This is a genomic window from Kibdelosporangium persicum, assembly GCF_013280595.1.
In the GTDB taxonomy this organism is placed as follows: Bacteria; Actinomycetota; Actinomycetes; order Mycobacteriales; family Pseudonocardiaceae; genus Kibdelosporangium; species Kibdelosporangium persicum.
In genome coordinates, this window is sequence record NZ_JAAATY010000002.1 from 226,557 (window position 1) to 283,249 (window position 56,693).

Genomic DNA, 56,693 nt, shown 5'->3' on the forward strand with positions numbered 1-56,693 from the left:
GACGAGCTGGAGGCGTGGAAGCTCAAGGACCCGATCGAGCGGGTCCGGGTGCACCTGGTCCGCAGCGGCATGGCCGAGCAGGAGTTCTTCGACGAGGTCCAGCTCGAGGCCGACCAGCTGGCGTCCGAGCTGCGCGCGTACTGCTTCAACATGCCCGATCCGCCCGCCGAGCGGATCTTCTCGCAGGTCTACGCCGGGGGAAATCCGTTGCTGGAACGGCAGCGGGACGAATACGTGCAGTACCTGGCCGGTTTCGAGGGGGGTGCGCACTGATATGGCGGCACCAGTGATGGACCAGAGGACGGCCGTGACGGCGGCATCCACCAAGCTGACCATGGGCAAGGCGATCAACAGCGGGCTGCGCGCGGCGATGGAGCGCGACCCGAAGGTGATCGTGATGGGCGAGGACGTCGGCAAGATGGGCGGCGTCTACCGGATCACCGACGGCCTGCAGAAGGACTTCGGCGAGCACCGCGTGCTGGACACCCCGCTGGCCGAGTCCGGCATCGTCGGCACCGCGGTCGGCCTGGCCGTGCGCGGTTTCCGGCCGGTGTGCGAGATCCAGTTCGAGGGCTTCATCTTCCCGGCGTTCGACCAGATCAACAGCCAGGTCGCCAAGCTGCACTACCGCACGCAGGGCATGCTCAAGGTGCCGCTGGTGATCCGGGTGCCGTTCGGCGGCGGGGTCGGTGCGGTCGAGCACCACTCCGAATCGCCCGAGTCGCTGTTCGCGCACCTGCCGGGGATCAAGGTCGTCTCGTGCTCGAACCCGGTGGACGCGTACTGGATGATCCAGCAGGCGATCGAGTGTGACGACCCGGTGCTGTTCTTCGAGCCGAAGCGGCGCTACCACGAGAAGGCCGAGGTCGACACCGAGGCGACGCCGTACCCGCTGTTCCGCTCCCGCGTGGTGCGTGAGGGGTCGACGGCGACGCTCGCGGCGTACGGCCCGATGGTCAAGACGTGCCTGGACGCGGCGAACGCGGCCACGGAGGACGGGCACGAGCTCGAAGTGATCGACCTGCGCACGTTGTCCCCGCTCGACCTGGACCCGGTGTTCGAGTCGGTGCGCCGCACCGGGCACCTGGTCGTGGTGAGCGAGGCGCCGGGCGAGGTGTCGATCGCGTCCGAGATCGCCGACCGGGTGCAGCGGGAGTGCTTCTACTCGCTGGAAGCCCCGGTGCTGAAGGTGACCGGCTTCGACACGCCGTACCCGCCGTCGAAGGTCGAGGAGGAGTACCTGCCCGACCTCGACCGCGTGCTGGACGCCGTCGACCGATCGCTGGCGTGGTGAGCCGTGCCGAACTACAAGCACTTCCCCCTTCCTGACGTCGGTGAGGGCCTGGTCGAGGCGGAGATCCTGACCTGGCACGTGCAGCCGGGCTCGAAGGTCAAGGTCAACGACATCTTCGTGGAGATCGAGACCTCGAAGGCCGCGGTCGAACTGCCCGCGCCGTACGAGGGGGTGGTCACCGAACTGCTGGCCAAGCCGGGCGAGACGGTCGAGGTCGGCACGCCGATCATCGTCTTCGACATCGACCCGGACGGCCCGCAACAGTCCTCTTCGGACAACGGTGACGGCGGCGGGACCAAAATCGGCGAGGAGAGCGCGGACGGCCGGATCCAGAGCCTGGTCGGCTACGGCCCGAAGACCGGTGCCGCGAAACGCCGGGCCCGCAAGGGTTCCACGCCCGCTCCGGCTCCTGTCGCGGTCCAGCCCGAGCCTGTCGCGGTCCAGCCCGAGCCCGAACCTGTCGCGGTGGCCGCGCCGACCGGTGGCTACGTCCCGTTGGCCAAGCCGCCGGTGCGCAAGCTGGCCAAGGACCTCGGCGTGGACCTGCGGTCCCTGGCCGTCGAAGGCCAGGTCATCACACGCGACGACGTCGAACGAGCGGCCGCACCCGCTGAGGCGGCACCGGTCGCGGTGTCGTCGGGTGAGCGGGAACGGCGTGTGCCGGTTCGCGGTGTCCGCAAGGCGACCGCGAAGGCCATGGTGGACAGTGCCTTCACCGCACCGCACGTCACCGAGTTCATGACCGTCGACGTCACGCCGATGATGGAGCTGCGGGCGAAGCTGAAGAACCACCCGCGGTTCCGGGACGTGAAGCTGACGCCGTTGACGTTCGCGGCGAAGGCGGTGCTGCTGGCGATGAAGCGCACGCCGGACATCAACGCGGTGTGGGCGGGCGACGAGATCGTCTACAAGTCCTACGTGAACCTGGGGATCGCCGCGGCCACCCCGCGTGGCCTGGTCGTTCCCAAGATCCACGACGCGGACCAGCTCACCCTGCGTGAGCTCGCGCAGGCCCTGGAGGCGTTGACCACCAAGGCCAGGGACGGCAAGACCACCCCGGCGGAGATGGCGAACGGCACGTTCACCATCACCAACATCGGCGTGTTCGGAGTGGACACCGGGACGCCGATCATCAACCCCGGCGAGTCGGCGATCCTCGCGCTCGGCACGATCCGGGACATGCCGTGGGTGGTCGACGGCCAGATCGTGCCGCGCAAGATCTGCCAGCTGTCGCTGAGCTTCGACCACCGCGTGATCGACGGTCAGCAGGGCTCGGAGTTCCTCGCGGACGTGGGCACCCTGCTCGCCGACCCCAGCATCGCGATCACGTACTGACGTCGGAAGGCTCATCAACCCTCGTGAGTGTTTATCAGTGTTCTAACCCTGATAAACACTCACGAGGGGTTTCGGCCGGTGAGGCCGAGGATTCGGTCCAGCAGCGGGGCGTCTGCGGGTACGGGCACTTCCGGCCCGTAGACGCCCATGTCCCGGCCCCACTCGACGCCGGCCTCGACCTCCTTGTGCACGAAGGCGAGCAGGTCCTCGTCGAACTCGATCGGCTGGCCGGTGGCACGGGCCAGGTCCGTGCCGTGGATGACGATCTCGCCGACGACCATGCCGCCGACCATCGCCGCGGGCAGCTCGGTCGGGCCGCCCATGTGCGTGGTGCCTTCCCATGCGGCCTGCTCACTCCACGACTCGGTGAGCTTCGCCAACTGGGCCACCAGCTTCGGCCGCCAGTCGTCCGGGATGTCCACCTCGGACTCCGGGGTCACCGGCGGCGGCACGGTCTGCTTGTGGGCGGCGCCTTCCAGCGAAGGACCCCAGTACAGCAGGTGGTTGAGCAGCTTGCGGACGTCGAACTCGCTGCACGGCGTCGGCGCGCCGAGCTGGTCCGGCCTGATGCCGTCGACGACGTCGATCACAGGCGCGGTGGCGTACTTGAACAGCTGGTTCCCTGACATGCGCACCACCGTAAGGTGGGCTTGAGACCGTGTATTGAACAAAGGCGACGGATGCGGCGGGACCCACGGGAGCTGGCCTGGCGGAAGTTCCAGAGCCACGAGTTCGCCGCGCCCGCACCGGATCTGGCGCCGTTCGTGGCCCGGTACTGGATGGTCGAGTGGGACTACGAGGAGCCCTACCGGCAGCTGATCGTGCCGTATCCCAACGTGCACCTGACCTTCCACGAGGATTCGGCCACCCTGAACGGCGTCTCCAGCGGTCACGTGTTCCAGGTCCTCGACGGACGCCGGAGCGTGTTCGGGGTCGCTTTCCGGCCGGGCATGTTCCGGCCGTTCCTGGGCCGGTCGGTCTCGACGATCACCGACCGGGTCATCCCCGCGAGCGAGGTCTTCCACGGCCTGCCTGCGAAGTACGCGGTGCCGGAGGTCGAGGACTTCCTGCGGGCCAACCTGCCTGAGCCGGACCCCAGGGCGGAGCTAACCGCGCAGGTGGTCGACCGGATTTCCGCGGGCCCGGACGTCATGCGGGTCGACGCCCTGGCCAAGGAGTTCGCCGTGACCGTCCGGCAGTTGCAACGGCTCTTCGCCGAGCACGTCGGCGTCGGGCCGAAGTGGGTGATCCGGCGCTACCGGCTGCACGAGGTGACCCAGCGGATGGCGGGCGGGGACCGGATCGACTGGGCGGGCCTGGCCGCCGATCTCGGCTACGCCGACCAGGCCCACTTCACCAGGGACTTCACCAGGATGTTCGGCGAGACCCCGACGCACTACGCGCAGCGTTACTGATCCAGTACGGCCAGGTGTTCCGGCGCGAGCTCCAGATCGAACGCGGGCACGTAGGCCTGGTAGTGGTCCCAGGTACGCGGGCCGACAATGGGCACGACCTGCGAGGACTGCTGGAGCCACGCCAGCACGACCTGGCTGCCCGTCACGCCCAGCTCCTGCGCCACCTTCGCGACGGCCGCAAGCCGCCTGTCCGTGTCCGGACCCACGTACTGCTCGTACATCGGGATATCCGTACGGCCTTCGTAGACACCACGCAGGATCGGCGAATACGCGGCCAACGTGACATCCGGGTTGCGGCGCAACCATTCGATCATGTCCGGACCCGCGACGTTGCGCCCGCCTGTTCGTGGTGGCAGATACGAATACTGTTGCTGCACAACGACAGGGACAGTCCAGCCGTTCTCCCGGCACAAGGTCCGCATCTGCTCGAGGCGCCAGGTCCAGACGTTGCTCCAGCCGATGTACCGGACCTTGCCCGCCCGCACGATCTCGTCGAGCGCCTGCAGCGTCTCCTCCAACGGAGTCGCCATGTCGTCCACGTGGATGTAGTACAGGTCAACGTAATCCGTACGCAGGCGACGCAGGCTCGCGTCGATACCGCGCCGGATCACCTCCGCGCTCGCACCTTCGTAGTATGGCTCCGCACTGGGTTCCGTGCGTCCGGCCGTGTAGTCCGTGAGCTGAGCGGACACCTTGGTCGCCAGGAAGACCTTGTCCCGCCTGCCTGTCAGCAGCTCGCCGAGCAGTTCCTCGCTGTCGCCGCCCTCGCCTTCCTGCTTGGTCCACCACGCGTAGCAGTCCGCGGTGTCCAGGAAGTCCCCGCCCGCGTCCAGGTAGGCGTCGAGGATGCGGGCCGAGGTCTGCTTGTCGGTGAGGGTGCCCATCACCATGCATCCCAGCGAAATCTGGCTGACGGTCTGATCGCCGAGTCGGACTCTCTTCATGCCTCCGACCCTAGAAGCGATCGGTCTGCCATTACAGTCCACTTGCGTGACCGGATCACAGACCAATCTGAGCTGGGACGTACTGCTGGACATGTCCGGCCCCGGCGCACAGCACGAGCAACTCGCGCGTGCGCTGCGCAACGCGATCCGGGACGGCGTGCTGCGCAAGGGCGCGACACTGCCGCCGAGCCGCAAGCTGGCCGGGGATCTGCAGTGCTCGCGATGGGTGGTCACGCAAGCGTATGCACAGCTGGTCGCGGAGGGATATCTCGAGGCCAGGGCCGGTTCTGCCACCCGCGTGCACTGCTGGGCGGACGAGGTCTGGAAGCCCGTGGCGCCGAGGGCGACCCCACCACCACCGCGGTACGACCTCGCCCCGGGACTGCCCGACCTACGCGCGTTCCCGCGAAGGCGTTGGGCCGACGCGGTTCGTGACGCGTTGGTGACGGCACCGCACACCGACTTGGGCGTACCGGTCGCGGGCGGTCATCCCCGGTTACGCACGGTCCTGGCCGAGTACCTACGCCGAACCCGAGGCGCGGTCACCAGTGACGTGTTGATCTGCTCCGGCGTCTGCCAGGGCGTCACGTTGGTCGGCCGGGCGCTGCACGCGGCGGGCATCACGCGGATCGCGGTGGAGGAGCCCGGCTGGACTCGCGTGTGGCGTGCCGCGGAGGATGCCGGTCTTGAGGTCGTCCCGGTGCGGGTCGACAGCTCCGGTCTTTGTGTCGACCGGATTCCCGCCGGTGTTCGCGCGGTGATCGTGACGCCCGCGCACCAATTCCCTTCCGGTGTCGTCCTCACGCCGGAACGGCGGGCCGCGTTGCTGACGTGGGCGCGTGACGTCGACGGGGTGATCCTGGAAGACGACTACGACGCCGAGTTCCGTTACGACCGTAAGCCCGTCGGAACCGTGCAAGGCATGGATCCGCGGCGAGTCGTGCTGCTCGGGTCGGTCAGCAAGACCTTGAGCCCGGCGCTGGGCATCGGCTGGTGCGTCGTTCCTCCACAGTGGACCGTCCCGACGGCGGCGCCGTCGGTCGTCGACCAGTTGGCGCTGGCCACTTTTGTCGAGAAGGGCTGGTACCACCGGTACCTCCGGGCGGCACGGCTGCGGTATCGCGCCCGCCGGGACGCGTTGCTGGACGCCCTTGGCCCGCTTGACGTCTCTGGCGCCGCGGCGGGACTGCACCTGTTGCTGCACCTGGACCGTCCGGCCGACGAGGTCGTACGCCGGGCGGCGTCCCAAGGGCTGAAGCTGGTCAGCCTGGATGCGTATCGCCGCACGCCAGGCGATCCCGCGCTGGTCCTCGGTTACGGCAACCTGGCGGACAGTTCGGTGGCCGACGCGGTGGCCGTGCTCAAGGACTCGATAGGTCGAAGTGGTTCGGGACGTTCGCGATGAACGGGCTGCCGCCGTCGGCCCGGCCGGTGCCTCACGGCTTCGGCAGGTCGAACATGTGCAGCATGCCCGCCGCGAACGGCAGGTCGCCGCGCACCTTCAGCTTGCCGGTCATGAACAGCACCGGCGCCGAGGCGTTCGACGTGATCAGCCGCAGGAAGTCCTGCGGCGGCATGGTGATGGTGACGCGACTGTCCCTGGTCATCTCCTGGTTGATCGCGCAGGTCCGGTTCTCGATGACGGTCTCGTAGCGGTCGTAACCGTCTTCGTCGGTGCCGCCGGTGAACCGCCAGTGGATCACGCCGTCCACCGCCTTCTCCGGGCGAAGGTGCGTCCGCATCCGCCGGAAGATCTCGCCGAGGATGAGCTTGCGCAGTTCGGGACGGCCGAGCACCTCTTCGAGCTGGTCCTTGGACGCACCGGCGATCAGCCTCGCGAACGTCCGTGGCCCGATCCTGGCGAGGTCGACGCTGACGCCGGAAAGCCGCTGCAGGCCACTGATCAGGCGGACGAACTCGTCCCCGGGCAGCTTGGCCGGGTCGATACGCTGGGCGATCGCGTCGATGTCGATGTCGGCGAGCCCTTCGGTCCCGGGATCAAGCTGGTCGATGAGCGTGACCAGCTCGCTCGGACTGAGCCGGCTGACGGCTTCGACACTGAGGTCGGGCATGAGCGCCTCCTCTTACCTACTCGTGAGTAAGAATACGGTCGGGTAGATACGATGGCAATCTCAATGACGTCGAGGGGTGGATACCGTGAGCGTGGAGGACAAGCGAGTCAAGCGACTGCCACGGGAAGTCCGGGAGAAGCAGATCCTGGACGCCGCGGTCCGCGTGTTCTCCGAGCACGGCTACCACGAGGCCTCGATGGACGAAGTGTCCGAGGTCGCGGGCGTGTCCAAGCCGATGATCTACGCGTACCTCGGGTCGAAGGAGGACCTGTTCGCGGCCTGTATCCGTCGTGAGGCAGGCCTGTTGATGGAGGCGATCGCCGGCGGCGTCGACCCCGACCTGGCACCGGACATGCAACTGTGGATGGGCCTGCGGTCGTTCTTCGAGTTCGTGGCTTCGAACAAGCAGAGTTGGCGCGTGCTGCACCGGCAGGTCATCTCGCAAGGCGGCCCGTTCAGCGAGGAAGTCCTCGCGATGCGTACCCGCGCCATCAACCTGGTGGACGCTCTGCTGTCGCGTGTGGCCACCAAGAAGGGCATGGACGACCACGCCCAGAAGAGCACCGAGGCGATGTCCGCGGCTCTGGTCGGCGCCGGGGAGTCGTTGGCGGACTGGTGGCTCGACCACCCCGCGGTGCCGACGCGGACCGTCGCCTCCTGGCTGATGAACCTGGCCTGGATGGGCTTCGGTGACATGGTCGAGGGCAACGTCTGGACGCCTTCCGCGCATTAGGCCTGGTCGCGGGACGACGCTCGGTAGCTGGCGGCGATCGCGGCGGCACGGTCGCGCAGCGAGGTACGCAACCACTGCGGGGCCAAGGCTTCCGCGTTCGTGGCGAGCTGCCACAACGCCCATTCGGCGTGTCTTGAATCCTGAAAGGTGGCCTCAAGCCGCAGCCAGCCGTCCGAGTCGGTTTCCTCAGCGCGAACGGCCAACGCTGTGCCCACCAGTTCTTCGCGTCGCGCCGGGTTTACCCGTAGCAGCACCGTGACCTGGTCACCGCCGGTCCGGAACCGCGTGCCACGTTCCCGCCATGCCCGGTCGAGATCGACCCGGTCCGGTCGCTGTGCGGGTTCGGCGAGTTCCTCCGCGGCCAGGACCCGGGACAGCCGGTAGGTGCGGTCCGCGCCAGACCTTGTGGCCAGCAGGTACCCGTGGCCGCGCACGGTGACCAGGCCGATCGGGTCCACCGTGCGCCACTTCGGGGCCTGGCCCGCGGCCGCGTAGTGGATTCGCAGCTTGTGGCCGGCGAACACCGCGCGCCGGATCTCGCCGGCCACGGTGTCGGGAACCTCCTCGGCGACCAGCCGGCGTGACAGCAGATCGGTCTCCGGGTCGATGAGTAATCGTTGCGCCGCACCGGCCGCGGTCGCCCGATAGCTTTCGGGGAGCGCGTCGACCACCTTGCGCATGGCCGAGGCGAGCGCTGAGCCGAGGCCGAACGCATGCGCACCGCGCCGCGATCCGGCGACCAGCAAGGCAAGCGCCTCGTCGTGGTTCAGTCCGGTGAGCTCGGTCTGGAAACCGGGCAGCAACGCGAACCCGCCGTGCCTGCCGCGTTCGGCGTACACCGGGACACCGGCCGCGGACAGCGCCTCGATGTCGCGCAGCACGGTCCGGGTCGACACCTCCAGCTCACGGGCCAGCGTGGCCGCGGACAGCCGACCGTGCTGACGGAGCAACAGCACCAGCGAGACCAACCGGTCGGCGCGCATGCGAAAACTCTAGAGGAATACACGACACAGGATGTCGTGATTCGTTGGCAGGCTGACCGGCATGACAAGCAAGACCGTGGCCACTGAGCCGAACGACCTGGGCAAGTACTTCATCGAGCGCGGTAACGCGGGCGATGTCGACGGGCTGGTGGCGTTGTACGAGCCGGACGCCGTGCTGGCGTTCCCGCCCGGCAACATCGCGACCGGACATGCGGAGATCCGCAAGGTGTACGAGGAGTTCGTCGCGGCCGCCCCGGTGCTCACGCCGGGAAGGCAACACCCAGCGCTGGTGAGCGGCGACCTGGCGCTCACGGCGTCCACACTGACCACCGGTGAGATAACCGTCGAGATCGCCCGACGCCAGCCCGACGGGTCGTGGCTGTGGGTCGTGGACCAGCCGGTACTCGTGCCGTAGCGCGGTCGCGGACCTCCGCCTCAAGCCGAAGTGATCTCGCCGGTGAGGTGCGGCTTTCCGTTGCGGGCGTTGAAAAGCTCAAAACTCCAGCCGTCGTCCGCGCGGTCGGTGGTGAAGCCGGCCTTGGCGGGCAGCAGCACGGGGAGCTTGAACTTCACGTCGACCGTGTACGCCTCGGGAAGCCTGCCCTCGAAGGCCGCCAGGCACCGGGCCTTCGTCCACATGCCGTGGGCGATCGCCCGGGGGAAGCCGAAAAGCTTGGCGGCCAACGGGTGCAGGTGGATCGGGTTGCGGTCGCCCGCGACCTCGGCATAGCGGCGGCCGATGTCGTCGGGCACGGACCAGACGGCTCCTGGCTGCCGGACGACCACGTCCTTGTCCGCGGACGAACCGCCGGAACCGGTGCGGCGCAGGTACGTGCTGGTGCTGTGCCAGGTCACCGAATCACCGGCGAAGACCGTGGTGACCATGTCGAACTGCCTGCCTTTGGCATGGTCACGCAGGTTCTCCACGTGGACCTGCACCCGGAGGACGTCCGTGGTGTGCAGCGGCCGCAGCTGGGTGATGCGGTTGGCGATGTGCACCGAGCCGACCAGGGGGAAGGGGAAGTCGTTGTCGGTCATCAGCTTGACCTGCAACGGGAAGCCCAGGACGTGTGGGTACGTGATCGGCAGCTGGTCGGTCAGCCGGAAGCCGCACACCTTGTTGTACGCGGACAGGTGCCCGGGATCGACGGCAAGCGGGGATCGGCTGTACACAGTGGACGGTAAGGCTGAGCCGTGCCGGGTGAAGCCGGTCAGGACTGCTTTGCCGAACAGCACGGTGAGGTTCGGGGTCGAGTCGAGTTCCCGGGTGGGTGTGGCCGTCATGTCAGGCTCCCAGCAGGCTCTGGCCGCAGACCCGCACGACGTTGCCGTTCACGCCGCCGGACGCCGGGCTGGCGAACCACGCGATCGTTTCCGCGACGTCGACCGGCAGGCCGCCCTGGGACATGCTGTTCATCCGCCGGCCGGCCTCGCGGATGAACAGGGGCATCGCGGCGGTCATCCTGGTCTCGATGAAACCCGGTGCGACCGCGTTGATCGTGCCGCCCCGCTCGGCGAGCAGGTCCGCGTAGGCGTTCACCATGCCGATCACGCCCGCTTTGCTCGTGCCGTAGTTGGTCTGGCCGACGTTGCCGGCGATTCCGCCGATGGACGAGACGCCGACGATCCGCCCTCCGGTGCGGAGTGTGCCGTCCAGCAGGGCGTCGTTGATGCGCAGCTGCGAAGCCAGGTTCACCGACAGCACCGCGTCCCATTGGGCTTCGGTCATCTTGGCCAGGGTCTTGTCGCGGGTGATCCCGGCGTTGTGCACGACGATGTCGACGCCGCCGTGCCGTGCCGTGAAGTAGTCGACGAGTTGCGCGGGCGCCTCGGGTGACGTGATGTCGAGCTGGAGAGCCGAACCACCGACCCGGTTCGCCACGGCCGACAACTCTTCGCCCTGCGCGGGGATGTCCAGCGCGACGACGTGCGCGCCATCGCGGGCCAGCACGTCGGCGATCGACGCGCCGATGCCGCGCGAAGCTCCCGTGACCAGGGCGACCTTGCCCGTCAACGGCGTCAGCCAGTCCTCCGGGCGCGCGACGAGGCCGTCTCCGACGCGGATGACCTGGGCGTCGACGTAGGCGGACTTCGCCGACAGCAGGAAACGCAGCGTCGACTCGATGTCCGCGTCACCGGACACGTAGACCAGCTGCGCGGTGGCGCCGCGCTTGAGCTCCTTGCCGACGGACCGCGTGAAGCCTTCCAAGGCCCGCTGGGGGATCGACTCGCGGGAACCGTCCGGCGTGGCGCCGAGAACGACCACCCGGCCGCACGCCGCGATGCCACGGATTCGTGGGTGGAAGAAGTCGTACAGCTCGCGGAGGCGTTCGGCGTGGTCGATGCCGGTCGCGTCGAAGACCAGCGCACCCGGCCGTTCCGCGGTGTCGACGACGTCGATCCCGGACTGGCCGAGGACCTTGCGGACCTGGTCCTCCAGACGACCACCTTTGGCCGACCCGACAACCGCGGGACCGGGCAGTGGCGGCTGGCCTGGACGGTACCGCCGCAACGGCACCGGGTTGGGCAGCCCGAGCCTGCCGACCAGGAACTTTCCCGGGCCGGAACGAGCGAATCGCTGGTAGCCATCGGTCATCGGCACGCCTCCCTACTCGCGGTAATACTACTTGCGAGTAGGTTAGGATGGCCAGTACCACCGAACCGGGAGGGCCAGATGGCGCCAACAGGCTTCAGGCGGGTCGCGATCATCGGCGGGAACCGGATCCCGTTCGCCCGGTCGAACGGCCCCTACGCCACCGCTTCGAACCAGGACATGTTCACCGCGACACTGGACGGACTGGTCAGCCGGTTCGCACTGCAGGACGAACGGCTCGGCGAGGTCGCCGCGGGCGCGGTGCTCAAGCACAGCCGTGACTTCAACCTGGCGCGCGAGTCGGTGCTGGGCAGCAGGCTGTCCCCGGAGACCCCGGCGTACGACGTCCAGCAGGCGTGCGGCACCGGACTCCAGGCGATCATCCAGGTCGCGAACAAGATCGCCCTCGGCCAGATCGACGCCGGGATCGCCGGCGGCGTGGACACCACCAGCGACGCGCCGATCGGCGTGCACGAGGACCTGCGCGCGATCCTGTTGCGGCTCAACCGGACCAAGAGCGTCGGCGGGCGGCTGCGACTGCTGGCCAAGCTGCGGCCGGGCCACATCGTCCCGGACATCCCGCGCAACGCCGAGCCGCGCACGGGCCTGTCGATGGGCGAGCACGCCGCGATCACGGCCAAAGAGTGGCACATCGAACGCGCCGAGCAGGACGAACTGGCCGCGGCGAGCCACCGGAACCTGGCCGCTGCCTACGAACGCGGCTTCTTCGACGATCTCGTGACGCCTTATCTGGGCCTGCAGCGCGACCAGAACCTGCGGCCGGACTCGTCGGTGGAGAAGCTGGCGACGCTGAAGCCGACGTTCGGCGGTCCCGACGGCACGATGACCGCGGGCAACTCGACTCCGCTCACCGACGGCGCCTCCGCTGTCCTGCTTGCCAACGAACAGTGGGCGAAGGCGCGGCGGCTGCCCGTGTTGGCGTACCTGACGTTCTCCGAGACCGCGGCCGTCGACTACGTGCACGGCGGCGAAGGGCTGCTGATGGCTCCGGCGTACGCAGTGCCGCGGATGCTCGCCAAGGCCGGAATCTCGTTGCAGGACTTCGACTTCTACGAAATCCACGAGGCCTTCGCCTCGCAGGTCCTTGCGACGCTCAAGGCCTGGGAGGACCCGGCGTTCGCCAAGGAGCGGCTCGGCCTGGACGAACCGCCGGGAGCGATCGACCGGAGCAAGCTCAACGTCAACGGCTCGTCGTTGGCGGCCGGGCACCCGTTCGCGGCGACCGGCGGCCGGATCGTGGCGACGCTGGCCAAGCTGCTGAACGAGCGCGGCTCCGGCCGTGGGCTCATCTCGATCTGCGCGGCCGGCGGGCAGGGCGTGACCGCGATCCTGGAGAAGTAGCGTTGTCTACGGCTCTCTAGTTTTGAAGCTAGATTGCCGTAGATGCCTTGATGGACGACACGCCGTACGGATGTATCCGGGAATATCGGATCGACGCTAGACAGGCCGATACCTTCCGATGATGGACCCGGTACGCAACCCGTTCGCCCCGGGCGCGGGCCAGCGCCCTCCCGAGCTCGCCGGCCGGGACAAGGAACTCGCCGCCTTCGAGGTCGTGCTGGAACGGGTCGCCCGCGGGCGACCGGAACGCAGCCTGGTGCTGACCGGGCTGCGCGGCGTCGGCAAGACGGTGCTGCTCGGTGAGCTGCGGTCGATGGCGCTGAAACGCGGGTGGGGCGCGGGCAAGGTCGAGGCACGGCCGGACGCGGATCTGCGACGGCCGCTGTCCGCCGCCTTGCACCGCGCGGTCCGGGATCTCGCCGTGCGGCACCGTGCTCCGGAACGGGTCGAGTACGTGCTCGGCGTGCTGAAAGCGTTTGCGCTCCGGGCGGCGCCCGAGGGCGCGAAGCTCCGTGAGCGCTGGCAGCCCGGCATCGACGTGCCCGCGGCGAACGGGCGCGCGGACTCCGGGGACATCGAGATCGACCTGGTCGAACTGTTCACCGACGTCGCCGAGCTCGCCCAGGACGTCGGCACCGGGGTCGCGCTGTTGATCGACGAGATGCAGGACCTGTTGCCGGACGACGTGTCGGCGTTGTGCGCGGCCTGCCATGAGCTGTCCCAGAACCAGGCGCCTCTGGTGGTCGTCGGCGCCGGGCTGCCGCATCTGCCCGCGGTGTTGTCGGCGAGCAAGTCGTACTCGGAGAGACTGTTCCGGTACGTCCGGATCGACCGGCTGTCCAAGGAGGACGCGCACCAGGCGATTCTCGCGCCCGTCACCCGTGAGGACGCCGACATCACCTCCGATGCCCTGTCGGCGTTGTTCGAGGCCTCCGGCGGTTATCCGTACTTCATCCAGGCGTACGGCAAGGCCGCGTGGGACGCCGCGCCGAGCGATCCGATCACGGCCGAGGACGTCAGCGTGGCCGCCCCGGAAGCCGAGGCCGAGCTGGCCGTCGGCTTCTTCGGCTCACGCTACGAGCGCGCCACGCCCGCCGAGCGGGAGTACCTGCGGGCGATGGCCGAGCTCACCGAAGGCCGCGACGAGGGCACGAGCACCGCGGACATCGCCGTTTTCCTGGGCCGCAAGCCGTCGTCGCTGTCGCCCGCCCGGGACAGCTTGATCAAGAAGGGCCTGGTGTACTCCGCCGAACGCGGTCGGATCGCGTTCACCGTGCCGCACTTCGGCCGGTTCCTGCTGGGCCGTGACGAGTGATCTCTAACGGAATCTAGAACTTCAGGTAGACAACCAGATAGGAGGACATGTCCGGCGCGGTACCCAGTTGACCGACGAATCATCGGCGTGTGCCTGACATCACCGGATAATCGGGTGCATCAGCGCGAGCGGGCGCGCATAATAGGTACTGAGCAACCGAGACACAACCCGAGGGGTGCAAGTACCTGTGAACATCACCGCCAAGATTCGTGCCCGCCGCGCCGAGGCTCGTACCCGGCGGGCAGTCAACCGTGCGATCGACAACGCCGCCACGCCGGCGATGCGCCACGAGTTGATCATCATCGCGCAGCAGCAGGGCAACCTCCGCTGACTTCGCGGGTCGGCACCCTCAGCGGCCGGCCATCCACCTACAGCTGAAAAGTTCACTCGAAAGAGTGACACGGAACACACCGTGGACCCCAGTAACACCTTGGTCCAGACCGGCGATGTTCCCCATGACCCCGAGATGCTGGCGGACCCCCGACCTGGCAGCATCCCGGGGTCTTCCATACCCGGGCAACAACGAGAAGCAGGCGAGCGAAGCGAGCCGTGCGACTCGGTGACGGGTATCCGCGCGTGTCTGCCGTACCGGCATGGCGAGTTGAACGCGCGAGCGGCGAACAGCGAGAACCAACCCGGCTGGAAGCGAGTCGAGCAGTTTGACTCGCCGTGCCGGTGGGGCGGACACGCGGAAAACCGATTCGACCAGCCCAGCTGGGCCAGAAGCGAACCCGAACCGCAACAGCGGGCACGGGGTGCCGCAACGGCGGACACAGGGTGCCGCAGTGGTGGACACAGGGTGCCGCAGTGGTGGACACAGGGTGCCGCAGTGGTGGACACGAGGTGCTGGAACGTGACACACGGGGTGCCGGAAAGTGCAACTCGGGGTGTCGGAGTGGTGGGCACGGTGAGCGACCGGTGGAGGTCCAACGTCCCTCGTTAGGGTGTCCTTCGTGGGTATGACCGTTCTGGCGCTGGACATCGGCGGGACCAAGATCGCCGCGGGCGTCATCGACGAGCACGGTGAAGTGCTCGGCCACACCACCCGCCCGACCCCGTTGCACGATCTCGCCGACACCTGGCAGGCCGTACTCGATGCCGCGGCGGAAGTTCTCGGCGACCGGGCGATCAACGGCATCGGCGTCGCGTGCGCGGGTCCCGTCGACGTCACAGCGGGCACGGTCAGCCCGATCAACGTGCCCTGCTGGCAGAACTTCCCGCTGGCCGCGCGGCTGCACCAGACGTTCGGCGTCCCGGTCCGGCTCGCCGGTGACGGGGTCTGCATGGCGCTCGGCGAGCACTGGACAGGTGCGGGCAGAGGCGCCGACTTCCTGATCGGCCTCGTCGTGTCGACCGGTGTCGGCGGCGGTCTCGTGTTGCACGGCAAGCCGTACGGCGGACGCACCGGAAACGCCGGGCACATCGGTCACATCGTCGTCGAACCCGAAGGCGTGCCATGCACCTGCGGCGGTCGTGGTTGCGTGGAAACGGTCGCGGGCGGGCCGCATCTCGTGCGCTGGGCACGGCAAAAGGGATGGCGCGCACCCGACAACGCTGACGCGGCCCACCTCGCCGCCTCCGCGCTGGCTGGGGACGAGGTCGCGTTGGCCGCGTTCGACCGTGCCGGGCGTGCGGTCGGGATGGCGATCGCCGCGACGGCCGCCCTGTGCGATCTGGACCTCGCGGTGGTCGGCGGCGGCATCGCGCAGGCCGGCGAACTGCTCCTGAATCCCGTTCGTGAGGCGCTGACCGACTACGCGAGGTTGTCCTACGTCGACACCTTGCGGGTGGTGCCCGCCGAGCTGGGCGGTCAGGCCGGGCTGGTGGGTGCCGCGGCGCTGATCATCGGCGGTTGACGGACCGGATATATTTGACCGCGTCAAAGGATTGTTTGAGGTGGTCAAATGGTTTCCGATGCCCGGGTCCAGGCAGTCCGGCGGTTCAACCGGTTCTACACGCGGATCCTCGGCGTGCTCGCTGAAGGCATGAACAACACGCCCTACTCCCTGACCGAGGCGCGAGTGCTGTTCGAACTGAGCCAGCGCGAGCACACCGAGGTCACCGCACTGCGCCGGGATCTGGGTCTCGACGCCGGGTACCTCTCCCGGCTGCTTGCCAGGTTCGAAAGCGACGGCCTGGTCAGCCGGGACAAGTCGGCGACCGATGGCAGGCGCCAGGTGGCCGGGCTGACCGAAGCCGGTCACACGACCATGAAGATGCTCAACGAGCGGTCCGAGGCGCAAGTGCGGGCACTGCTCGATCCGCTCGGCGAAGAGGACCAACGCAAACTCGTCGCCGCGATGGAGACGATCCGCGAACGCCTTGACCGGACACGCAAGCACGGCAACACAGTCGTCCTGCGCCCGCCCGGGCCCGGTGACCTGGGCTGGGTGGTCGAGCGCAACGGCGCGCTGTACGCACAGGAGTACCAATGGGGCCCGGGGTACGAAGCGCTCGTCGCGCGGATCGTCGCCGACTACGCCGAGAACCATGATCCCGCGCAAGAAGCGGGTTGGATTGCGGAAATCAACGGTGAACGGGTCGGAAGCATCTTCTGTACACGTAAGGACAACACAACGGCAAGGCTCCGGTTACTACTGGTTGAACCGAGTGCACGAGGTATGGGTGTCGGCGGGCGATTGGTGGACGAGTGCCTGCGGTTCGCGACTTCGATCGGCTACCGAACAATTGAACTGTGGACCATCAGCGTGCTGACCGCGGCCCGCCGGATATACCAACAGCGTGGTTTCAGCCTGGTGTCAACCGAGCCACACGACGCCTTCGCCCCAGGTCAGACGGCTGAAACCTGGCGCAAGGAACTTATCGACCGGTAGTCGAAATCGCGCGCGACGCAATTACGGCAACCAGTTGAACAAATCACACTCGAACGCAGCATCGACTAACCGCGCGAACAGTGGTTTGGTGGTCACCTGGGAGATTTCCGCTTCGCTAGGAGGCAGGCGTGCCTGTTCGCGCCCTCACCGGTGTCAGTTCGGCGATGCTCGCCACGGCGATGGTCGCCGCCTGCGGTGCGGTCAACGAGCAGTGGGACCTGCCCATGTCGCCATTGCAACGCCCGTCCGACATCCCTTTACAGAACCGGGATGTCTGCGCGGCGCTGCGGGCCGACCGGCTGAGCGCCGGGTGCCACCTGATGGCCGAGAACGGCTCGGCGGAGATCCTGATCTTCCCCCGGCTGGACGGCGGTTTACAGCGCTACTCCGACGCCGTGGACGGCGACACCGTGCGGTGGCTGGGAATCGACCGGTTTCCCGCGATCCAGCTGACCGGCTCCGGCAGTGACGGCGTCGCCTCCTGCCGGATCGCCCTCGACGTGGCGCCCGGCCAGGTGCTGCTGATCGTCTACCGCCAGCGGGCCGCCGATCCGAAGCTGGCGCCGTGCAAACCCGCAAGGGACTTCGCCTCGACGTCGCTGTCCGCCTTACGCAACCGCTCCGCATGACAAAACCGGCCGATCCGTCCGAAGTGGACAGACCGGCCGGTTCGCCGTCATCGGGTCGCTAGTGGACCGCGACCTCCTTGAGCCTGGGATCTCCTTCGTCGGCGTGGTAGTCGGCGTCCTGCGTCTGGTCGATGCCGTTGTCCACGTTGCGGGCCCGCAGGATCCAGGTCACCAGCACCGCCACCACCAGGTTGACCAGCAACGCCACGAAACCGACGTAGATCTGCGTGCTCACCCCGCTGAACGGGTGCCAGCCGAAGATGCTCAGCTGGCCGAGCGACAGTGCCGAGCCACCGAAGTGCGCCTTGCCCGCGGCCGGGTTCGGGATCTCGTAGAGCATCGCGAAACCGGCCACCATGCCGACCACCCAGCCCGCGACCAGCGCCCACCGGTGGAACCACCGGGTGTAGAGCGAGATCGCCACCGCGGGCAGCGTCTGCAGGATGATCACGCCGCCGATCAGCTGCAGGTCGATGGAGAACTGCGGGTCGACGAACAGGATGAACAGCACCGCGCCGAACTTCACGATCAGCGACGCGAGCTTGGCCTGCTTGGCTTCCTGCTTCGGGTCGGCGTCCTTCTTGATGTACTCCTTGTAGATGTTGCGCGTCCACAGGTTGGCCGCGGCGATCGACATGATCGCGGCGGGCACCAGCGCGCCGATGCCGATCGCGGCGAACGCGATACCGGTGAACCACGCCGGGAACTGCTGGTCGAACAGCACCGGGACGATCGTGTTGGTGTCCGGCCGTCCGGTCGCCTGGTTCACGATCGGCTTCGACGCCGCCTGGATGGCCACGAAGCCCAGCAACGCCAGCAGACCGAGCAGCAACGAGTACGCGGGCAGCGCCACCATGTTGCGCTTGATCACGTTGCGGCCGCGCGACGCGAGGGCGCCGGTGAGCGAGTGCGGGTAGAGGAACAGGGCGAGGGCCGAACCCAGCGCCAGCGTCGCGTACTGCAACTGGTTGGTGGGGCTCAGCAGCACACCGTCGCTGGCCGCGGGCGTCGCGGCGAACTTGGCCTCGGCCGAGTTGAAGATCGTCTCCCAGCCACCGAGCTTGGACGGCAGGTAGAACACCGCGACCAGGATGACGATGTAGATCAGGATGTCCTTGACGAACGCGATCAGCGCGGGCGCCCGCAGGCCGGACTGGTAGGTGTAGACCGCCAGCACGACGAACGCGATCAGCAGCGGCAGGTGCCCGAGGAAACCGGCACCGTTGAAGCCCATCGTGCGCAGCACGGCCTCCAGGCCGACCAGTTGCAGCGCGATGTACGGCATGGTGGCGACGATCCCGGTGATCGCGACCAGCAGCGCCAGCAGGCTGGAGCCGTAGCGGCCACGCACGTAGTCAGCCGGGGTGACGTAACCGTGCACACGCGACACCGACCACATCCGCAGCAGCGGAAGGAAGACGATCGGGTACAGGATCACCGTGTACGGCAGGGCGAAGAAGCCCATCGCGCCGGCGCCGAACACCAGCGCGGGCACCGCGACGAAGGTGTACGCGGTGTAGAGGTCACCGCCGACGAGGAACCACGTGATCCACGAGCCGAACTTGCGGCCGCCGAGGCCCCATTCGTCCAGGTGGTCGAGGGTGCTGCCGGCCTGCCAGCGGGCCGCGACGAACCCGAGGACGGTGACGACGAGGAAGAGGATCGCGAAGACGACGATCTCTGTCCATTGCAGGTTGGTCACTTGGCGTCCCCTTCGTCCAGGTCGTCCACGCTCAGCCGGTCCGGCTTGTGGCTGACCGGTTCGTCCTTCGTCTTGACGTAGACGATCCATACGCACAGCACACCGACGATCACGAAGGCGAACTGCGACCAGTAGAAGAACGGCATGCCGAACAGGTGCGGGCCATCGAAGTTGATCAACGGTGTGATCAGCATGACCAGCGGAACCAGCAGCAGCAGGTTCCAGTTGTTCCACCGCAGGCCGTACCCGGGCTTCCCAGGTGACTCAGACATCGACGTCCTCACTCGCGTCAGGCCAGTACGTTCGCCGGATCGTAGACATGACAAGGCATCGGATGCATCACAATCCGGGCCCTACGTCACGTCCGGCCGCAGTCAACCGGCGGGAGTATCCGAATCGTGACTTCACGCCGTCACAGAACGCATCGCGGCCGGTACCGTCGCGGCATGCGGATCGCTTGGCGGCTGGCCGTGGGCACGGCCCTGCTCGGCATCGCCGCGTGTGAACCGGCCGCCACCCCGCAGCCGCCGCCGGCGGCGACCAGTGGTCGGATCACTGTGCCGGGGAACATGTACGGCGCGAATCCGCCGAAGCCGGGTCAGTGCCTCGACACCCGGAACGCGAGCGTTGTGGACTGTGCCGGACCGCACGACGCCGAAGTGATCAACACCGGCAAGCTGACCGCGACGACGATGCCGGACGAGGCGACCGCGGCGACCCTGACGATCCCGCCGTGCCGGGAGAAGATGGCCGAGTACCTCGGCAGCCCGGACATGGACGCGACCAACCTGGTCGCCATGCCGCTGTGGCCCAACGACCAGCAGTGGGCCAGGGGCGAGCGGTGGTTGCTGTGCACCGTCGCGGAGGTCGGCGCGGACGAGAAGCCCTTGCACCGCACGGGTTCGCTCGAAGGCGCGTTGCAGGGCAACGAGTTCTTCCGGTTCCAGACGTGTTCGGTGTCCTCGCCGTCCCGCGAAGCCAGGGTCCGGCGCGGGCCGTGTGACGGGCCGCATCTCGGCGAGGCCCTGCCCGGGGTGATCAGCCTCGGCAGGCCCGGGTCGCCGATGCCCGGGACGGACGCGATGAACAAGATCGCCGGGGAGAAGTGTCCCGGTCTGGTGGCGAGGTATCTCGGCGGGAACAGCGGAGAGGTCTCGACGGCCTGGCGGCTGCCCAACGGCGAATCGTGGAACCGCGGGTACACGAACCTGGTCTGTTACGCCGAGGCGTCGCGCCCGGTCCGGGTCCGGCTGCGCAACCTAGGCCAGGGCCCGCTGCCGGGCTGAAGGGCGGAGCCCGTCACGCACAGGCGCGACGGGCTCGGCGTTGTTCGCGGGCTCCTGGTCGGTGTCTGTTGACGTCAAAACGACCATCAACAAGGCGGCCAGTGCCAGCACCATCATGGCCAGTCCGGCGACGATCACTTCTGACACCACCTCTCCTGTGTTCCTTGTCTCTCTATGACGCGAAGGACAGGGTCCTCGTTGCGGGTGGCTGTGGACAACTGAGTTTCGGGACGGTCTCGATGTGGTCTCGTCCCCAGGCTGTGCACAGACTTGTCCACAAGCTGTGGACAAGTTCGGGGACACCCAGCTCAGCTCGGTGCACCAATCGTCACAACGGTCACAGGGACCCCACCGCCTGTGGACAACTCCAGGTCTCGGCCCGACGGGAACCGGCGGGGCCTATCGTGAGTCCAACTCCGCGAAACGAGACCTACTTCACCCGAGGGGGAGCGGTGTACGACGACGCCGACCAGGACAACACCACCAGCGCCGGTCATGGCGACGAGATGACCGTGACCGTCGACGGTGAGCAGTACGAGCTCGAGACCGAATTCGACCTCAACAAGGACGGCGACAACGACACCGCGATCGTCACCGCGGACGACGGCAGCCAGGTCGCCTTCACCGACTCCGACAACGACGGCGACGCCGACGTGGCGGTGGAGCTGGACGACAAGGGCAACGTCGTCGGCGCCGCCCGTTACGACAGCGCCAGCGGCGAATGGGTGCCGATCGACCCGAAGACCGGTGAGGCCACCACCGGCTCCGGCGGCGCGGGCCACGAGTCCGGCGCGGGCTCCGGCGGCCCGGCGTCGGCCGCGGGCGAGGACATCACTGTGGACGTTCCGGACGAGGCCGAGGACATGAGCGCCGGAGCGGCCACAGTGGACATGAACAAGGACGGCAAGAACGACACAGCGGTCGTGCAGTCCGAGGACGGCGACCTCTACGCGTTCACCGACGCCGACGGGGACGGCGAAGCCGACCAGATGACCGTGATCGAGTCCGATGGCAGCGTGACGATCTCGCAGCACACCGGCGAGGACGAGTGGGCCGAGGTGGAGAAGGGGCACCTGGACTCCCAGGGCAACTACGTCCCGGACACCCAGCGCGGCTGACCTGACCCCGACGGCCCGTTCGTGCGAGTCACGAACGGGCCGTTCGTGACTCCGGGTCCGATTCGACGCAATAGCCTTGCAGCACAAGGGAACTTGACGAAGTGGCGGCGGCCACAATGCTTTCGCCGGACTCCGGCAAAAGCATGATGAAACTCCGCGAATCAACTGAACCGATTTCCTGAACCGATCCGGAATGCACGGCCGACCGGAAGATTTCCCGGACAACCCGGGTCATGTGGGAAAGCACACGTACGCATTCGAGTGCTGAATCGATCCCCTTATCGGTCCGGTGAGGCAACCCACACGCCAGCTGTCGTTTAAGTGGCCGTCACCTGGTTAACCTCGCTTCATCCCTTTTCACGGCACGCCCATCTCCTCCTCCAGGTGGGTGGGCGAAGCCATTGGTGAGGACGTCGAAGTCCCCGCGCTAGCAAGACAACGGCGTCTGTCGCGGGCTTTGAACTCCCAGGTTCAGGAGACGAGGCGAGATGACCGCATTGGCCATTCCAGGTCTGGATACCGCACCGACGACGCACCAAAGGCTTCTCGAGTGGGTGCACGAGGTCGCCGAGCTGACCACACCGGACCGAGTGGTGTGGGCGGACGGTTCGGACGAGGAGTGGGACCGGCTCACCGCGAAACTTGTCGAAGCCGGAACGTTCACACCGCTCAAGCAGAAACCCAACTCGTTCTGGGCCGCTTCGGATCCCGGCGACGTCGCCAGGGTCGAGGAGCGGACGTTCATCTGTTCGGTCGACCCGCAGGACGCGGGCCCGACCAACAACTGGATGGACCCGGCCGAGATGAAGGCCACCATGACCGAGCTCTACCGGGGCTGCATGCGTGGCCGCACCATGTACGTGATCCCGTTCTGCATGGGCCCGCTCGAGGCGGAGAAACCCATGCTGGGTGTGGAGATCACCGACTCGGAGTACGTCGTCGTGTCCATGCGAGTGATGACCCGTATGGGTTCGAAGGCGTTGGCCAAGTTCGGTGAGGACGCGGACTTCGTGCCGTGCCTGCACTCCGTCGGCGCGCCGCTCGAAGACGGCAGGCAGGACGTCGCGTGGCCGGCGAACGAGACCAAGTACATCAGCCACTTCCCGGAGACCCGCGAGATCTGGAGCTACGGCTCCGGCTACGGCGGAAACGCGTTGCTGGGCAAGAAGTGCTACTCGCTGCGGATCGCCTCGGTGATCGGCCGCGACGAGGGCTGGCTGGCCGAGCACATGCTGATCCTCAAGCTGATCTCGCCGGAGAACAAGGTCTACTACATCGCCGCGGCCTTCCCCAGCGCCTGCGGCAAGACGAACCTGGCCATGCTCGAGCCGACCATCCCCGGCTGGCGGGTCGAGACGCTCGGCGACGACATCGCGTGGATGCGGTTCGGTGAGGACGGCCGGCTGTACGCGGTCAACCCGGAAGCCGGCTTCTTCGGCGTGGCACCGGGCACGGACTGGCACACCAACCCGAACGCGATGCGCACCATCGAGCGTGGCAACACGGTCTTCACCAACGTCGCGCTGACCGACGACGGCGACATCTGGTGGGAAGGCATGGGTGAGCCGCCCGCCCACCTGACGAGCTGGAAGAAGCAGGACTGGACGCCCGACTCGGACGAGCCGTCCAGCCACCCGAACTCGCGGTACTGCACGCCGATGGCACAGTGCCCGATCCTGGCACCGGAGTGGGACGACCCGAAGGGCGTGCCGATCTCGGCGATCTTCTTCGGTGGCCGCCGTAAGGACACCATCCCGCTGGTGACCGAGTCCCGCGACTGGAACCACGGCACCTTCATGGGCGCGACGCTGTCGAGCGAGACGACAGCGGCCGCCAAGGGCAAGGTCGGTGTGGTCCGGCGCGACCCGATGGCGATGCTGCCGTTCATCGGCTACAACGCCGCCGACTACTTCGCGCACTGGATCGCCACCGGCAAGCGCGCCGACGCGGCCAAGCTGCCGAAAATCTTCTACGTCAACTGGTTCCGCCGCGGCGAGGACAAGAGCTTCCTGTGGCCGGGCTTCGGTGAGAACTCGCGCGTGCTGAAGTGGGCGATCGAGCGCATCGAAGGCAAGGCCGCCGCGCGGGAGACCCCGATCGGGTACGTGCCCACTGTGGACGACCTGGACACCGAGGGCCTGGACGCGCCGCGGGCGGACCTCGAGGCCGCCCTCAAGGTGGACGTCGAGGAGTGGCGTGCGGAGATCCCGATGATCGAGGAGTGGTTCGACAAGATGGGCGACAAGCTGCCGACGTCGCTGCGCGACGAGCTGGAAGCCCTCAAGCAGCGCCTGTCAGCGTAGCCAGGCGCACAAGGCCCCGGGGACGGCTCACCCCGGGGCCTTTCCCTGCCGTCGGCGCGGGCGCTCAGCCTGGCTGGGCGGCGGGTTTGACCTTGGCTGTGCGGATGCGGGCCAGCAGGGCCTTGGCGGTCTCGCTGCCCGACTCGACCTGGGCGAGGTGCTTGTTGACCGCCTGCAGGCGCTTGGAGCGTTCGGTGGCGTCCAGCCGCATGGCCTTGTCGACCTCGCGGAGTTCTTCCTCGATGGCCGCGATCCGGCGGCCGAGCGCGTCGTCGAGGGCCAGCGACAGTTCCTGCTCGGCCTGGATCAGCTGGTCGGCGACCATCTGGTCCAGGGTGGACCGGGCGTCGGCGATCGCGTCGGTGAGCCAGGTCTTCATGTGCTGCTTGTCCTGGGAGTGCCGCCGCGTTCGGGAGATCCACCAGCCCGCGCCGAGTCCGAGCACGATCGTGACCGGGGCGACGATCACGCCGAGCGTGCCCGCGGCCGCCGCGCCGAAGAGTCCCAACGGCAGCGTGGCGAGTTTGCCGAGGCCGACGCCGCCGGAGATGCCCATCATCACCATGAGCTTGTCCTCGGACGTGCCGGGGCGTTTCTCCGGCGAGCGCAGCACGACCGGGGGTTGCCCGGCGCGCGCGTACTGGGCCTGGAGCATCACCAGTTCGTCCGGGGAGAACAGGCCGACCAGCACGGTTTCGCCGATCTTGTTCAGCCGGGCGCCGACGGATGTGCTGATCCGGCGCGAGACCAGCTGCAGTGCGGCGTCGACCTGACCGGGCAGCGCGGCCAGTGTCTCCCGGTCGGCCACGTCGATGGCCTGACGGAACCAGGTCTGCATGTCCCGCATCTCGCGGCTGACTTCGTGCGTGTTCTCCACGCGGGTGCGCTGGATCTCGCCGCGTAGCTTCACCTGCCAGCCGCGTGCGGCCGATTTGCGTTGTGCGGTCAGCTCTTCCTTACGCGCCCGGAGCGCCTTCGCCTCGTCGGCGCCCGTGGTCAGCGCACGGGATTCGGCCGTGAGCTGCACTTTGACCTCGTCGAGTGACGTGGTCAGCGCACGCATGGTGTTGGCCTCGGCCAGCATCGCGGCCTTGCCGATCACCAGCTCCTGCAAGGCATCCGCGAGGGCGGCCAGGCCGGAGCGTTCCTTGAGCATGTCGGCGGCCTGCTGGTTCGGTGCTTTCCCCGCCATCTCGTACATCCGCGCCGAGACGGGGTGGAACTCCGAGTCGGCGAACCGGGGCGCGTGGTCGCGCAGCAGGCTCTGGTTGGCTTCCAGCACCTGCCGCCAGCCGCGATACTGGTCCACTTTGGACAAGGCGAACAGCACGGTCTCCACCCGGTCGCCGACGTTGCGCAGGAAGTTCAGCTCACCGACGGTGAACGGGGCCGAGGCGTCGACGACGAACAGCAGCGCCGTGGCGCTCGCCGCGGCCTCCAGCGCCAGTTCGCCGTGCACCGAGTCGAGACCACCGACGCCCGGGGTGTCCACAATGGAAATCTTGCTGAGCAGTTCGACCGGCCCGTCGACTTCGACGTACCGCGGCGGCAGATGCCCTTCCGGCAGGTCGTGCCCGGCCGACACCCAGTTCACCAGCTGGCCGAGATCGACCTGGATCGGCGCGAGGTGGCCCGGGTAGCACGCCCGCGCCTCCCATTCCTCGGCGTGACCGAAGATCAGGTACGTCGCCGTGGCCACGTCGGCGTCCACCGGGGACAGGCCTGGCCGGTCGAGCAGGGCGTTGACCAGCGAGCTCTTGCCGCGGTTGGTCTCACCGAGGGTCACCACGGTCGGCTGGCGCCTGCGCCGGGCCCGCAGCTCCTCGACCCACGTCGCGGACTCCGGCGAGATCTCCCGCAGCAGCTTCAACATCTGCTCACGGTGCTGGGCGACCTGCTTGGGCAGGCTGGGAGCGGGCATCGTCACGGTTGCCTGGCCTTGTACACGGTCACGATCGGCGCGCGCAGCAAGCGCCCGCGATCAGCGAAACCCACCACTTCCGTCTCCGCGACCACGCCGTCCATCGTCACGTCCTGCGTCGGCACCGTACCGCCCGCCTCATGCCGCGCCGGGTCGAACAGATCACCGTCCGGCCGGATCGCGGACACGCCGATACCGGCCAGCCCTTCCTCGATCCGCTCCACCACACCGGCGCTGCGGGCGCGGTCGAGCGCGTACAGGCAGAGCTGGACGAGCGAGTCCCGCTCGGCCAACGCCTGCTTGAGCGGGTCGGCCTGCTCGGGCTCGGCCTTGTCGATGCCCGCGATCACCTCGGCACTGACCTCGATCGTCGGGTCGGCCTCGTCGTCCGCCTTGGCACGCCGGAAGAGAGAAGCCAACGAGATCACCCTGTCTGCGAAATGAGGACGGCTGTCGCGCCGAAATTACCCTTGGTTGCCACGAAGTTGTTGCCAGATGAGGAAATAGGCGCGGTGTACCACGTGCGCCACCCGGCTCTGCGCCGGTGTCGCGCCGAACGAGGCGAACGAACGCCACCAGCCCGCCCGCTCCAGCGCGTACGCGACCAGCTCGTGCTGCGGGCGCCCCTGCATGCCGAGCTGCTCGCCGACGTCCGCGCTGCCGCCGACCCGCAGCACCTCTTCGGCCAGGTCCTCGGGCATCGCCACGGCACCGGACGTGACCAGCGTGAGCGCTTCGAGCAGCCGCAGCGCGTGCGCTTCCGGCTTGGCCAGCAGGACCTCGATCGCGTCGTGCACGCGCTGGCGTTCACCCAGGTCACCGGATGCCTGGGCGAGCGCGGTGACGGACGCCAACCCGGCCGCGGCCTTGATGCCGTCCGCGCGGGCCCGGAACACCGCGTCGAGCCGGGCACGAACGGTCGCCAGGCCGGACGCGTCCAGCAGCTTGCGCCGCAGGGCGCCCGCGGTCAGGTCCGGGTCCTGGCGCAGCGCCTCGACGGCCTGGCCGATGCCGTAGAGATCCAGCTTCTCCAGCAGCCGCAGACGCGTGCCGCTGGGCACATCGCACTCCCACGTCGTGAAGATGTCCGCGGAGACCAGCATCATCTCCCACGTCACGTCGTCGAGCTGGGCGAGCTGCTTCAACGCGTCCGCGTCGGCGGAGGTGAAACCGCCGGACTCGGCCGTCTCGGCGAGCAGCCCGATCACCGGCAGCACGTCGGCGACCCGGGGCTTGAGCGAGACGGCCTGCTTCTCGGCCAGCAGCGACGCGGCCTTCCAGACGTCACCGTCCGAGCCGGCGACCGACTCCGGGGCGATCGTGTCCGCCTTGTTCAGCACCGCGATCGCGTTGACCGGCCCGGCTTCGCGGCTCGCGGTCGCCGCGGTGAACGCCGCAAGCGCTTGCTGGTCGTCCGCCCGTACGCCCTGCGTCACGACATAGAGCACCGCCTCGGCGCCCGCGACCGCGTTGCGCGAGGTGTCGTCCAGGTCGTTGGACTCCTCTTCGTCCTCGTCCGGCTTGGCCGCGCCGAGCAGCTGCTCCGTGCGGGCCACCGACGCGGCGTCCAGCGAACCGAGGCCGGGCGTGTCGATCACCGTGAGGTCCCGCAGCACCGCGTTGGTCAGGTACGCCTCGATGTGCGAGACCTGCTCGAAGTCCAGGCCGAGGGTGGCCGGGATCATCCCGGTCGCGTCGAAGGGCAGCACCTGTTTGCGGCCGTCCTTGAAGATCACCTCGACCCGGTCGACCGTGCCGTACTGGAACCTGGTCACCAGCCGGGTGCACTCACCGACGTCGGTCGGCGCCACCCGGCGCCCGATCAGGGCGTTGACCAGTGTCGACTTGCCGGACTTGATCCGCCCGGCCACGGCGACCTGCAGCGGCGCGGACAACCGGCGCAGTACCTCACGGAACCCGGCCGCGGTCCGGGCCGAGACCTGCGACTGCAACCGGACGCACAGCTGGGCGACCGCGGCCGACAACGGGCCAGCAAGGTGCTGCTGCTGGTCGGTTGCCGTCGTCACCCGTGGAATCGTGCCATGTCTTCACGACGCACGGTTGTGAACCCGGCATGGTCGCGCCGGTCATTTACGCCACGCAACGCGCCCGGCATCGCCCCAGCCCAGGTCGCGGCCACGCACCAGGCGATGCCGGCTGCGCGGGGCGGGGTGGAAATGGCCGGCTTCGGCGACCATGCCCGCCCGAGCGAAGCGAGGGCAATACAACACAGCATGGTCGCGCCGGTCATTTACGCCACGCAACGCGCCCGGCATCGCCTCGACCCGCGTGCGTGGTGCGACAGCCGGACGAAGCAGGGGCAATAGAACGGCCCGTTCCGGGGTAACCACGGGTCATGGACACGAACAGCTACATCGCCTTTCTCGTGGTCGGTGTCATCCTCGTGGCCATCGACGGGCAGATCATCTATCGGAGCGGGCGGCGGTATCTCGAGCGTTCTCATGGCGATTCCGGTGCGGGCGCGTCTATGGCGCGCCTCGTCACGGTGCTGTTCCACCTCGTGGTGCTCGGTCTGCTGATGCTGATCTCGACCGTCGATGTCGGGGAGACCCAGACCGAGGGTGTCGTACTTCGGCTCGGGATCGTTCTGCTGGTGCTCGCCGCGGCGCACGGCGTCACCATGGCGATTCTCGCGCGGATCAAGGATTCGCAGGTCCAGGAGCAGTTGGCCGAGGAACTGGCGAACCCGAACCCCGCCGTCCGGCACGAGCAGCCGCCGGAACCGAGCGTCGACAAGACGCCCACCACCACGACCAACCCACCACCGCCGTACCTCGCACCCTGATCAGCCTCAAGGGCTAACCAGACTCAGCCTCCGGCTCGACGCGCCGGAGGCTGACGCACGCTTAGGCTGCTAGGTGTGCGACGGCTGAGCTTGTGGATGCGTGCGCATCCGACGTTCGGCGACTCCTTGCTGGCACTGCTGCTGGTCGTGTTCGAGTTGCCGCAGTTCACGACCGCGTATGAACCGGACCCGTGGTGGGTCTACGCGCTGGTGAGCGCGGCGCTGATCGGACCGGTGGTGCTGCGCAGGCGCCGGCCGGTGCTGGCGGGTTACATCATCCTCGTCGCCGGGTTCACCCAACTGGTCATCGACGCGGTGTCGGCCAGGCCCGACCTGCTCAGGCCCGCGGACATGGCGATCGGTATCGCGCTGTACACGATGGTGGTCTACGTCGGCCGTCGCCAGGCGTTGATCTACGCCGCCTGGGTCACGATCGGCACGTTGCTCTGGTCGGTCTGGCTGATCAAGCCCCGTGGCGAGGAGGCTTGGTGGATCGCGGGCATCGCGGTGTTCGTGCTTTTCGCGTTCAGCTGGACGCTCGGCGAGTTCGTGGGCGCCCGCCGCGCGTACCAGGCCGAGGTGGAACAGCGACTGCAACTGCTGGAGACCGAACGCGACCAGCAAGCCAAGATCGCCGTGGCCGAGGAACGAGCCCGCATCGCGCGCGAGTTGCACGACGTCGTGGCGCACGCGGTGAGCGTGATGGTCGTCCAGGCCGACGGCGCTCAGTACGCCGTGCACACCAACCCTGAACTGGCCGAACGTGCGATCAAGACGATCTCGTCCACCGGACGGGAGGCACTGACCGAACTCCGTCGGCTGCTCGGCGTGCTGCGCGCCGAGGACAGCGTGGACGAACGGACCCCGCAGCCCGGCACGAACTCGCTGAACGACCTGGCCGAACGCGTCCGCCTGGTCGGGCTGCCCGTCCGGCTGAAGCTGAAGGGCGAGCTGGACAGCCTGCCCGCGGGCATCGGGCTGGGGATCTACCGGATCGTGCAGGAAGCCCTCACCAACACGCTGAAGCACGCGGGCGCGGGGGCGTCCGCGGTGGTCCGCGTCGCGCGGATCGGCGACAACGTCGAACTGGACGTCACCGACGACGGCTTCGGCACCCCGCACGAACTGGTGTCGATCTCCGGCGGCAACGGCCTGATCGGGATGCGGGAACGAGCGAACGTCTTCGGCGGCACACTGCAGGCGGGCCCCCGGCCGGGTGGCGGGTGGCACGTGCACGCGGTCCTACCGATACAAGGAAACATAGGCACATGATCAGAGTGGTGCTGGTCGACGACCAGGAGCTGATGCGCGTCGGCTTCCGGATGGTCCTCGGGGCCCAGCCGGACATGGAGATCGTCGGTGAGGCGGGAGACGGGGACGCGGCCGTCAAACTGGCCGCGGAACTGCGGCCGGACGTGGTGCTGATGGACGTGCGGATGCCCGTGCTGGACGGCGTCGAGGCGACCAAACTGATCACCGAGGCCGGCACGGCCAAGGTGCTCGTGATGACGACCTTCGACCTGGACGAGTACGCGCTCACTGCCCTGCGCAACGGGGCAAGCGGCTTCATGCTGAAGGACACGCCACCGGATCACCTGGTCGCCGCCCTGCGGTCGGTGGCCAGCGGCGACGCCGTGGTCTCGCCGAGCGTCACCCGACGGTTACTGGACCGGTTCCTCGGAGCGGCCGGCGGACAGTTGCGGGACGCGTCGGTGCTCGACGCGTTGACCGATCGCGAACGGGAAGTCCTCGTGCTGATGGCGCAGGGGCTGTCGAACACGGAGATCGCCAGGAAGCTGTTCCTGTCGGAGGCGACCGTGAAGACCCACGTGGGCCGGGTGCTGGCGAAGCTGGAGTTGCGCGACCGCGTGCAGGCAGTGGTGCTCGCCTACGAGACCGGCCTCGTCCGCCCGGGCGAGGCTTAGGCCGTGTTTCAAATGCCCGATCGCGATAGCCGGGCCGGATGCGGCCCCTGACGCCACACCGAGCCGATTCCGGCCTCCGGCCGGGGCAGACTCTCATCGACCGGGACATTCGAAACACGACCTTGCGTCCCGTCGGGCGGACGTTTCAGCGGTAGTCGTCCGGGTTCAGCGTGTGCGGGTCGAGGCCCTTGCCGAAGACGTCCTCGTACCAGCGGCCCCAGTCCGGTTGGGTGCCGTCGACGTCCTTGAAGTCGTACTCCCGCATCAGCCTCCAGGATGACAAGGACTGACCTGACCAGCGGCCGACGTCCGGGTCCTGGGCCAGTGCGGCCACCGCACGGCCGACGTAGTGCGGGGATTCGGCCATCGCGAAGTGGATGTCCTGGGCGATCGCGTCCCGCCAGTTCTCCTCGGTGACGTTCATGCCTTCGAGCATCGCCTCGGAGCGGATGAAGCCGGGCGTCAGGGCCAGCGCGGTGATCCCGTGCGCACTCAGCTGCCGGCCCATTGCCTGTGCGGTCCGGCGGATTCCGGATTTGACGAGGTAGTAGGGCAAAGCGACGCCGTGGTAGGTCTCGTCGTCGCCGTCGGTGACTTCGACGACCAGGCCTGAGCCCTGGTCGACCATCATCGGCAACAGCGTGTGCAGTGCGATCAGGTGGGTTTCGATCCCGTTGCGGTGCACGGCTATCGCTTTGTCCACATCGGATTCCCAGAACGGTGTGCCGTGGTCCACGAACGGGTCGCCGCCCCAGACGTCGTTCACCAGGACGTCCAGCCGGTCCAGCCGGGCGCGCAGGGCCTCGACGTCCGCCCGGACCGAGAAGTCGCAGCGGACCGCGATGCCCCGGCCGCCCGCCTTCGTCACCAGATCCGCTGTGTCCTCAATGGTTTCCGGTCGGTTCATCGGGCTCGCCGAGGTTCGGGTCGTTCGGCCCGCCACGTACACCGTCGCACCGAGGGCGCCGAGTTCCACCGCGATTCCCCGGCCGCATCCCCTGGTCGCGCCCGCGACCACAGCCACAAGGTCAGCCATTGTCCTGCCATCCTTCCAGTACCGCGGTGACGTCTTCGGTGATGCGGTCGACCAGGCTCCCGGCCGGCCGTACCGACCAGGCGATCGCCGTGCCGTTGGCCAACGAGACGAGGATTCGCGCGGCCTGCGGGGGCGCGCCGGCGACAGTCCGGGTGTGCACGGCCAGCTCCGCTTCGAAGGCCGCGAAGAACTCGCCGAGCAGCTCCCGCAGCTCGGGGTCGGCGAGGTCGATCGCCAGTTGACCGAGGTTGTTCGCCGCGGTTGACGGGTCGTCCAGCCCCCGGTAGACCGCGAGGATCGCGCCGAGCACGTCCGGTGCGTCCCGCACCTGGGCGCGGACCTGCCCCACGGCCGCCTGGCTCAGTGCTTTCAGCAGGCCGTGTTTCGAGCCGAACCGTTGCGACACCGTGCCGACCGAGACGCCTGCTTCGGCTGCCACGTCGGCGACTGTGAAGCCGGGGCCGTGCGTGCTGATGACCGCGCCGAGCGCGCTGAGCAGCCGCTCGTCGGTGATCGTCCGAGGCCTCGCCACGGCAATTAGTGAAGCACAGTTCATTAATTCTGTCGACCCTGAGCCCGGCAACTCAGGGACAGCTCGGGGTTCTCACCGATCACAAGCCGGTGGATCGTCCGCCACGCTACGACTGCGAGTTGACCCCGAGTTGGCACCACGGGACGACGCGATCGGACAGCCGTCCCGGCCACGATGGACACATCGAGGCGGGAATCCACTCTCAAGGAGCGACCATGATCGAGGCACGGGGCCTCACCAAGCGATATGGGAAGACCCTCGCGGTCAATGATCTGTCGTTCACCGTTCAACCGGGCCGGGTCACCGGCTTCCTCGGCCCGAACGGTGCGGGCAAGTCCACCACCATGCGGATGATGCTGGGGCTGGACAACCCGACCTCCGGTGAGGCGCTGATCGACGGCAAGCACTACCGGGAACTACGCCATCCGCTGCGCAAGATCGGCGCGCTGCTGGACGCGAAGTGGGTGCACCCCAACCGTTCGGCCTACGCACACCTGCGCTGGATGGCCGTTTCCAACAAGATCCCGGTCAGCCGGGTGGACGAGGTGCTCGACCTGGTCGGCCTGACCGCGGTGGCCAAGAAGCGCGCGGGCGGCTTCTCGCTCGGTATGTCACAGCGGCTGGGCATCGCGGGCGCACTGCTCGGCGACCCCGAGGTGCTGCTGTTCGACGAGCCGGTGAACGGCCTGGACCCGGAGGGCATCCTGTGGATCCGCAAGTTCATGCACCGGCTGGCCGACGAGGGCCGCACCGTGCTGGTCTCCAGCCACCTGCTGTCGGAGATGTCCCTCACCGCGCAGGAACTCGTGGTGATCGGCCGCGGCAGGCTGATCGCGCAACGCTCCACTGAGGACTTCATCCACGCCGCCACGGAGAACACCGTCAAGGTGCGCAGCCCGCAGGCGAGCAAGCTGCGGGACCTGCTCGCCGGCACCGACGCCGCCCTGCGCGACGACGCCGACGCGCTGATCGTGTCCGGTTTGGACGCCGCGCAGATCGGCGAGATGGCCGCGGCCAACCAGGTCGTGCTGCACGAGCTCAGCCCGCAGCGCGGGTCGCTCGAGGAGGCGTTCATGCAGCTGACCGGCGACTCCGTCGAGTACCACACCGAGCTGACCGAAACCGTTGACCAACTGGTGGATGTGAACCGATGACCCTGCTCGCCGTCGAACGGATCAAACTCTTCTCCACCCGGTCGCCGTGGTGGTGCATGGGCCTCGCCCTGACCCTGATGGTCGGTTTCGCCGCGCTGGTCAGCGGCTCGGCCGACAGCGCGGGCGACGTCAGCGTGCCCGTCACGCAGTTCGGCTACAGCTTCGCGCTGGCGGTCATCCTCGTGCTCGCCACGCTGTCGGTGACCACCGAATACCGCTTCAACACGATCAGGACCACGTTCCAGGCCGTGCCCAGCCGCACGTCCGCCCTGCTGGCCAAGACGACCGTGGTCGCGCTGGTCTCCGGGGTGCTCGGCACGATCGCCGCGTTCGGTTCGCTCGGCGTCGCCATGCTGCTGCAGCCGGACGCCAGCCTCGCGCTCAACAGCGAGGCCGACTGGCGCCAGGTCGCCGGCACCGGTCTGGTGACGTTCTTCGCCGCCGTCGTCGCGGTCGCGGTCGGCGTCCTGATCCGGCACACGGCCGGCGCGGTGTCGGTGCTGCTGGCGTACTCGCTGGTGGCCGAGGGCCTGGTCCAGCTGATCCCGCGGGTCGGTGACGACATCCACCAGTGGCTGCCGTTCAACGTCGCCAACCGGTTCCTCACCGGCAACCCGGACGTGGCCGTGGTCTTCGAGGGCCCCGGGGCGTCGACCAGCACGCTGAGCCCGTGGGCGGCGCTGGCCTACTTCGCCGGGTTCTCGATCGTCATGCTGCTCATCGCGCTCGTCACCGCCAAGCGGCGGGACGCCTGAACAAAAGAACCACCTGGTGGGTCCGTCGGGGGTCCCACTGGGCGGGACGGGGGATGAGAGCCCGGGCCACCTTTCGGGGGGTGGCCCGGGTTTCTCTGTTGGTCTGGTCACGGACGGTTGCGATCACTGCCGTGCCTTGCAAGTATGTAACGAGCGATCTAGCGCACGCGGCCCGGTTAAGACCACGTTAAGAGGCTGTGAGGTGCCGCACGTGTCGCGGACAACGATGTTCGACTGGCGCTCAGATCGATGTTGACTCCGTCACGAACCATCGGAGGTGGACGTTGACGGTCGCAGATGTAAGCGCACCAACCGAACCGCCGGAGCCGGTCATGCCGAACAACGGCGTGGGGCGCCGCGAACTACGAGTCGAACCGATGATCGAGCTCGAATGGTCGCAGGCCATCGAGCCCCACACCGCGCTGGCATCGATCGCGGCCGCGACCAGGCCAGCCGAGACCCGGCGCGCGTGGGTACACCGTGCACCAGAGGACCAAGTGCTGGCGCTGTACCGCTCAGCGTCCGAAGTCGACCACGAGCTCGCCGCCCCGTGGTGGCTGAAGGCGTTGGCAGCAGGCGAGTTGAGCTCACGGGCCGAAGGCTTCCTGCTGGAGGACCGGGTCGGCAAACTGCTGGATGCCCGTCCTGGCTGGGTTTTCGTGCCGTGGAGCAGTGACGGCGACTGCGGCTATTGGGAGTACATGCCATCCGAACGCCGGGTGAGCGGACCCGCGGTGCCGACCACCCTGGTGCTCACCCACCGGCACACCGGGTGGCTGGACATCTATCCCGTGCACCTCACGACCGGCCGGGCGCCGGCGCCGCTGGCCGTGAAGGGAATGGGCGACCTGCGGTCCAACCTCGCCCGCTGGGAGAGCGTGTTCTAGCGTCTTCGCCGTGGAACAACAGCTGCACAGGCGCACGATCGTCAGCTACGTCCAGCGTGGCGGGCGGATGACGGCCGGCCAGGAACGGGCGTGGGAACGGTATTGGCCGCGGCTCGGCCAGGACGTCTCCGCCCTGCCCGCCGGACCGGTGGACACCGGCGCGTGGTTCGGCCGGTCCGCGCCCGTGGTGCTGGAGATCGGTTCGGGGATGGGCGAGACGACGGCCAAACTGGCCGCCGCCGCGCCGGAGGTGAACTACCTGGCCGTCGAGGTGTACCAGGCCGGCCTGGCGCAGCTGATGATGCGTGCCGCCGAGCTCGGGCTGACCAACCTCCGGCTGCTGCGTGGTGACGCGGTCATCCTGCTCACCGACCACATCGCACCGGACTCGCTGTCCGAGGTCCGGCTGTACTTCCCGGACCCGTGGCCGAAGAAGCGGCACCACAAGCGCCGGATCGTCCAGCCGGACTTCGTGTCACTGGTGGCGTCGCGGCTGGCGCCCGGCGGCCGGTTCCACATGGCGACCGACTGGGAGCACTACGCCGAGCACATGCTCGAGGTCTGCACGGCCGAACCCGGGTTGCGCAACGTCCACTCCGGATGGGCGCCGCGGCCGCAATGGCGTCCGGTGACCAAGTTCGAGTCGCGGGCGCATGCCGAGGGCCGGGACATCCGGGATCTCATCTTCGAGAAAGCGCACAGCGCCTGACGATCAACCACTGAGAGTAGTTCGTTCGACTGCGGCAGTACCCGACCAGGTAGTTGAGCCGGGTGGGACATTCGGCCGATGAACACCGCGTGACTGCCCTGCTGTCAGCCGAGATGGTCGCCGCTGAGGAGTTCCTGCACCGGTTTCACGGTGCCCGCCCGCGCGCAGGCCATGTGCAGATAAGGCTCAACAAGGTCCGTGCGCAGATCCTGGCGACCGGGACGTACGAACACACCCGTGCGGAACTCGCCTACGGCGCACGGATCGCCCTGCGGGACAGCAGCGTGTACACCGACGGCGTGCCGTGGCGTGAACTGTTGGTCCGTGACCTGCGTGCGGCACGGACCACCAACCAGGTCGCGACCGCGTGCGTACAACACCTACGGCTCGCGGCGGGCAACGGCCGGGTCCGTCCCACCGTGACGATCTTCGCGCCGAACGGCCCGCGCGTGGTCAACGAACAGCTGATCCGCTACGCCGGTTACGCGCAGCACGGCCAAGTGCTGGGCGACCGCAGGCATGTGGCGTTCACCGAGACCGTCCGCAAGATGGGCTGGTGTCCGCCCACCACACGCAGCGCCTTCGACCTGCTGCCCCTGGTGGTGCAGGACGAGGAACAGGGCACGCGGCTGTTCGGGTTGCCGCGTGACGTCGTGCGGGAGATTCCGCTGGAGCACCCCGGGCTCGACTGGTTCGCCGGTCTCGGCCTGCGCTGGCACGCGATCGGTGCGTGCTCACGGCGGCTGTCGATCGGCGGCGTGCGGTATCCGGTGGTGTTCAACGGGATCTCCACGTCCTCGGCGATCGGCGCGGAGGCGCTGGGCGACGACCGCGCGTACGGCTTCGGCCGGGTGATCGCCGACCGCCTCGGTCTGGACACGTCGGCCGACGAATCGGTGTGGCGAGAACGCGCCGTGCTCGAACTCGACCGTGCGGTGCTGCACTCCTTCCGTGCGGCTGGAGTGACCATCGCATCGCGGGACGCGCGTCCGGCACGGCGCGAGTCGGGCAGGTACCCGCCAAGCTTCCTGGGATAACGTCTGCACATGCGACAGCGTTTGCGTGCTCCGATCGTGCTGCCCTGCGACCCGGATTGCTCGGTGCTGCGGAACGCCGTGGTGGACATCGAGGACGACGGCCGCATCGGGTACGTCGGCCCGCTGGCCGACGCCCCCGGTGACGAGCCGGTCACCGACGTATCCGGAATCCTGCTGCCTGGCCTGGTGAACACGCACGCGCACACGCCGATGACCGTGCTGCGCGGGATGGGCGGCGACCTGCCGCTGCTGCGCTGGCTGCAGGAGGTCATCTGGCCGGCCGAGGCGCGGCTGAGCCCGGCCGACATGCGGGCCGGGATGCTGCTCGGGTCGGTCGAGATGCTCCGCGCCGGCGTGACCACGAGCGTGGAGATGTACTTCCACCTCGACGAACTGGCCGAGGCGGTGCTGCGGACCGGCGGGCGCGCCGTGCTGACCGGCGGGATCATCGAGGCGCCCGGCTTCAAGTGGCGGTCGCTGCTCGACGACGTCAGCGGCTTGATCGACAGTCAGGGCTTGCGGTTCGGCCCGGGCGACCGGATCGAGATCGGGTACGGGCCGCATTCGGCGTACACGCTCTCGCCCGAAGTCCTCACCGAAGTCATGGCCGCCGCACACGAACGTGACGCCCTGGCGCACATCCACGTGGCCGAGGCCGCCCTGGAGGACGCGGACCAGCGCACCGCGCACGGCTCGGTGCCCAAGTTGCTGGAATCACTGGGTTTCTACGGCGGCCGGGTGCTCGCCGCGCACTGCGTGCACCTGTCCGACGAGGACATCGCCATCTTCGCCCGGCACGGGGTCGCGGTCGCGCACTGCCCGGGCTCGAACGCCAAGCTCGCGTCCGGCATCGCCCGCGTCCGTGACCTGCGCGAGGCAGGCGTGACCGTCGGCCTCGGCACGGACGGGCCGGCCAGCAACGACGACCTCGACCTGTGGGAGGAGGTCCGGCTCGCCGCGATGCTCAGCCGTCTGTCCACTATGGACGCCTCAGTGCTGGTCGCGCCGGATGTCCTGTTGATGGCCACCCGCGTGGGCGCCGCCGCGATCGGCCGGGACGACATCGGCGCACTGGAGGCAGGGCGCTGGGCCGACATCGTGCACATCTCGACCGACGCGCCCGCGTTCGCCGCGGGCGTGGACGTCCCCGACGCCCAACTGCTGTCCAATGTGGTCTGGGCCGCCGGCGCCCGTCAGGTCCAGGACGTCTGGGTGGCGGGCGACCAGGTCGTGCGCGACTACGAGCCGACGCGGGTCGACCGCTTCGAGATCCAGGCCCAGGCGGGCGCGGTCACCCAGCGGTTGCTCTCGGGCGGATGACCACTTCGGTGGGGTGCGCGTCGGCAGGCGCGGTGATCGCGTTGAGCACGAACTGGGCGACGGTCTCGGGCTTGAGGTACTTCTCCGGCTCGTAGTCGCCCTGTTCGGTGGCCCGTACCCCCCGCTGCATCTCGGTGGCCGTGCGACCAGGGAAGACCGAGGTGACCCGGATGTCGGGTTCCTCGGTCCGCAGGGCGTCGGCGAAGGCGCGCAGCGCGTACTTGCTCGCGGCGTAGGCACCCCAGTTCGCGTTCACCCGCAGCCCGGCGCCCGAGTTGATCAGGATGACGTGCCCGTTCGCGGCCCTGAGCTTCGGCAACAGCACACGGGTGAGCTCGGCGACCGCGATGACGTTGAGCTCGAGCGTCTCCCGCCAGGTCCGCACCGACGTCTGGCTCAGCGGCGCGATCTCGACCATGCCCGCACTGTGCACGAGCACGTCCAGGTCCGGGATCTCCGCCGTCCTGGCCGCCAGGGCGTCGAGGTCCCGCAGGTCCACCGGCCACGGCCGGCCCGGCAGCCCTTCCGGGATCTTGCGACCACCCAGCCACACCTCGTGCGTCGGCGCCAGAACGTGGGCGATCGCCGCCCCGATCCCACCGGACGCACCCGTCACCAAAGCTGTCTGCACACCCCGACCCTAGGTGATCAGCACCCACCTAGGTCGTGTTTCGAATGTCCCGGTCGATGAGAGTCGGGATCGGGGCGGTTCCTGGCGTCGCCGCGGGATCGCCGCGAATACTGGTTTGTCTTTGGGCGGTCCCGCGGTGGCGTCAGGGGCCGCATCCGGCCCGGCTATCGCGATCGGGCATTTGAAACACGGCCTAGCCCGGAACGCCCAAGACAGCACCTGTCTGTCTCGGAGAGCACGTCGTCCAGCACTTTGATCAGGTGGTCCGGGCCTTCGAGGACGGTGGTGTTGGGGCGTTCGGCGATCCTATCGAACAGGCGTTCAGCACGCTGTCGGCGCTGGTTCGTGTCGCAGCACACTAAACCTCCGGCCGGCCTGGAGCGTGGAATGGATGTGAGAGCGGTTGCTGCCGGCTCGGATGCCGGTCCGTCCAGCATGGACGCGATGGCGGCGTTCGCGGCACTGTTCGACGAGTCCTTCGAGGCGATGAGGCGACTCGCGTACCTGCTTGGTGCCGATGACCCGGAGAACATCGCGCAGGAGGCGTTCGTCCGGCTGCATGGCCGTTGGCAGACGTTATACGACGACAGCAAGGCGCTGCCGTACCTGCGGGCGATGGTGGTGAATCTCAGCCGGTCGAGGCTGCGGCACCTGCGTGTCGTGCGGCGGACGCCGCCGGATGTGATGCTCGACGAGTTGTCGGCCGAATCGCACGCGATGGCCCGGCAGGAACACAGGCGGATCAGGGAGGCGCTGGGCAAGCTCTCCCGCAGGCAACGGGAAGTGCTGGTGTTGCGCTATTGGCTGGACCTCGACCAGGCCGCGATCGCCGAGACGCTCGGCGTGGCGGTCGGCACGGTCAAAGCCACCACGTCACACGCGATGACCAACCTGCGCAAGCACCTGGAGGAGTGGTGATGGACGAGCTGGAGCACCGGCTGCGCTCGGCACTCACCGAGTTGGCCGAGGAGGTGCCGCCGAGCCACGGCGCGTGGGAGGAACAACAGCGCCGGCTGGCGTTGAAAAGTCGTCGAGATCGACGTCGACCGGCTGTTATGGCGGCCGTGGCCGCGGCGGTGGTCGCGCTGATCGCCGTCCCCGTGGTGATCATCAACCAGCAGGTGAGCAGTCCGGTGGACCCGGCCGGGTCGTTGCCGCTGGTGACCAACCCGCCGGAGTCGTCGAGGGCTCAGGTGTCCAAGAGCCGCGTCCAGTACGTCCCGCTCAAGGGCGAATCACTGGTGACCGAGCCGGCCATCGTCGGTTCGCAGTACTTCACAAACGACCGCACGATGCTCCTCACCTACGCGTACACCGTGCGGATGCCGGACGGCGACTGGCAGCTGTGCCGGGCGCAGAACATGGAGGGCCAGCCGATCAACGGTCCTCAGCAGACCACTTTCGGCACACCCTCATGCCAGCCGCTGCATCAACCGAAGGACGGCAAGTTCTTCTGGGGGCGGCGTGAGATGTCCTCGCCTGGCGCCCCGGGCACCTGGGTGTACGTGATGAGCCACCCCGCGGACAACCTGATGCTGGCCCGCGCGGACGACAGCCTCCTGATGGCTCAGTCGAAGGCGGTCGGCAAGGACTTCGTCCTGTTCGTCGCGTATGTCGGTTCACCGAAGCCTCCGATCCGGTGGACCGTGCGGGACGCGAGCAACCAGACGTTGCAAGACGGTTGACGAACATCAGGTGAACACAAGGCGACCATCGGTCGTTCACTTTCCGGGCCAACCGGCTTAGTGTCGAGCTCCTCGGCGGACCGACTGGAGGAGTCCCGATGCCACCACGCATCCCCTTGCCCCTGCTCAACAGTGGCAGCCGGGCCGCGGTAATCTGTGAATACCGCTGCGGTAACGCCTGCTCACACGAAGCGCCGAACCCGTCGGCGAACGAGTACCTCGGTGACATCGTCACGAACGTGATCAACCGGCGGGGAGCGCTCAAAGCGGGCGCCGTGGTCACGTTCGCGGCGAGCGGCGTGGTCGGCCTGACCGGTTCCGCCGCCGCTGACGGCCGGCGCGCGACACCCGGGGTGAACTTCGAGCGCGTCCAGCCCAACACGTTGGACGCCGTCGTCGTGCCCCCGGGCTACGAGCAGGCCGTGGTCATCCGCTGGGGCGACCCGGTGTTACCGGGCGCGCCGGCCTTCGACTTCGACAGGCAGACCGCGGACGCCCAGGCCAAGCAGTTCGGCTACAACTGCGACTTCGCCGCGCTGATGCCATTGCCGGGCCACGGCCAGCTGCTGGTCACCAACCACGAGTACACGTCCGAGAACTTCATGTTCAAGGGCTACAGCTCGGCCAACCCGACCGAGGAGCAGGTCCGCATCGGGTGGGCGGCGCACGGGCTGTCGGTCGTGGAGGTCGAACAGGTCCGTGGCTCGGGCCGGCTCAGGCCGGTGATCGGCCGCCACAACCGGCGGATCACCATGACCACGCCGTTCCGGATGACCGGTCCGGCGGCGGGCAGTGACCTGCTGAAGACCTCGGCCGATCCGACCGGCACGGTCGCGCTCGGCACGCTGAACAACTGCGCGGGCGGCGTGACGCCGTGGGGCACGATCCTGTCCGGCGAGGAGAACTTCAACCAGTACTGGGCCAACGCGGGCCAGACCGCGGAACCGGTCAGGTCGCGGGCCGCGCGCTACGGCGTCACCAGCGGGGCGACCAGCCGCAAGTGGGAGCGCTACGACAAGCGGTTCGACATGCTGCAGGAACCCAACGAGGTCAACCGGTTCGGCTACGTCATCGAACTCGACCCGTACGACCCGGAGTCCACGCCGGTCAAGCACACCGCGCTCGGCCGCTTCAAGCACGAGTGCGCCAACATCCGCGTGGCACGGGACGGGCGCGTGGTCGCGTACTCCGGCGACGACGAGCGCTTCGAGTACCTGTACAAGTTCGTGTCCAAGAACAAGATGCGCAAGGGCCACAGCCGTGCCGCACGTCGCTACAACATGACCTTGCTCGACGAAGGCACGCTGTACGTCGCCAGGTTCACCGGCGACAGCCCGCCAAGCGAGATCGACGGCACCGGCAAGCTGCCGTCCGACAAGAGGTTCGACGGCGCCGGCGAGTGGATTCCGCTGGCCGACGGCCGTCGGTCGTTCGTGCCCGGGATGACCGCCGAGGAGGTCTACGTCTTCACCCGGCTGGCCGCCGACAAGGTCGGGGCGACCAAGATGGACCGCCCGGAGGACGTCCAGGCCAGCCCGAAGACCGGCAAGGTCTACGTCGCGCTGTCCAACAACGTCGAACGCGGTGTCACGCCGGGCAAGGAGAGCGCGACCGAGCCGAACCCACGCAACAACAACAAACACGGTCATGTGCTGGAACTGACCGAGCACGACCCGTTGTCGCTGCGGTTCGACTGGTGGTTGTTCCTGGTGTGCGGCGATCCGAAGGACCCGAACACGTACTTCGCCGGGTTCCCGCGCGACCAGGTCAGCCCGATCTCCAGTCCGGACAACGTGGCCTTCGACCCGTACGGCAACCTGTGGATCTCCACCGACTCGGCGGGCGCGCTCGGGATCAACGACGGCCTGTACGCGGTGCCGGTCGACGGCCCGGAACGCGGCAACCTCAAGTTGTTCCTCACGGTGCCCAGGGGCGCGGAGACGTGCGGTCCGATCGTGCGGGAACGGCTGGTCACGGTGTGCGTGCAGCATCCAGGCGAGCTCGACGGCCACAGCGCCGAGAACCCGGCGTCACATTGGCCCGACGGCGGTGACAGCCAGCCACGGCCCTCGGTCGTCGCGGTGTGGAAACCAGGACGGCGCGGTCCGGAGCGCATCGGCTTCTAACCCCGCGTAACCAGGCGATTCTCCCGTGCGATGGCGTCAGCTGTTCGCCTCGCGTTCACCTGGATGTCGGCTGATCAACCCTTGTCACGCTTACGTTTCAGCCGTTCCGGACTGACCCTCGTACGGGAGGCCTCGCGTGTCCTCACGCCCCGAGCCTGGCCGCCGCATGCTGCCTTTGCTCACCGACAACCACCACGGGCGGCAGGCGATCACCTGCCAGTACCGCTGCAACAACGCCTGTTCCCATGAGGCACCCAACACCTCGGACAACGAGTACTTCGGTGACGTCGTGCGCGATGTCGTGCGCCGCCGCGGCATGCTCAAGGCCGGCGCCGTGTTCGCCGTGGCCGGCGCCGGTGTGACCGCGCTGGGCGGTACCGCCGCGGCCGCCCCGGCCCAGAACGCCGAAGCCGAGGCCCACGGTCGTGGCCGCCCGGACCGCCGGGACGGCTTGAACTTCGACCCGGTCGCCCCGAACACCGAGGACCGGATCGTCGCGCCGGAAGGCTACGACCAGTCGGTCGTGATCCGCTGGGGCGACCCGGTGCTGCCCGGCGCGCCGAAGTTCGACTTCGACAGGCAGACCGCCGCCGCGCAGGCCAAGCAGTTCGGCTACAACAACGACTTCTGCGGCCTCGTGCCGCTGGGCCACAACCGCTGGCTGATGGGCTCGAACCACGAGTACTCGTCCGAGACCTTCATGTTCAAGGGGTACGACTCGGCCAACCCGACCGAGGAGCAGGTCAAGATCGGCTGGGCGGCGCACGGCTTCTCGGTCGTCGTCGTGGAGAAGGACTTCTGGTCGGGCAAGCTGGTGCCCAGGCTGGACCGGCACTACAACCGCCGGATCACCGTCACCACCGAATTTGTCCTCGACGGCCCGGCGGCGGGCAGCAAGTACCTCAGGACCTCGGCGGACAGCACCGGCCGCAAGGTTCTCGGCACGCTGAACAACTGCGCCGGCGGCGTGACGCCGTGGGGCACGATCCTGTCCGGCGAGGAGAACTTCAACGGTTACTTCGCCAACAGCAACTCCGGCTCGGTCGACCCGCGTGTCGCCCGCTACGGCGCCCCCAGCGCGACCACCTCGCGCAAGTGGGAGCGGTTCGACCAGCGCTTCGACATCGCCAAGGAGCCGAACGAGTTCAACCGGTTCGGCTACATCGTCGAGATCGACCCGCACGACCCGAAGTCGGCCCCGGTGAAGCACACCGCACTGGGCCGCTTCAAGCACGAGGGCGCCAACGTCCGCGTCGCGCGGGACGGCCGTGTAGTCGTCTACATGGGCGACGACGAGCGCTTCGACTACATCTACAAGTTCGTCTCCAAGGGCCGCATCAAGCACGGCAACAGCCAGCGCGCCCGTGAGGAGAACAAGAAGCTGCTGTCCGACGGGACGCTGTATGTCGCCAAGTTCACCGGTGACAGCCCGGCCGCGGAGATCGACGGGTCCGGCAAGCTGCCGTCCGACGGCGAGTTCGACGGCGTCGGCGAGTGGATCCCGCTGGCCAGCGGCGACAAGTCCTTTGTGGACGGATTCACCGCCGAAGAGGTGTACGTCTTCACCCGCCTGGCCGCGGACAAGGCCGGCGCGACCAAGATGGACCGTCCCGAGGACGTCGAGCCGAACCCGAAGACCGGCCGGGTGTACGCGGCGCTGACCAACAACACCGACCGCGGCGTCCGCCCCGGCAAGGAAGGCGCGACCGAGCCCAACCCGCGGATCGGCAACAAGCACGGCCACGTCCTGGAGTGGGAAGAGCGCGGCAACGACCCGACCGCCACGAAGTTCTCGTGGAAGCTCTTCCTGGTCTGCGGTGACCCGTCGTCGCCGGACACCTACTTCGGTGGCTACGACAAGTCACAGGTCAGCCCGATCTCGTGCCCGGACAACGTGGCCTTCGACAAGCGCGGCAACCTGTGGATCTCCACCGACGGCAACGCGCTGAAGTCCAACGACGGCCTGTTCGCCGTACCGACCGAGGGCCGTTATCGCGGCCGGGTCAAGCAGTTCCTGACCGTGCCGAAGGGCGCGGAGACCTGTGGCCCGGTCATCGAGGACGACTTCGTCCTCGTCTCGGTGCAGCACCCGGGTGAGTTCGACGAGGCCAGCGCCGAGAACCCGCTGTCGCACTGGCCGGACGGCGGCACCAGCCAGCCGCGGCCGTCCGTGGCCGCGATCTGGCCGCGCCGCGGCAAGATCTGCGACTGATCACGAACTGTGGTGGGGCCGGAACTCCGGCCCCACCACATCACGGCTCAAGAAGAACCACGGGATCGAACGAGATCTTGATCAGGTAGCCGTCCTGGCCCTCGTACTTCCCGACCATCGGTGCATACGGGAGCGGCAGGTAACGCTCGGCGAGACCGGTACTCCACATGCCGTAGAACTCGATCAACGGATCGAATCCCAATGCCCGCGTCACCCGCCACCTCCGTCAAAAGGAACCTCAGCCTTCCACGTCACCGCGGATGAAGGCCTCGACGGCGTCGCGGGCCTCGGAGTCCGAGTACTGCTCGGGCGGGGACTTCATGAAGTAGGACGAGGCCGAGAGGATCGGCCCGCCGATGCCGCGGTCCTTGGCGATCTTGGCGGCGCGGACCGCGTCGATGATCACACCGGCCGAGTTGGGGGAGTCCCAGACCTCGAGCTTGTACTCGAGGTTCAGCGGGGTGTCGCCGAAGGAACGGCCCTCCAGGCGCACGTAGGCCCACTTGCGGTCGTCCAGCCAAGGCACGTGGTCCGACGGCCCGATGTGCACGTCGGCCTTCTCCATCTCGTGCGGCACCTGCGAGGTGACCGCCTGGGTCTTGGAGATCTTCTTCGACTGGAGGCGTTTGCGCTCCAGCATGTTCATGAAGTCCATGTTGCCGCCGAAGTTGAGCTGGTAGGTCCGCAGCAGCTCGACTCCGCGGTCCTCGAACAGCTTGGCCAGCACGCGGTGCGTGATGGTGGCGCCGACCTGGGACTTGATGTCGTCGCCGACGATCGGCACGCCCGCGGCGCGGAACTTCTCGGCCCACACCGGGTCCGAGGCGATGAACACCGGCAGCGCGTTGACGAACGCGACGCCCGCGTCGATGGCGCACTGGGCGTAGAACTTGTCCGCCTCCTCCGAACCGACCGGGAGGTAGGACACCAGCACGTCCGCGCCCGACTCCTTGAGCACCTTGACCACGTCGACCGGGTCCTCGTCGGCCTCGGTGATGATCTCGCGGTAGTACTCGCCCAGCCCGTCGAGGGTGTGGCCACGCTGCACCGTCACCCCGAGCGGGGGCACGTCGCAGATCCTGATCGTGTTGTTCTCGCTGGCCACGATGGCTTCGGACAGGTCACGCCCGACCTTCTTGGCATCCACGTCGAACGCTGCGACGAACTGCACGTCGCCGACGTGGTACTCGCCGAACCGCACGTGCATCAGGCCGGGCACGCGGGTGGCTGGATCGGCGTCGCGGTAGTAGTGGACGCCCTGCACCAGCGAAGCCGCGCAGTTTCCGACGCCGACGATGGCCACTTTCACGCTTTGGCCCATGCCGGTTCTCCTTATCCTTGTCCGCTGACGGCGCCTTCAGCTGCCGTCACTGGTCTTTCCGCCGGCTCACAGCGCGCCGCCATCCTGCTCGCGCTGTTCCTCGGCGATCAGCTCGTTGAGCCACCGCACCTCGCGTTCACTGCTCTCCAGTCCCATCCGGTGCAGCTCGCGGGTGTAGCGGTCGATCTGTTCGCCCATCCGGGCCAGTGCCGAACGCTGGCCTTCCCTGCGTTCCTCGACCCGTCTGCGGCGGCCTTCCAGGATCCGCATCCTGACTTCGGCGGGTGTCCGGGAGAAGAACGCCATGTGGACGCCGAACCCCTCGTCGTCCCAAGTCTGGGGACCGGCGTCGGCCAGCAGTTCGGCGAAGCGTTCCTTGCCGTCCGCGGTGAGCTTGTAGACCCGCTTGGCCCGGCGTCCCCACGTGCGGTTCTCGTCCGGATCCTCCTCGACGATGAAGCCGGCGCGTTGCAGGCGGCGCAATGTGGGATACAGGGACCCGTAGGAGAAGGTGCGTAGGGTGCCGAGCAGGTCGAACAACCGTTTACGCAGTTCGTAGCCGTGCATCGAGGCCTCGTGCAGCAGCCCGAGGATGGCGAACTCAAGCACCGAGACCTCCCTTCCGGACACCTTGACCTACCGGCCGATTATATCGTTGCGATACATCGGGCGCCGGTTCAACGAAATGAGCCTGTGGCAATCGACACCTCCGCATTGATCCGCAGGTCGAAGGGCTGACAGTGGCCCGCTGCGCCGAACGGCGCAACGGTCCTCAGCTGGGGGCACGTAGTCTGTCCGGTGTGCGGACCCAACGTCAGGTCGTGGACTACTCGCTGCAGCGCCGTGCGCTGCTCGCCGAGGTCTACTCCGGCCGGGTCGGCACCATGGAGGTCTGCGACGCCAGTCCCTACCTGCTGCGAGCAGCGAAGTTCCATGGTCAGCCGACGGACGTGCAATGCCCGGTGTGCCGCAAGGAACCGCTCACGCTGGTGTCGTGGATCTACGGGGACGAGCTCAAGCACGCCTCCGGATCCGCGCGTTCGCCCGAGGAACTCGCCAAACTGGCGAACCTCTACGAGGAGTTCACCGTGTATGCGGTAGAAGTTTGCCGCACATGTTCATGGAACCACCTAGTGCAGTCATACGTCTTGGGAACGCGTGGTCTGCGTTCCGGCAAGCCACGCAGGAGGACAGTGGCGGAGTGAGGCGGTTGCAAACGCACTTGTTTCGTCACAAACTGCTCCGCATGCTCGCGGACGTCTGGAAGGCCCATTCGTGAACGACCACAGAGACCCGCAATGGCCCACGGGTGACGACCCGGACGCCGGCAGGCGCGGGCGTCGCCAGGAACAGTCCCAGGAAAGCACTGGGTTCTGGCAGCCGTCCTTCGACGACGATGACGCGCCGGCACCGCAGCAGCAGCCCCAGTGGCCGACCGAGACCCCGCCCGAGCGCCCGCACGCCGCGCCGCGCCCACCGGGCACGCCGCCGCCGGCGGGACGCGCTGGCCCGCCCCGTCCGCCAGGACGTCCACCCGGTGGTCCGCGCCCCGGTCAGCCGGTGCCACCGCCACCCGGTGCCCGGCCGCCGACACCGCCGCCAGGCCAGCAGACAGCCCGCGTTCCCCAGAACCACGCCGCCGACCAGCCGACTGACGTGGTCAGTCCGATCAGCGGCGGGCGCAGCCGTACGTCACCCGAGCCTGAGCTGCTCACGCACCGGGAGTTCGAGGACGAATACGGCTACGGCTACGGCTACGACGATCCGGGCAGCCAGTATGACGAGCCGGTGCTCTCCGACGAGGAGGCGCGCCGTCGGCGTCGCAAGAAGATCTGGCGGCGTGTCCGGCGGACCAGCTACGTCCTCACCGCGCTGATGATCATCGGCCCGCTGGTCGCGTTCTTCGTCGCCTACCAGGTCGTCGACGTGCCGGACCCGGAGAAGCTGGCCAACGACCTGGACAAGACCGTCACGATCGAATACGGCAACGGCGACAACTTCGCGACGGTGGCCCCCAAGGGCCGCCGGACGTTGGTCAAGTGGGAGGACATCCCGGAGCACGTGCGCCAGGCGGTCTACGCCGCCGAGGACGCGACGTTCGAGACCAACGAAGGCTTCGACATCACCGGCATCATGCGGGCTGTCTGGAACAACCTGTCCGGTGGTGGCGGCGGTGGTTCGACCATCACCCAGCAGTACGTGAAGAAGGCGACCGGCAACGAGGACAAGACCCTCACCCGTAAGGCCCTCGAACTGGTGACGGCGTACAAGTTGTCCAACACCAAGGACAAGAAGGAGATCCTCGCCGGATACCTGAACACGATCTACTTCGGGTGCCGGGCGTACGGCATCGCCGCGGCGGCGGAGGCCTACTACGGCAAGCCGCTCAAAGACATCACGAAGATCGAGGCGGCCACGCTCGCCGGAGTCATCCAGCAGCCCGGCCGGGCGTGCAGTGACCCGGAATGGGTGGAGCAGCGCTGGAACTACGTGATGACCAAGCTGGTCGAGAACAAGTGGCTGACGCCGCAGGACAAGGCGGCAGCGCAGTTCCCGCAGCCGAAGGGCGAGTCCGACGCCCAGGGCATGACCCCGGACAAGCAGTTCATCTGGCAGCAGGCCAAGCGTGAGCTGGAAGACCAGGGCATCTCCGAAGAAGAGATCAACAAGAAGGGCTACAAGGTCCAGCTCACCATCGACCCGAGCGCGCAGGCAGCGGCGGCGGAAGCGGCCAAGGCCGTCATGGCGGGTCAGCCGGAGAATCTCCGGCAGGCGATCGTCGCCGTCGACCCGAACACCGGCGGGATCGTGGCCTACTACGGGTTCAACGAGGGTACGAACGGCACCGACTACGCCCGCGGCTGGTACAACCCTGGCTCCTCGTTCAAGCCGTTCGACCTGGTCGCGTTGCTGCACAAGAACAAGAGCATCTACTCGACCTTCGACGGCAGGTCCGGCCGCAAGTTCGGCGGCAGCACGATCAACAACTCCGAGGGCAACGACAGCTGCGGCGAGCACTGCACGGTGGCCAAGGCCATGGAGTTGTCGATCAACACCGTGTTCGCCGACATCGCGTTCCACGAAACGGGCACCGCCGCGGTGGCCAAGGCCGCGATCGAGGCGGGCATCCCGACGAACATCGGCCGGGACCAGAAGCCGCTCGAACGGGAGGAGAACGGCGGCCAGCCCGACCTGAACATCGCCATCGGCGGTGGCCGGTACGTGGCCAGGCCGATCGACATGGCCGGGGCGTACGCGACCTTCGCGGCCAACGGCGTGAAGCGGACCCCGCACATCGTCGCCAAGGTGACCGACCCGAACGACGGCGACAACCTGATCTACGACGGCAACCAGACCATGGGCCAGCCGAAGCAGGCGTTCTCCACCGACCCCGCCGAGAACGCCAAGATCGCCAGAAACGTGACCGAGACGCTGATCCCGGTAGTCAACACCACTCGTAACGGTGCGCTGAAGTGCATCGAAGGGCGTCAGTGCGCGGCCAAGACCGGTACGCACGGGTGCGCCGAGGTGAAGGGCAAGACCACGAAGGCCGACAACTGCGCGGCCTGGACGGTCGGCTACACACCGCAGATCTCCGCTGCTGTCTGGGTCGGCTCGGATCAGAACACGCCGCTGCGCACCAAGCAGGGCAAAGCGATCTTCGGTAGTGGCCTGCCTGGCGAGATGTGGAAGAAGTTCATGGACCAGTACCTGAAGGGGAAGAAGAAGGAGACCTTCCCCAAGTTCAGCGTGCTGGGCACCCCGCAGACCGAGATCCAGCAGCGCGACGACGACGAGAGCGACGACAAGAGGGACAACCGGTCGAGCTCGAGCAGCCCGTCGTCGCCGAGCTCGCCCTCCACCCCGACCGGAACGCCGGGTTCGAGCGCGCCGAGCACGCCGACGAGCGGGCGACCGTCGGGATCGAAGACGCCACCACCGTTCACGCCCCCAGGAATCCCCACTGGCCGGGACCCGGGGGGCCCGGGGGACGGCCCGGGGGGCAACAACGATTTCACGGGCAACGACGGATAGCGGCCGCCTGCTTGATCGCATCCAACTAGCATCCTGCGCGTGCAGTCCGAAGAAACCGGTGACACCGACTCGCTCGACCTGACCGAGCGAGTCGCTCCCACCCGGACAGGTCCGCTGGCCGGAAGTGCGGCCGGGGTGATCGGTGGTCCGCTCGGGCGGCACGCGCAGGTGGGCAGGCAGTGGTTCTGGACGCCACTGCGGATCGCCTTCCTGATCGGTGTGCTCGCGTTGACTGTGAGCTGGTTCGGCAAGGCCGGCTGCATCCAGCAGTACACCAACGACCAAGGCCAGTTCGAGCTCGACTGGCGCACGGCCCGGCCGTACATCGCGATGTGCTACTCCGATGTCGTCCCGCTCTACACCGCCGAGCGGCTCGACCAGCCGGACGCGTTCCCGTACCGGACGAGCTGGATCGACGACGAGGGCAAGCCGACCCAGCAGACCCGGTACATGGAGTACCCGGTGGTCACCGGCATGTTCCAGTGGATCAACGCGAGGCTCGCCGCGGGCTGGCTGGACATGGGCCTGCTGAGCGCCCTGCCGGTCGCGATCTACTTCAACATCACCGCTTTCTGGCTCGCGTTGGCGTGGCTCGTCACGGTGTGGGCCACGATGCGGACCGCGCGGCGGCGGCCGTGGGACGCCGTGCTCGTCGCGGCGTCACCATTGATCCTGGTGCACGCGTTCACCAACTTCGACACGCTGGCCACCGCGGCCGCGGCCGCTGGGCTCCTGGCGTGGGCGCGGCGCAAGCCGGTGCTCGCCGGCGTGCTGCTCGGGCTGGGCGGTGCGGCCAAGTTCTATCCGTTGTTCCTGCTCGGCGCGTTGTTCGTGCTGTGTCTACGAGCCGGGAAGCTCAGAGCGTGGCAACGGACCACGCTCGCCGCACTGGCGACGTGGCTCGCGGTGAACGCGCCGATCGCGTTGGCCTATCCCGCGGGCTGGTGGGAGTTCTTCCGGCGCAACACCGCCCGTGCCGCGGACACCGACTCGATCTACAACGTGATCTCCGGGTTCACCGGCTGGCTCGGTTTCGACGGTCCGCTGGGACCGTGGGAGACGCCGTCCGTGCTGAACGGCTTCACCGTGGTGATGTTCCTGGTGGCGTGCGCGGCCATCGCCTGGATGGCGCTGTCCGCGCCGACCCGGCCGCGGGTGGCGCAACTCGGGTTCCTGCTGGTGGCGTCCTTCCTGCTGATCAACAAGGTGTGGAGCCCGCAGTACTCGCTGTGGCTCGTGCCGCTGGCCGTGCTCGCGCTGCCGAGGTGGAAGATCCTGCTGGCGTGGATGACCGTGGACGCGCTGGTCTGGGTGCCGCGGATGATGTACTACCTCGGCGTGGAGCACAAAGGCCTGCCGGTCGAATGGTTCCTGGGCGCGGTCGTGCTGCGCGACCTCGTGGTGATTGCCTTGTGCGCACTGGTGGTCTACGAGATCTACCACCCCGAGCGCGACCTGGTCCGCAAATTCGGTGACGACGACCCCGCCGGCGGTGTGCTCGACGGGGCCGAAGACAAGTTCATCCTCACAACAAGGCGAGCGGCACCGCTTCACCCATAGCCCGCAGGCCGGCGTCGTTCGGGTGCAGGTGGTCGCCCGTGTCGAACTCCGGCCTCATCCGCAGCGGGTCCTGGGTGTCCCGGACCGCGGCGTCGAAGTCGATCACGCCGTCGAACGCGCCGCCGGTGCGGATGAACGTGTTCACCGCCTGCCGGGTGGCTTCGAGCGTCTCGTTCCAGACCCGCCAGCCCTTGAACGGCGTCAGCGTGCCGCCCAGGACCCGGATGCCCCGGGCCTTGGCCTGCGCGATGATCTGCCGGTACGCGCTGATGATCTGCTGGGGATCGGTCTGGTGCGGGGTCTGCTGGATGTCGTTGATGCCTTCCAGCACGATCATCGTCCGCACGCCGCCGAGGCTGAGCACGTCCTCGTCCAACCGGGCCAGTGCGTTCCGGCCGAAGTCGGTGCCGTCGAGCAGCAACCGGTTGCCGCTGATGCCCGCGTTGAGCACGCCCAGCCTGCGTTGACCGGCCTTGAGCCGGTCCGCCAGCACATCCGGCCACCGGCGGTTGGCGCCCACGGTGGACCCGAAGCCGTCGGTGATCGAGTCGCCGAGCGTGACCACTGACGCGGTCGCGGGCGAGCCCTGCACGTCGACCCCGCTGACGTAGTGCCAGACGTTCGTGCGCTCGTTGTACGGCGTGCCCGTCTCGTCGGTCGTGAAGTTGCCCGCGCGCGTGAAGAACGAGGTCTGCACCGCGGTCGGGTGATACGTGACCGGGCCGGACGGCGTCGGAACATAAGTGGTGACAAGCAGATCCGTGTCCTCGGGCACACGCAGGACCGCCGGGTCGGTCAGGACCTCGGCCCCTGGCGGCACGGTGACCGTCTGCGAACCGCCGAACCTCAGCGTCCGCATGCTGCCCGGCACCGCCCTCGGACTGTTCGGCTCGGCCGCGACGGCGACCGTGACCTGCCCGAACTGCAAGGGTTTGGTGCCGAACGCGTTGGACAGCCGGACCCGGACGACACCGCCGCCGACACTGGTGTGCACGACGTTGCGGATCGAGAAGTTCGGGTAGCCGTTCTCCGTGTTCGGTACGCCCGTCGCGGGCGACGCCGCCCACGTGCCGATCCACCCGCCGGGGGTCTGTGCCCCGCTGGAGGAGGTCAGCAAGCCGATCGTCAGCGTGGCCCCAAGGCCCACGGCCAGCAGTCGTCTCATCAGATCAACGTGCTCGGTCACGCGATCCGGACACCACCGCCGAACGACTGATCTGGCGGCGCCGAGTGTTAACTGAGGGTGGCGGGTTTCGGCACGCCGGGCAGGAAGTCGTCCGGCACCGGATCGTCCACAGTGGATCTCGCGTTCAGGAACGCGATGAACAGGCCCACCAGCAACGCCGCCCGGCCCCACACGCCGATCATCACCGCCTGCGCGGTGAACCCGTCGTAGATCGTGGTCGCCTTGTTGATGTCGATGGCGTGGTACCACTTGAAGATCCCGATGCCCATCGCGATGTCCGCGATGTAGTACGCGATCGCCCAGCCGAGGTGCACCCGCAGCAGCACGAACATCGGCACCAGCCACAGCGTGTACTGCGGCGAGTGGACCTTGTGCAGCAACAGGAATCCGCACAGCATCGCGGCGGACACCGCGATCCACGGGTACGTGCCCGCACGCTTGTAGCGGCGCCAGCCCAGGTACAGCGCCAACGCGAACGAGGCGAGCACCAGGATCGGCGACCACAGCGTGACCATGTCCTGGAACTCGACGTTCTTCGGATCCGACTCCGGCCGGAAACCCCAGAACCAGAACGAGTTCGTGGTGATGTCGGCCTGCCGCAGCCCCTGGAACGTGAACGAGGCCTTCCAGCCGTCGAACCCGGCCAGCGCGAACGGCAGGTTCACCAGGATCGCGGTCAGCAGCGCCACTCCGGCGATCCGGAACATGCCCGCGACGTTGTACCGCTTGCCGGACGGCAACTCCTGGCCGGACCGGCCGCCGGTCAGCACGTACAGCATCAGCGGCATCACGAAGATCGCCGGATAGAGCTTGAACGTGAAGCCGACGCCCAGCAGGATCGCCGAGAACGTGGCCCGTTCCATCAACGGGCGGTTCGCGCCCGCCTTGCCCCAGCCGCGGTGCATCACGTACACGGCCGCGACCGCGCACAACACGACCGGCAGGTCCCAGTTGTGGAAGGCGTACAGCACGACCGGTGGGCCGATGCTCCACAACAGCGCTCGCCAGCGGGAGAGTCTGCCCAGCATCCACGCGGTGAGCAGGCCGAACGGCGCCATCAGGATCGCCGATCCGAGCAGGAACCCGGCGTCGGTGTCGGCGAACAACGCGCCGAGCCAGATCACCACGCCGGTCAGCACCGGGTACTCGACCGTGCCGCCGGTCAGCTCGCCCTTGGCGTTGATCCCGCCGTGCACGTAGGGGAAGACGTGCCGGTCGATGTCCCGGCCGACCCACAGGAACTGGATGTCGGAGTAGCAAGCGTCGTTACGGGCCCGCTGGGTGTAGTCCGGCTCGCTGCGGCCCAGCTCGTCGAACCGCGGGCCGGTGCACCTGTCCTTGTTGGCGAACCCGAGGAGCAAGGTCACGCCGCACAACAGCACCATCAGCGCGAGCGCGAGCCGGCCGAACCGCTTCCCGGCGGATGTGGGCTCGCCGGCCTGCTGCTCGCCCACAGACCTCTCCGCCTCCTTGGACACCTGACCCGCTTGCACCCTGGTCACCCGCCAAGTGCCTGGCGCAGGAACGCGATGTCCTCCGCCTGGCCGTCCGACGGTGTCTCGACCACGACCGGCGCCCCCGCCGCGGCGACGACCGCCGCGAGCACCTCCGGTTCGATGGTGCCAGTACCGATGTTCGCGTGCCGGTCCCGGGAGGAGCCGAACTCGTCCCGCGAGTTGTTCAGGTGCACGAGGTCGATCCGCCCGGTGATCGCCTTGACCCGGTCGACGATGCCGGCCAGGTCCTCCCCGGCGGCGAAGGCGTGGCACGTGTCCAGGCAGAACCCCGCGTCGAACTCGCCGACCGCGTCCCACAGCCGGGCCAGCATGTCGAACCGGCGGGCCATGGCGTTGTCGCCGCCCGCGGTGTTCTCGATCAGGATCGGCAGCGGGAAGCCGCCCTCCTTGACCTGCCGCTCGAAGAACTTCCGCCAGTTCTCGATCCCGGCGGCCGGGTCCTCGCCCTTGGTCACGTGCCCGCCGTGCACGATCAGGCCCTTCGCGCCGATCGCGGCGGCCCCCTCGGCGTGCTGCGTCACGGTCTTGCGGGACGGGATGCGGATCCGGTTGTTCATCGACGCGATGTTCACCGGGTACGGCGAGTGGACGAACACGTCCAGGTCGGTGGCCCGCAACGCCTCGGCGTGCGGGTGCTCAGGCGGCTTCTTCCAGGACTGCGGATCGGCCAGGAAGAACTGCACCACCTCGGCGCCACGCTCTCGCGCGGCGGCGAGCGGATCGTCGTCGCGAACATGGGCACCTATGCGCATGGCCGTCGAGCGTAGTCGGCACGCACTAGCAAACGCGGCGGTGGTAGCCCTCAGGGGGTCGCATTACTCCACCTGGCGGAAGAATCACGCGATTCGACCTAGTGAGCGTCACCACCGGCGCGTAGTGTCGTTGAAATCCGTAGAGGCTACTCGCCGGTACGACGGAGGGCTGGACTATGCGACTCGCCAAACGACTGGCCGCCACGTTCGCGGTGGTCATCGTCGTGGTGACGAGCAGCCTGCTCGGCGGGAGCATCGCGGCCGCGGCGACTCCGGTGGTGATCGGCAGCTGCGCGACCACCGTCCAGGGCGAGCCAGGCACACCGCTCCAACTCCAGCCCGGCGCGGTCCTCGAACCGGTGGTCAACGTCGTCAAGGCACTCGACCCGTTGAACCTCATCACGCCGGGAGTGCGGTCGGCGTTCGCCGCGCTGCCGCCGATCCCGATCGGCGCGATCCCCGCTGGCGGCGGGTTCATCAGCGGTGGCCAGATCGCCAACGCGGTGATCGCCCAGCTGAACAAGATCCCGCTGCTCGGCCCGATCCTCGGCGGCGTGGCCAAGGATGTGCAGGACGCCCTCGCCGGCATGTGCGGTGTGACCGTTCAGGTCGTCAACACCGCCGCGGCCCAGGCCCAGGGCACCACCGGCGCGCTGGCGGACGCGGCCAACGGTGCCGCTCAGGCGATCATCCCCGGCGCGGGCGGATCGAAGCCCGGCACTCCGGGGGGTGGCGGCACCCAGCCGACCAAGCCCGGCCCTGGCGGCAGCCAGGGCGGCGCCCCGGGCGGCAGCCCGACGATGACCGCCCCGACCCTACCGGTGATCGACGGTCCGCCGCAGGCACCACCGCTGATGGGGTGGAACGGCTGGAGCACCGGCCGGTCGCCGATGACCGACTACAGCATGATCCCGTTCGCCCAGGCTGGCCTGTACTCGCCATCACCGGCGGTCCGGTACGGCACGGGCGTGCCCGGCTACAGCCCCCAGTTCGGCATCCTCGGCGTGGACAACCCGCCGAACGACGGTGTCCAGGCCGCAGGACACGCCGAGGCGATCGGCGGCTCGTCAAGCCGCAACGACATCGACCTGTCCGTGCTGCTCGCCGTGCTGGCCCTGTCCGGCGTGACGGCCGCCCTGGTGCGTACCTGGGTGCTGCGCAAAGCGGCCGTTTGAAGTCCTGTAGTCTTTTTGGCCGTAGACCCTCCTGCCATGGAGAGACCATGGCCGCGAGTCCACAGGAGGTGAGTGGTCTTCATGCGTCATTACGAGGTAATGATCATCCTCGATCCCAGCACCGACGAGCGCAACGTGCAGCCGTCACTGGAGAACTACCTCAACGTGATCCGCAACTCCGGCGGTTCGGTTGAGAAGGTCGAGGTCTGGGGCAAGCGCCGGCTCTCGTTCGAGATCAACAAGCACGCCGAGGGCATCTACGCGGTCCTCGACGTCAACGCCGAGCCCGACGCGGTGAAGGAGATGGACCGCCAGCTCTCCCTGTCCGAGTCGATCCTGCGCACCAAGGTGCTGCGTCGCGTCGACAAGCGTCCGGCCGCCAGGGCCTGATCTCACACCCAGCTAGGGAGCCGATATGGCAGGCGACACGATCATCACCGTGGTCGGCAACCTGACCGCCGACCCGGAACTGCGGTTCACCTCGTCCGGGGCG

The 56,693-nt window shown here is 68.1% G+C and carries 56 protein-coding genes (2 of these 56 cut by a window edge); 35 read left to right on the forward strand and 21 right to left on the reverse strand.

The genetic code is table 11. From position 1 onward, the window contains the following. The 3 genes in view from pdhA to GC106_RS05630 are tightly spaced (at most 3 nt apart) and all read left to right on the forward strand, a layout consistent with a single transcriptional unit that may run on beyond the window. Window positions 1–273: the 3' end of a pyruvate dehydrogenase (acetyl-transferring) E1 component subunit alpha gene (gene pdhA / locus GC106_RS05620; RefSeq protein ID WP_173125113.1), read on the forward strand. 936 nt of this gene lie to the left of the window's left edge; the window shows 273 of its 1,209 coding nt (coding positions 937–1,209); its start codon lies off the left edge, out of view; it ends in the stop codon at window positions 271–273. Between the two features lies 1 nt (window position 274). After that, window positions 275–1,294 carry an alpha-ketoacid dehydrogenase subunit beta gene (locus tag GC106_RS05625; protein ID WP_173125114.1) on the forward strand — a complete coding sequence of 340 codons (1,020 nt, stop codon included), beginning with the start codon at window positions 275–277 and terminating at the stop codon, window positions 1,292–1,294. Between the two features lie 3 nt (window positions 1,295–1,297). After that, window positions 1,298–2,629 (forward strand): dihydrolipoamide acetyltransferase family protein, encoded by a 1,332-nt coding sequence (locus GC106_RS05630; protein ID WP_173125115.1) that lies wholly within the window; start codon window positions 1,298–1,300, stop codon window positions 2,627–2,629. Between the two features lie 59 nt (window positions 2,630–2,688). Here the strand turns inward: GC106_RS05630 and GC106_RS05635 are convergent, their stop codons facing one another. Further along, the gene (locus GC106_RS05635) at window positions 2,689–3,258 is read right to left on the reverse strand and encodes a TIGR03086 family metal-binding protein (protein WP_173125116.1); all 570 of its coding nucleotides are present in this window, start codon (window positions 3,256–3,258) and stop codon (window positions 2,689–2,691) included. Between the two features lie 51 nt (window positions 3,259–3,309). Between GC106_RS05635 and GC106_RS05640 the strand changes: the two genes are divergently transcribed. Then, window positions 3,310–4,044, forward strand: coding sequence for an AraC family transcriptional regulator (locus tag GC106_RS05640; protein ID WP_173125117.1), 735 nt, complete (start codon window positions 3,310–3,312; stop codon window positions 4,042–4,044). On the opposite strand, the gene GC106_RS05645 is transcribed toward GC106_RS05640, so the two are convergent. Further along, the gene (locus tag GC106_RS05645; RefSeq protein ID WP_173125118.1) at window positions 4,038–4,988 is read right to left on the reverse strand and encodes an aldo/keto reductase; all 951 of its coding nucleotides are present in this window, start codon (window positions 4,986–4,988) and stop codon (window positions 4,038–4,040) included. The two genes, GC106_RS05640 and GC106_RS05645, sit on opposite strands and share 7 nt — an antisense overlap. Before the next feature lie 46 nt (window positions 4,989–5,034). Between GC106_RS05645 and pdxR the strand changes: the two genes are divergently transcribed. Continuing rightward, window positions 5,035–6,393 carry a MocR-like pyridoxine biosynthesis transcription factor PdxR gene (gene pdxR, locus GC106_RS05650; protein ID WP_312872450.1) on the forward strand — a complete coding sequence of 453 codons (1,359 nt, stop codon included), beginning with the start codon at window positions 5,035–5,037 and terminating at the stop codon, window positions 6,391–6,393. 31 nt (window positions 6,394–6,424) lie between these two features. On the opposite strand, the gene GC106_RS05655 is transcribed toward pdxR, so the two are convergent. After that, window positions 6,425–7,060 carry an SCP2 sterol-binding domain-containing protein gene (locus GC106_RS05655; protein ID WP_173125121.1) on the reverse strand — a complete coding sequence of 212 codons (636 nt, stop codon included), beginning with the start codon at window positions 7,058–7,060 and terminating at the stop codon, window positions 6,425–6,427. Window positions 7,061–7,145: 85 nt separating this feature from the next. Between GC106_RS05655 and GC106_RS05660 the strand changes: the two genes are divergently transcribed. Continuing rightward, complete coding sequence (locus GC106_RS05660; protein ID WP_173125123.1) at window positions 7,146–7,793, forward strand: TetR/AcrR family transcriptional regulator; 648 nt, start codon at window positions 7,146–7,148, stop codon at window positions 7,791–7,793. Here the strand turns inward: GC106_RS05660 and GC106_RS05665 are convergent. Beyond that, window positions 7,790–8,776, reverse strand: a complete 987-nt coding sequence (locus GC106_RS05665) for a helix-turn-helix transcriptional regulator (protein ID WP_173125125.1) — start codon at window positions 8,774–8,776, stop codon at window positions 7,790–7,792. The two genes, GC106_RS05660 and GC106_RS05665, sit on opposite strands and share 4 nt — an antisense overlap. A gap of 76 nt (window positions 8,777–8,852) precedes the next feature. On the opposite strand from GC106_RS05665, the gene GC106_RS05670 reads away from it, so the two are divergent. Next, window positions 8,853–9,191 carry a YybH family protein gene (locus GC106_RS05670; RefSeq protein WP_173125565.1) on the forward strand — a complete coding sequence of 113 codons (339 nt, stop codon included), beginning with the start codon at window positions 8,853–8,855 and terminating at the stop codon, window positions 9,189–9,191. Window positions 9,192–9,211: 20 nt separating this feature from the next. On the opposite strand, the gene GC106_RS05675 is transcribed toward GC106_RS05670, so the two are convergent. Further along, the gene (locus GC106_RS05675) at window positions 9,212–10,060 is read right to left on the reverse strand and encodes a MaoC/PaaZ C-terminal domain-containing protein (protein ID WP_173125127.1); all 849 of its coding nucleotides are present in this window, start codon (window positions 10,058–10,060) and stop codon (window positions 9,212–9,214) included. Window position 10,061: 1 nt separating this feature from the next. After that, window positions 10,062–11,372, reverse strand: a complete 1,311-nt coding sequence (locus GC106_RS05680) for a 3-oxoacyl-ACP reductase (RefSeq protein ID WP_173125129.1) — start codon at window positions 11,370–11,372, stop codon at window positions 10,062–10,064. A 78-nt stretch (window positions 11,373–11,450) separates the two neighbouring features. Between GC106_RS05680 and GC106_RS05685 the strand changes: the two genes are divergently transcribed. From GC106_RS05685 to GC106_RS05710, 6 genes are all read left to right on the forward strand, one after another. Then, window positions 11,451–12,731, forward strand: coding sequence for an acetyl-CoA C-acetyltransferase (locus GC106_RS05685; protein ID WP_173125131.1), 1,281 nt, complete (start codon window positions 11,451–11,453; stop codon window positions 12,729–12,731). A gap of 121 nt (window positions 12,732–12,852) precedes the next feature. After that, window positions 12,853–14,046: an ATP-binding protein gene (locus tag GC106_RS05690; RefSeq protein WP_173125133.1), complete on the forward strand. Its 1,194-nt coding sequence runs from the start codon at window positions 12,853–12,855 to the stop codon at window positions 14,044–14,046. 187 nt (window positions 14,047–14,233) lie between these two features. After that, complete coding sequence (locus GC106_RS05695) at window positions 14,234–14,377, forward strand: hypothetical protein (RefSeq protein ID WP_173125135.1); 144 nt, start codon at window positions 14,234–14,236, stop codon at window positions 14,375–14,377. Between the two features lie 628 nt (window positions 14,378–15,005). Beyond that, window positions 15,006–15,902, forward strand: coding sequence for an ROK family protein (locus GC106_RS05700; protein WP_173125567.1), 897 nt, complete (start codon window positions 15,006–15,008; stop codon window positions 15,900–15,902). A gap of 48 nt (window positions 15,903–15,950) precedes the next feature. Next, entirely contained in the window at window positions 15,951–16,880 is a 930-nt protein-coding gene (locus tag GC106_RS05705; RefSeq protein ID WP_173125137.1) for a bifunctional helix-turn-helix transcriptional regulator/GNAT family N-acetyltransferase, read from the forward strand. A 128-nt stretch (window positions 16,881–17,008) separates the two neighbouring features. After that, the gene (locus tag GC106_RS05710; RefSeq protein WP_173125139.1) at window positions 17,009–17,509 is read left to right on the forward strand and encodes a DUF3558 domain-containing protein; all 501 of its coding nucleotides are present in this window, start codon (window positions 17,009–17,011) and stop codon (window positions 17,507–17,509) included. A gap of 58 nt (window positions 17,510–17,567) precedes the next feature. Here the strand turns inward: GC106_RS05710 and mctP are convergent, their stop codons facing one another. Next, window positions 17,568–19,211 (reverse strand): monocarboxylate uptake permease MctP, encoded by a 1,644-nt coding sequence (mctP, locus tag GC106_RS05715; RefSeq protein ID WP_312872452.1) that lies wholly within the window; start codon window positions 19,209–19,211, stop codon window positions 17,568–17,570. Then, complete coding sequence (locus tag GC106_RS05720; protein ID WP_173125143.1) at window positions 19,208–19,483, reverse strand: DUF3311 domain-containing protein; 276 nt, start codon at window positions 19,481–19,483, stop codon at window positions 19,208–19,210. The genes mctP and GC106_RS05720 overlap by 4 nt, the downstream gene beginning before the upstream one ends. Window positions 19,484–19,657: 174 nt before the next feature. Here GC106_RS05720 and GC106_RS05725 point away from each other — a divergent pair, with 174 nt between their 5' ends. After that, entirely contained in the window at window positions 19,658–20,497 is an 840-nt protein-coding gene (locus GC106_RS05725) for a septum formation family protein (RefSeq protein WP_173125145.1), read from the forward strand. Here GC106_RS05725 and GC106_RS05730 read toward each other — a convergent pair. Continuing rightward, window positions 20,471–20,644, reverse strand: coding sequence for a hypothetical protein (locus GC106_RS05730; protein ID WP_173125147.1), 174 nt, complete (start codon window positions 20,642–20,644; stop codon window positions 20,471–20,473). The genes GC106_RS05725 and GC106_RS05730 overlap by 27 nt on opposite strands. Window positions 20,645–20,901: 257 nt before the next feature. Between GC106_RS05730 and GC106_RS05735 the strand changes: the two genes are divergently transcribed. Then, a complete protein-coding gene (locus GC106_RS05735) occupies window positions 20,902–21,615 on the forward strand; it encodes a DUF6802 family protein (RefSeq protein ID WP_173125149.1) in 714 nt (237 codons plus the stop codon). Window positions 21,616–22,103: 488 nt separating this feature from the next. Beyond that, the gene (locus GC106_RS05740) at window positions 22,104–23,918 is read left to right on the forward strand and encodes a phosphoenolpyruvate carboxykinase (GTP) (protein WP_173125151.1); all 1,815 of its coding nucleotides are present in this window, start codon (window positions 22,104–22,106) and stop codon (window positions 23,916–23,918) included. Window positions 23,919–23,982: 64 nt separating this feature from the next. Here GC106_RS05740 and GC106_RS05745 read toward each other — a convergent pair whose 3' ends face one another. The 3 genes from GC106_RS05745 to GC106_RS05755 form a co-directional block, all read right to left on the reverse strand. Then, window positions 23,983–25,839, reverse strand: coding sequence for a dynamin family protein (locus GC106_RS05745; RefSeq protein ID WP_173125152.1), 1,857 nt, complete (start codon window positions 25,837–25,839; stop codon window positions 23,983–23,985). Between the two features lie 2 nt (window positions 25,840–25,841). After that, complete coding sequence (locus GC106_RS05750; RefSeq protein WP_312872488.1) at window positions 25,842–26,189, reverse strand: nucleotide exchange factor GrpE; 348 nt, start codon at window positions 26,187–26,189, stop codon at window positions 25,842–25,844. A gap of 114 nt (window positions 26,190–26,303) precedes the next feature. Beyond that, window positions 26,304–27,875, reverse strand: coding sequence for a dynamin family protein (locus tag GC106_RS05755; protein WP_173125569.1), 1,572 nt, complete (start codon window positions 27,873–27,875; stop codon window positions 26,304–26,306). 320 nt (window positions 27,876–28,195) lie between these two features. Here GC106_RS05755 and GC106_RS05760 point away from each other — a divergent pair, with 320 nt between their 5' ends. The 3 genes from GC106_RS05760 to GC106_RS05770 all read left to right on the forward strand — a co-directional run bounded on the left by GC106_RS05760 (window position 28,196) and on the right by GC106_RS05770 (window position 30,570). Next, on the forward strand, window positions 28,196–28,645 hold the full coding sequence (locus GC106_RS05760) for a hypothetical protein (protein ID WP_173125156.1): 450 nt from the start codon (window positions 28,196–28,198) through the stop codon (window positions 28,643–28,645). A 96-nt stretch (window positions 28,646–28,741) separates the two neighbouring features. Next, a complete protein-coding gene (locus GC106_RS05765) occupies window positions 28,742–29,917 on the forward strand; it encodes a sensor histidine kinase (RefSeq protein WP_173125571.1) in 1,176 nt (391 codons plus the stop codon). Continuing rightward, complete coding sequence (locus GC106_RS05770) at window positions 29,914–30,570, forward strand: response regulator (protein ID WP_173125158.1); 657 nt, start codon at window positions 29,914–29,916, stop codon at window positions 30,568–30,570. Before GC106_RS05765 ends, GC106_RS05770 begins: the two co-directional genes overlap by 4 nt. Before the next feature lie 145 nt (window positions 30,571–30,715). Here GC106_RS05770 and GC106_RS05775 read toward each other — a convergent pair whose 3' ends face one another. Then, on the reverse strand, window positions 30,716–31,606 hold the full coding sequence (locus GC106_RS05775) for an SDR family oxidoreductase (RefSeq protein ID WP_173125160.1): 891 nt from the start codon (window positions 31,604–31,606) through the stop codon (window positions 30,716–30,718). After that, on the reverse strand, window positions 31,599–32,138 hold the full coding sequence (locus GC106_RS05780; RefSeq protein WP_173125162.1) for a TetR/AcrR family transcriptional regulator: 540 nt from the start codon (window positions 32,136–32,138) through the stop codon (window positions 31,599–31,601). Before GC106_RS05780 ends, GC106_RS05775 begins: the two co-directional genes overlap by 8 nt. A 215-nt stretch (window positions 32,139–32,353) precedes the next feature. On the opposite strand from GC106_RS05780, the gene GC106_RS05785 reads away from it, so the two are divergent. From GC106_RS05785 to GC106_RS05810, 6 genes are all read left to right on the forward strand, one after another. Continuing rightward, window positions 32,354–33,292, forward strand: coding sequence for an ABC transporter ATP-binding protein (locus GC106_RS05785; RefSeq protein WP_173125164.1), 939 nt, complete (start codon window positions 32,354–32,356; stop codon window positions 33,290–33,292). Then, on the forward strand, window positions 33,289–34,047 hold the full coding sequence (locus GC106_RS05790; RefSeq protein WP_173125166.1) for an ABC transporter permease: 759 nt from the start codon (window positions 33,289–33,291) through the stop codon (window positions 34,045–34,047). Before GC106_RS05785 ends, GC106_RS05790 begins: the two co-directional genes overlap by 4 nt. Window positions 34,048–34,379: 332 nt before the next feature. Continuing rightward, entirely contained in the window at window positions 34,380–34,934 is a 555-nt protein-coding gene (locus GC106_RS05795) for a hypothetical protein (protein WP_173125168.1), read from the forward strand. A gap of 67 nt (window positions 34,935–35,001) precedes the next feature. After that, the gene (gene trmB, locus GC106_RS05800) at window positions 35,002–35,643 is read left to right on the forward strand and encodes a tRNA (guanosine(46)-N7)-methyltransferase TrmB (RefSeq protein ID WP_217280136.1); all 642 of its coding nucleotides are present in this window, start codon (window positions 35,002–35,004) and stop codon (window positions 35,641–35,643) included. 89 nt (window positions 35,644–35,732) lie between these two features. Then, the gene (locus GC106_RS05805; protein WP_173125172.1) at window positions 35,733–36,680 is read left to right on the forward strand and encodes a nitric oxide synthase oxygenase; all 948 of its coding nucleotides are present in this window, start codon (window positions 35,733–35,735) and stop codon (window positions 36,678–36,680) included. Between the two features lie 9 nt (window positions 36,681–36,689). Next, window positions 36,690–38,000, forward strand: a complete 1,311-nt coding sequence (locus GC106_RS05810) for an amidohydrolase family protein (protein WP_173125174.1) — start codon at window positions 36,690–36,692, stop codon at window positions 37,998–38,000. On the opposite strand, the gene GC106_RS05815 is transcribed toward GC106_RS05810, so the two are convergent. Next, window positions 37,972–38,631: an SDR family oxidoreductase gene (locus GC106_RS05815; protein WP_173125176.1), complete on the reverse strand. Its 660-nt coding sequence runs from the start codon at window positions 38,629–38,631 to the stop codon at window positions 37,972–37,974. The two genes, GC106_RS05810 and GC106_RS05815, sit on opposite strands and share 29 nt — an antisense overlap. A 393-nt stretch (window positions 38,632–39,024) precedes the next feature. Here GC106_RS05815 and GC106_RS05820 point away from each other — a divergent pair, with 393 nt between their 5' ends. The 4 genes from GC106_RS05820 (at window position 39,025) to GC106_RS05835 (ending at window position 44,654) form a co-directional block, all read left to right on the forward strand. After that, window positions 39,025–39,549 carry an RNA polymerase sigma factor gene (locus GC106_RS05820; RefSeq protein WP_312872455.1) on the forward strand — a complete coding sequence of 175 codons (525 nt, stop codon included), beginning with the start codon at window positions 39,025–39,027 and terminating at the stop codon, window positions 39,547–39,549. Continuing rightward, complete coding sequence (locus GC106_RS05825; protein WP_173125178.1) at window positions 39,549–40,316, forward strand: hypothetical protein; 768 nt, start codon at window positions 39,549–39,551, stop codon at window positions 40,314–40,316. The genes GC106_RS05820 and GC106_RS05825 overlap by 1 nt, the downstream gene beginning before the upstream one ends. A 98-nt stretch (window positions 40,317–40,414) precedes the next feature. Further along, entirely contained in the window at window positions 40,415–42,442 is a 2,028-nt protein-coding gene (locus GC106_RS05830) for a PhoX family protein (RefSeq protein ID WP_173125180.1), read from the forward strand. A gap of 166 nt (window positions 42,443–42,608) precedes the next feature. Further along, window positions 42,609–44,654, forward strand: a complete 2,046-nt coding sequence (locus tag GC106_RS05835) for a PhoX family protein (protein WP_217280138.1) — start codon at window positions 42,609–42,611, stop codon at window positions 44,652–44,654. Between the two features lie 40 nt (window positions 44,655–44,694). Here GC106_RS05835 and GC106_RS05840 read toward each other — a convergent pair whose 3' ends face one another. The 3 genes from GC106_RS05840 to GC106_RS05850 all read right to left on the reverse strand — a co-directional run bounded on the left by GC106_RS05840 (window position 44,695) and on the right by GC106_RS05850 (window position 46,584). Then, entirely contained in the window at window positions 44,695–44,868 is a 174-nt protein-coding gene (locus tag GC106_RS05840; RefSeq protein ID WP_173125184.1) for a hypothetical protein, read from the reverse strand. A gap of 24 nt (window positions 44,869–44,892) precedes the next feature. After that, window positions 44,893–45,975 (reverse strand): inositol-3-phosphate synthase, encoded by a 1,083-nt coding sequence (locus GC106_RS05845; protein ID WP_173125186.1) that lies wholly within the window; start codon window positions 45,973–45,975, stop codon window positions 44,893–44,895. Between the two features lie 66 nt (window positions 45,976–46,041). Continuing rightward, window positions 46,042–46,584, reverse strand: coding sequence for a PadR family transcriptional regulator (locus tag GC106_RS05850; RefSeq protein WP_173125188.1), 543 nt, complete (start codon window positions 46,582–46,584; stop codon window positions 46,042–46,044). Between the two features lie 191 nt (window positions 46,585–46,775). On the opposite strand from GC106_RS05850, the gene GC106_RS05855 reads away from it, so the two are divergent. The 3 genes from GC106_RS05855 to GC106_RS05865 all read left to right on the forward strand — a co-directional run bounded on the left by GC106_RS05855 (window position 46,776) and on the right by GC106_RS05865 (window position 51,570). Then, a complete protein-coding gene (locus tag GC106_RS05855; protein ID WP_173125190.1) occupies window positions 46,776–47,180 on the forward strand; it encodes a DUF5318 domain-containing protein in 405 nt (134 codons plus the stop codon). Between the two features lie 70 nt (window positions 47,181–47,250). Then, the gene (locus tag GC106_RS05860) at window positions 47,251–50,010 is read left to right on the forward strand and encodes a transglycosylase domain-containing protein (protein ID WP_173125192.1); all 2,760 of its coding nucleotides are present in this window, start codon (window positions 47,251–47,253) and stop codon (window positions 50,008–50,010) included. A gap of 39 nt (window positions 50,011–50,049) precedes the next feature. After that, on the forward strand, window positions 50,050–51,570 hold the full coding sequence (locus GC106_RS05865) for a glycosyltransferase family 87 protein (RefSeq protein ID WP_312872456.1): 1,521 nt from the start codon (window positions 50,050–50,052) through the stop codon (window positions 51,568–51,570). Here the strand turns inward: GC106_RS05865 and GC106_RS05870 are convergent. The 3 genes from GC106_RS05870 to GC106_RS05880 form a co-directional block, all read right to left on the reverse strand. Continuing rightward, window positions 51,536–52,735 carry an SGNH/GDSL hydrolase family protein gene (locus GC106_RS05870; RefSeq protein WP_173125194.1) on the reverse strand — a complete coding sequence of 400 codons (1,200 nt, stop codon included), beginning with the start codon at window positions 52,733–52,735 and terminating at the stop codon, window positions 51,536–51,538. The two genes, GC106_RS05865 and GC106_RS05870, sit on opposite strands and share 35 nt — an antisense overlap. A 68-nt stretch (window positions 52,736–52,803) precedes the next feature. After that, the gene (locus GC106_RS05875) at window positions 52,804–54,258 is read right to left on the reverse strand and encodes a glycosyltransferase family 87 protein (protein WP_312872457.1); all 1,455 of its coding nucleotides are present in this window, start codon (window positions 54,256–54,258) and stop codon (window positions 52,804–52,806) included. Beyond that, the gene (locus tag GC106_RS05880; RefSeq protein ID WP_173125196.1) at window positions 54,255–55,025 is read right to left on the reverse strand and encodes a deoxyribonuclease IV; all 771 of its coding nucleotides are present in this window, start codon (window positions 55,023–55,025) and stop codon (window positions 54,255–54,257) included. Before GC106_RS05880 ends, GC106_RS05875 begins: the two co-directional genes overlap by 4 nt. A 176-nt stretch (window positions 55,026–55,201) precedes the next feature. Between GC106_RS05880 and GC106_RS05885 the strand changes: the two genes are divergently transcribed. The 3 genes from GC106_RS05885 to GC106_RS05895 all read left to right on the forward strand — a co-directional run. Beyond that, window positions 55,202–56,200, forward strand: coding sequence for a hypothetical protein (locus GC106_RS05885; protein WP_173125198.1), 999 nt, complete (start codon window positions 55,202–55,204; stop codon window positions 56,198–56,200). Between the two features lie 81 nt (window positions 56,201–56,281). After that, window positions 56,282–56,590: a 30S ribosomal protein S6 gene (rpsF, locus tag GC106_RS05890; protein WP_173125200.1), complete on the forward strand. Its 309-nt coding sequence runs from the start codon at window positions 56,282–56,284 to the stop codon at window positions 56,588–56,590. 25 nt (window positions 56,591–56,615) lie between these two features. Then, window positions 56,616–56,693, forward strand: the start of a protein-coding gene (locus GC106_RS05895; RefSeq protein ID WP_173125202.1) for a single-stranded DNA-binding protein. 441 nt of this gene lie beyond the right edge of the window; only the first 78 of its 519 coding nucleotides appear in the window; it begins with the start codon at window positions 56,616–56,618; its stop codon lies off the right edge, out of view.

Coding starts and splice junctions, on each gene's coding strand:
- GC106_RS05720 (WP_173125143.1), bottom strand. CDS start 19,483: ATGTCTGAGTCACCTGGGAAGCCCGGGTACGGCCTGCGGTGGAACAAC.
- GC106_RS05680 (WP_173125129.1), bottom strand. CDS start 11,372: ATGACCGATGGCTACCAGCGATTCGCTCGTTCCGGCCCGGGAAAGTTC.
- GC106_RS05700 (WP_173125567.1), top strand. CDS start 15,006: ATGACCGTTCTGGCGCTGGACATCGGCGGGACCAAGATCGCCGCGGGC.
- GC106_RS05845 (WP_173125186.1), bottom strand. CDS start 45,975: ATGGGCCAAAGCGTGAAAGTGGCCATCGTCGGCGTCGGAAACTGCGCG.
- GC106_RS05685 (WP_173125131.1), top strand. CDS start 11,451: ATGGCGCCAACAGGCTTCAGGCGGGTCGCGATCATCGGCGGGAACCGG.
- GC106_RS05705 (WP_173125137.1), top strand. CDS start 15,951: ATGGTTTCCGATGCCCGGGTCCAGGCAGTCCGGCGGTTCAACCGGTTC.
- GC106_RS05770 (WP_173125158.1), top strand. CDS start 29,914: ATGATCAGAGTGGTGCTGGTCGACGACCAGGAGCTGATGCGCGTCGGC.
- trmB (WP_217280136.1), top strand. CDS start 35,002: ATGACGGCCGGCCAGGAACGGGCGTGGGAACGGTATTGGCCGCGGCTC.
- GC106_RS05885 (WP_173125198.1), top strand. CDS start 55,202: ATGCGACTCGCCAAACGACTGGCCGCCACGTTCGCGGTGGTCATCGTC.
- GC106_RS05795 (WP_173125168.1), top strand. CDS start 34,380: ATGCCGAACAACGGCGTGGGGCGCCGCGAACTACGAGTCGAACCGATG.
- GC106_RS05760 (WP_173125156.1), top strand. CDS start 28,196: ATGGACACGAACAGCTACATCGCCTTTCTCGTGGTCGGTGTCATCCTC.
- GC106_RS05830 (WP_173125180.1), top strand. CDS start 40,415: ATGCCACCACGCATCCCCTTGCCCCTGCTCAACAGTGGCAGCCGGGCC.
- GC106_RS05655 (WP_173125121.1), bottom strand. CDS start 7,060: ATGCCCGACCTCAGTGTCGAAGCCGTCAGCCGGCTCAGTCCGAGCGAG.
- GC106_RS05625 (WP_173125114.1), top strand. CDS start 275: ATGGCGGCACCAGTGATGGACCAGAGGACGGCCGTGACGGCGGCATCC.
- GC106_RS05675 (WP_173125127.1), bottom strand. CDS start 10,060: ATGACGGCCACACCCACCCGGGAACTCGACTCGACCCCGAACCTCACC.
- GC106_RS05825 (WP_173125178.1), top strand. CDS start 39,549: ATGGACGAGCTGGAGCACCGGCTGCGCTCGGCACTCACCGAGTTGGCC.
- GC106_RS05635 (WP_173125116.1), bottom strand. CDS start 3,258: ATGTCAGGGAACCAGCTGTTCAAGTACGCCACCGCGCCTGTGATCGAC.
- GC106_RS05870 (WP_173125194.1), bottom strand. CDS start 52,735: ATGAGACGACTGCTGGCCGTGGGCCTTGGGGCCACGCTGACGATCGGC.
- GC106_RS05745 (WP_173125152.1), bottom strand. CDS start 25,839: ATGCCCGCTCCCAGCCTGCCCAAGCAGGTCGCCCAGCACCGTGAGCAG.
- GC106_RS05785 (WP_173125164.1), top strand. CDS start 32,354: ATGATCGAGGCACGGGGCCTCACCAAGCGATATGGGAAGACCCTCGCG.
- rpsF (WP_173125200.1), top strand. CDS start 56,282: ATGCGTCATTACGAGGTAATGATCATCCTCGATCCCAGCACCGACGAG.
- GC106_RS05810 (WP_173125174.1), top strand. CDS start 36,690: ATGCGACAGCGTTTGCGTGCTCCGATCGTGCTGCCCTGCGACCCGGAT.
- GC106_RS05665 (WP_173125125.1), bottom strand. CDS start 8,776: ATGCGCGCCGACCGGTTGGTCTCGCTGGTGCTGTTGCTCCGTCAGCAC.
- GC106_RS05740 (WP_173125151.1), top strand. CDS start 22,104: ATGACCGCATTGGCCATTCCAGGTCTGGATACCGCACCGACGACGCAC.
- GC106_RS05640 (WP_173125117.1), top strand. CDS start 3,310: ATGCGGCGGGACCCACGGGAGCTGGCCTGGCGGAAGTTCCAGAGCCAC.
- GC106_RS05765 (WP_173125571.1), top strand. CDS start 28,742: ATGCGTGCGCATCCGACGTTCGGCGACTCCTTGCTGGCACTGCTGCTG.
- GC106_RS05790 (WP_173125166.1), top strand. CDS start 33,289: ATGACCCTGCTCGCCGTCGAACGGATCAAACTCTTCTCCACCCGGTCG.
- GC106_RS05775 (WP_173125160.1), bottom strand. CDS start 31,606: ATGGCTGACCTTGTGGCTGTGGTCGCGGGCGCGACCAGGGGATGCGGC.
- GC106_RS05880 (WP_173125196.1), bottom strand. CDS start 55,025: ATGCGCATAGGTGCCCATGTTCGCGACGACGATCCGCTCGCCGCCGCG.
- GC106_RS05835 (WP_217280138.1), top strand. CDS start 42,609: ATGCTGCCTTTGCTCACCGACAACCACCACGGGCGGCAGGCGATCACC.
- GC106_RS05725 (WP_173125145.1), top strand. CDS start 19,658: ATGCGGATCGCTTGGCGGCTGGCCGTGGGCACGGCCCTGCTCGGCATC.
- GC106_RS05690 (WP_173125133.1), top strand. CDS start 12,853: ATGGACCCGGTACGCAACCCGTTCGCCCCGGGCGCGGGCCAGCGCCCT.
- GC106_RS05645 (WP_173125118.1), bottom strand. CDS start 4,988: ATGAAGAGAGTCCGACTCGGCGATCAGACCGTCAGCCAGATTTCGCTG.